The 57,671-nt window shown below is 69.9% G+C and carries 42 protein-coding genes, 1 pseudogene and 1 riboswitch (2 of these 44 cut by a window edge); of the genes and pseudogenes, 14 read left to right on the top strand and 29 right to left on the bottom strand.

Annotation, left to right across the window (positions count from 1 at the left end):
• On the bottom strand, positions 1-440 hold the beginning of the coding sequence (locus ACFY5C_RS31495; RefSeq protein WP_389450511.1) for a GNAT family N-acetyltransferase. It extends 2,407 nt beyond the left edge of the window; the window shows 440 of its 2,847 coding nt (coding positions 1-440); it begins with the start codon at positions 438-440; its stop codon lies off the left edge, out of view.
• A 190-nt stretch (positions 441-630) separates the two neighbouring features.
• On the opposite strand from ACFY5C_RS31495, the gene ACFY5C_RS31490 reads away from it, so the two are divergent.
• Positions 631-912, top strand: a complete 282-nt coding sequence (locus tag ACFY5C_RS31490) for an HPr family phosphocarrier protein (protein ID WP_019755624.1) — start codon at positions 631-633, stop codon at positions 910-912.
• 209 nt (positions 913-1,121) lie between these two features.
• Here the strand turns inward: ACFY5C_RS31490 and ACFY5C_RS31485 are convergent, their stop codons facing one another.
• The 4 genes from ACFY5C_RS31485 to ACFY5C_RS31470 form a co-directional block, all read right to left on the bottom strand.
• A complete protein-coding gene (locus tag ACFY5C_RS31485; RefSeq protein ID WP_389450508.1) occupies positions 1,122-1,817 on the bottom strand; it encodes a GntR family transcriptional regulator in 696 nt (231 codons plus the stop codon).
• 201 nt (positions 1,818-2,018) lie between these two features.
• Positions 2,019-2,801 carry a M23 family metallopeptidase gene (locus ACFY5C_RS31480; protein WP_389450506.1) on the bottom strand — a complete coding sequence of 261 codons (783 nt, stop codon included), beginning with the start codon at positions 2,799-2,801 and terminating at the stop codon, positions 2,019-2,021.
• Between the two features lie 13 nt (positions 2,802-2,814).
• Positions 2,815-2,977, bottom strand: a riboswitch (cyclic di-AMP (ydaO/yuaA leader).
• A 213-nt stretch (positions 2,978-3,190) separates the two neighbouring features.
• Positions 3,191-4,579 carry a M16 family metallopeptidase gene (locus ACFY5C_RS31475; RefSeq protein ID WP_389450503.1) on the bottom strand — a complete coding sequence of 463 codons (1,389 nt, stop codon included), beginning with the start codon at positions 4,577-4,579 and terminating at the stop codon, positions 3,191-3,193.
• A complete protein-coding gene (locus ACFY5C_RS31470) occupies positions 4,576-5,955 on the bottom strand; it encodes a M16 family metallopeptidase (RefSeq protein WP_389450500.1) in 1,380 nt (459 codons plus the stop codon). The genes ACFY5C_RS31475 and ACFY5C_RS31470 overlap by 4 nt, the downstream gene beginning before the upstream one ends.
• A gap of 547 nt (positions 5,956-6,502) precedes the next feature.
• On the opposite strand from ACFY5C_RS31470, the gene ACFY5C_RS31465 reads away from it, so the two are divergent.
• On the top strand, positions 6,503-8,959 hold the full coding sequence (locus ACFY5C_RS31465; RefSeq protein ID WP_389450497.1) for a DNA topoisomerase (ATP-hydrolyzing) subunit A: 2,457 nt from the start codon (positions 6,503-6,505) through the stop codon (positions 8,957-8,959).
• Here ACFY5C_RS31465 and ACFY5C_RS31460 read toward each other — a convergent pair.
• Positions 8,956-10,122: a CobW family GTP-binding protein gene (locus ACFY5C_RS31460; RefSeq protein ID WP_389450494.1), complete on the bottom strand. Its 1,167-nt coding sequence runs from the start codon at positions 10,120-10,122 to the stop codon at positions 8,956-8,958. The genes ACFY5C_RS31465 and ACFY5C_RS31460 overlap by 4 nt on opposite strands.
• 322 nt (positions 10,123-10,444) lie before the next feature.
• Here ACFY5C_RS31460 and ACFY5C_RS31455 point away from each other — a divergent pair, with 322 nt between their 5' ends.
• The 5 genes from ACFY5C_RS31455 to ACFY5C_RS31435 all read left to right on the top strand — a co-directional run bounded on the left by ACFY5C_RS31455 (position 10,445) and on the right by ACFY5C_RS31435 (position 14,996).
• On the top strand, positions 10,445-10,990 hold the full coding sequence (locus ACFY5C_RS31455) for a DUF6082 family protein (RefSeq protein WP_389450492.1): 546 nt from the start codon (positions 10,445-10,447) through the stop codon (positions 10,988-10,990).
• A 145-nt stretch (positions 10,991-11,135) separates the two neighbouring features.
• Positions 11,136-11,372, top strand: a complete 237-nt coding sequence (locus ACFY5C_RS31450; RefSeq protein ID WP_328878672.1) for a hypothetical protein — start codon at positions 11,136-11,138, stop codon at positions 11,370-11,372.
• Positions 11,373-11,593: 221 nt separating this feature from the next.
• Entirely contained in the window at positions 11,594-12,535 is a 942-nt protein-coding gene (locus ACFY5C_RS31445) for a sucrase ferredoxin (RefSeq protein WP_389450489.1), read from the top strand.
• Positions 12,536-12,642: 107 nt separating this feature from the next.
• The gene (locus ACFY5C_RS31440; protein WP_389450486.1) at positions 12,643-14,319 is read left to right on the top strand and encodes an ATP-binding protein; all 1,677 of its coding nucleotides are present in this window, start codon (positions 12,643-12,645) and stop codon (positions 14,317-14,319) included.
• Complete coding sequence (locus tag ACFY5C_RS31435; protein WP_389450483.1) at positions 14,316-14,996, top strand: response regulator; 681 nt, start codon at positions 14,316-14,318, stop codon at positions 14,994-14,996. Before ACFY5C_RS31440 ends, ACFY5C_RS31435 begins: the two co-directional genes overlap by 4 nt.
• A 273-nt stretch (positions 14,997-15,269) precedes the next feature.
• Here the strand turns inward: ACFY5C_RS31435 and ACFY5C_RS31430 are convergent, their stop codons facing one another.
• The 3 genes from ACFY5C_RS31430 to ACFY5C_RS31420 all read right to left on the bottom strand — a co-directional run bounded on the left by ACFY5C_RS31430 (position 15,270) and on the right by ACFY5C_RS31420 (position 19,657).
• Complete coding sequence (locus tag ACFY5C_RS31430) at positions 15,270-16,862, bottom strand: cation acetate symporter (protein ID WP_389450480.1); 1,593 nt, start codon at positions 16,860-16,862, stop codon at positions 15,270-15,272.
• Positions 16,859-17,284 (bottom strand): DUF485 domain-containing protein, encoded by a 426-nt coding sequence (locus ACFY5C_RS31425; RefSeq protein WP_389450477.1) that lies wholly within the window; start codon positions 17,282-17,284, stop codon positions 16,859-16,861. Before ACFY5C_RS31425 ends, ACFY5C_RS31430 begins: the two co-directional genes overlap by 4 nt.
• A 252-nt stretch (positions 17,285-17,536) precedes the next feature.
• The gene (locus ACFY5C_RS31420) at positions 17,537-19,657 is read right to left on the bottom strand and encodes a type IIA DNA topoisomerase subunit B (RefSeq protein WP_389450474.1); all 2,121 of its coding nucleotides are present in this window, start codon (positions 19,655-19,657) and stop codon (positions 17,537-17,539) included.
• Between the two features lie 443 nt (positions 19,658-20,100).
• Here ACFY5C_RS31420 and ACFY5C_RS31415 point away from each other — a divergent pair, with 443 nt between their 5' ends.
• Entirely contained in the window at positions 20,101-20,331 is a 231-nt protein-coding gene (locus ACFY5C_RS31415; protein WP_389450471.1) for a hypothetical protein, read from the top strand.
• Between the two features lie 108 nt (positions 20,332-20,439).
• On the opposite strand, the gene ACFY5C_RS31410 is transcribed toward ACFY5C_RS31415, so the two are convergent.
• The 6 genes from ACFY5C_RS31410 to ACFY5C_RS31385 form a co-directional block, all read right to left on the bottom strand.
• Positions 20,440-21,297, bottom strand: a complete 858-nt coding sequence (locus tag ACFY5C_RS31410; RefSeq protein WP_389450467.1) for a S1 family serine peptidase — start codon at positions 21,295-21,297, stop codon at positions 20,440-20,442.
• Positions 21,298-21,451: 154 nt separating this feature from the next.
• Positions 21,452-22,987 (bottom strand): RNA polymerase sigma factor, encoded by a 1,536-nt coding sequence (locus tag ACFY5C_RS31405; protein WP_389450464.1) that lies wholly within the window; start codon positions 22,985-22,987, stop codon positions 21,452-21,454.
• Between the two features lie 425 nt (positions 22,988-23,412).
• On the bottom strand, positions 23,413-24,300 hold the full coding sequence (locus ACFY5C_RS31400) for a FadR/GntR family transcriptional regulator (protein ID WP_389450461.1): 888 nt from the start codon (positions 24,298-24,300) through the stop codon (positions 23,413-23,415).
• Between the two features lie 163 nt (positions 24,301-24,463).
• A complete protein-coding gene (locus ACFY5C_RS31395; RefSeq protein ID WP_389450458.1) occupies positions 24,464-26,440 on the bottom strand; it encodes an ATP-binding cassette domain-containing protein in 1,977 nt (658 codons plus the stop codon).
• Between the two features lie 319 nt (positions 26,441-26,759).
• Positions 26,760-27,518: an NUDIX domain-containing protein gene (locus ACFY5C_RS31390; protein WP_389450455.1), complete on the bottom strand. Its 759-nt coding sequence runs from the start codon at positions 27,516-27,518 to the stop codon at positions 26,760-26,762.
• Between the two features lie 132 nt (positions 27,519-27,650).
• A complete protein-coding gene (locus tag ACFY5C_RS31385; protein ID WP_389450452.1) occupies positions 27,651-29,540 on the bottom strand; it encodes a glycogen debranching N-terminal domain-containing protein in 1,890 nt (629 codons plus the stop codon).
• Positions 29,541-29,976: 436 nt separating this feature from the next.
• Between ACFY5C_RS31385 and ACFY5C_RS31380 the strand changes: the two genes are divergently transcribed.
• Positions 29,977-30,174 (top strand): hypothetical protein, encoded by a 198-nt coding sequence (locus ACFY5C_RS31380; RefSeq protein WP_389450449.1) that lies wholly within the window; start codon positions 29,977-29,979, stop codon positions 30,172-30,174.
• A gap of 420 nt (positions 30,175-30,594) precedes the next feature.
• Here ACFY5C_RS31380 and ACFY5C_RS31375 read toward each other — a convergent pair whose 3' ends face one another.
• Both ACFY5C_RS31375 and ACFY5C_RS31370 read right to left on the bottom strand, forming a co-directional pair.
• Positions 30,595-32,175: a DUF4192 domain-containing protein gene (locus ACFY5C_RS31375; protein WP_389450446.1), complete on the bottom strand. Its 1,581-nt coding sequence runs from the start codon at positions 32,173-32,175 to the stop codon at positions 30,595-30,597.
• Positions 32,176-32,900: 725 nt separating this feature from the next.
• A complete protein-coding gene (locus tag ACFY5C_RS31370; RefSeq protein ID WP_389450444.1) occupies positions 32,901-35,060 on the bottom strand; it encodes a RecQ family ATP-dependent DNA helicase in 2,160 nt (719 codons plus the stop codon).
• A 335-nt stretch (positions 35,061-35,395) separates the two neighbouring features.
• Here ACFY5C_RS31370 and ACFY5C_RS31365 point away from each other — a divergent pair, with 335 nt between their 5' ends.
• Positions 35,396-36,031 (top strand): hypothetical protein, encoded by a 636-nt coding sequence (locus ACFY5C_RS31365; protein ID WP_389450441.1) that lies wholly within the window; start codon positions 35,396-35,398, stop codon positions 36,029-36,031.
• A 424-nt stretch (positions 36,032-36,455) separates the two neighbouring features.
• On the opposite strand, the gene ACFY5C_RS31360 is transcribed toward ACFY5C_RS31365, so the two are convergent.
• The 3 genes from ACFY5C_RS31360 to ACFY5C_RS31350 all read right to left on the bottom strand — a co-directional run bounded on the left by ACFY5C_RS31360 (position 36,456) and on the right by ACFY5C_RS31350 (position 38,573).
• A complete protein-coding gene (locus ACFY5C_RS31360; protein ID WP_389450438.1) occupies positions 36,456-37,097 on the bottom strand; it encodes a hypothetical protein in 642 nt (213 codons plus the stop codon).
• A 68-nt stretch (positions 37,098-37,165) separates the two neighbouring features.
• Complete coding sequence (locus ACFY5C_RS31355) at positions 37,166-37,867, bottom strand: ribonuclease HII (RefSeq protein WP_389450436.1); 702 nt, start codon at positions 37,865-37,867, stop codon at positions 37,166-37,168.
• 82 nt (positions 37,868-37,949) lie between these two features.
• Positions 37,950-38,573, bottom strand: a complete 624-nt coding sequence (locus tag ACFY5C_RS31350; protein WP_389450433.1) for a TetR/AcrR family transcriptional regulator — start codon at positions 38,571-38,573, stop codon at positions 37,950-37,952.
• Between the two features lie 187 nt (positions 38,574-38,760).
• On the opposite strand from ACFY5C_RS31350, the gene ACFY5C_RS31345 reads away from it, so the two are divergent.
• On the top strand, positions 38,761-40,308 hold the full coding sequence (locus ACFY5C_RS31345) for an MFS transporter (protein WP_389450430.1): 1,548 nt from the start codon (positions 38,761-38,763) through the stop codon (positions 40,306-40,308).
• Between the two features lie 374 nt (positions 40,309-40,682).
• On the opposite strand, the gene ACFY5C_RS31340 is transcribed toward ACFY5C_RS31345, so the two are convergent.
• From ACFY5C_RS31340 to ACFY5C_RS31330, 3 genes are all read right to left on the bottom strand, one after another.
• Complete coding sequence (locus tag ACFY5C_RS31340) at positions 40,683-41,588, bottom strand: ADP-ribosylglycohydrolase family protein (RefSeq protein ID WP_389450427.1); 906 nt, start codon at positions 41,586-41,588, stop codon at positions 40,683-40,685.
• 12 nt (positions 41,589-41,600) lie between these two features.
• Entirely contained in the window at positions 41,601-42,260 is a 660-nt protein-coding gene (locus ACFY5C_RS31335; RefSeq protein WP_389450424.1) for a histidine phosphatase family protein, read from the bottom strand.
• A 120-nt stretch (positions 42,261-42,380) separates the two neighbouring features.
• Positions 42,381-42,986: a YdbC family protein gene (locus ACFY5C_RS31330; RefSeq protein WP_389450421.1), complete on the bottom strand. Its 606-nt coding sequence runs from the start codon at positions 42,984-42,986 to the stop codon at positions 42,381-42,383.
• Between the two features lie 131 nt (positions 42,987-43,117).
• Here ACFY5C_RS31330 and ACFY5C_RS31325 point away from each other — a divergent pair.
• A pseudogene (locus ACFY5C_RS31325) lies at positions 43,118-43,675 on the top strand (TerD family protein); the annotation flags it as partial.
• Between the two features lie 148 nt (positions 43,676-43,823).
• Here ACFY5C_RS31325 and ACFY5C_RS31320 read toward each other — a convergent pair.
• Positions 43,824-46,718 (bottom strand): vitamin B12-dependent ribonucleotide reductase, encoded by a 2,895-nt coding sequence (locus tag ACFY5C_RS31320; RefSeq protein WP_389450418.1) that lies wholly within the window; start codon positions 46,716-46,718, stop codon positions 43,824-43,826.
• Positions 46,719-46,883: 165 nt separating this feature from the next.
• Entirely contained in the window at positions 46,884-47,453 is a 570-nt protein-coding gene (gene nrdR / locus ACFY5C_RS31315) for a transcriptional regulator NrdR (RefSeq protein WP_389450415.1), read from the bottom strand.
• A gap of 563 nt (positions 47,454-48,016) precedes the next feature.
• Between nrdR and lexA the strand changes: the two genes are divergently transcribed.
• Positions 48,017-48,796, top strand: a complete 780-nt coding sequence (gene lexA / locus ACFY5C_RS31310) for a transcriptional repressor LexA (protein ID WP_389450413.1) — start codon at positions 48,017-48,019, stop codon at positions 48,794-48,796.
• Positions 48,797-49,049: 253 nt separating this feature from the next.
• Here the strand turns inward: lexA and ACFY5C_RS31305 are convergent, their stop codons facing one another.
• From ACFY5C_RS31305 to ACFY5C_RS31290, 4 genes are all read right to left on the bottom strand, one after another.
• Complete coding sequence (locus ACFY5C_RS31305; protein ID WP_389450410.1) at positions 49,050-51,041, bottom strand: ATP-dependent DNA helicase; 1,992 nt, start codon at positions 51,039-51,041, stop codon at positions 49,050-49,052.
• A 322-nt stretch (positions 51,042-51,363) separates the two neighbouring features.
• Complete coding sequence (locus ACFY5C_RS31300) at positions 51,364-52,188, bottom strand: GNAT family N-acetyltransferase (protein ID WP_389450407.1); 825 nt, start codon at positions 52,186-52,188, stop codon at positions 51,364-51,366.
• Positions 52,189-52,364: 176 nt separating this feature from the next.
• Positions 52,365-54,599 carry an IucA/IucC family protein gene (locus ACFY5C_RS31295; RefSeq protein WP_389450404.1) on the bottom strand — a complete coding sequence of 745 codons (2,235 nt, stop codon included), beginning with the start codon at positions 54,597-54,599 and terminating at the stop codon, positions 52,365-52,367.
• A gap of 236 nt (positions 54,600-54,835) precedes the next feature.
• Positions 54,836-56,605, bottom strand: a complete 1,770-nt coding sequence (locus ACFY5C_RS31290) for a diaminobutyrate--2-oxoglutarate transaminase family protein (RefSeq protein WP_389450401.1) — start codon at positions 56,603-56,605, stop codon at positions 54,836-54,838.
• 354 nt (positions 56,606-56,959) lie between these two features.
• Between ACFY5C_RS31290 and ACFY5C_RS31285 the strand changes: the two genes are divergently transcribed.
• Positions 56,960-57,671 carry the 5' portion of a trypsin-like serine peptidase gene (locus ACFY5C_RS31285; RefSeq protein ID WP_389450398.1) on the top strand. Its footprint extends 509 nt past the window's final position, so only the first 712 of its 1,221 coding nucleotides appear in the window; its start codon is at positions 56,960-56,962; its stop codon lies off the right edge, out of view.

The following is a 57,671-nucleotide window of genomic DNA, read 5'->3' as shown; positions in this document are numbered from 1 at the left end:
AAGCGGCGGATGCCTCGCTCGCGGGCGACAGCGCCGATGTGTTCGAGCAGGGCGGATGCGACGCCGCGGCCCTGGTGGGCGTCCTGGACGAGGAAGGCGACCTCGGCCTCGTCGGCGGGGGCGGAGGCGGGCATTCCGTCGGCGCCGATCCGGTCGTAGCGTACGGTGGCGATGAACTCGCCGCCCACCGTGGCCGCGAGTCCCACCCGGTCCACAAAGTCGTGGTGCGTGAAGCGGTGGACGTCCTTTGCGGACAGTCGCGGGTAGGGCGCGAAGAAGCGGTAGTACTTCGACTCGTCCGACACCTGCTCGTAGAAGCTGACCAGGCGCTCGGCGTCATCAACGGTGATGGGGCGGATGCGCGCGGTGCCGCCGTCGCGCAGCACCACGTCGGCTTCCCAGTGGGCGGGGTACGCGTGCCTGTCCAAGGCGCTCTGCATGGGGCCCAGAGTACGGCTCGCGTACGACAACGGCGCGAGGCAGTCTGTTCAGGACGTACGTGGGGTCGAGGCCGCGACCCGACGGTCACCTCAGGAGGGGACGCTCGTCAGACGTTCGTCCAGTTCCGTCGTGCTTCACGGGTGTGGGAAACTGGTCTAGACAACCCTGAACACCGAAGGGCAGCATCACATGGCTGAGCGCCGCGTCAACGTCGGCTGGGCCGAGGGCCTCCACGCCCGCCCCGCCTCCATCTTCGTCCGAGCCGCCACGGCCACAGGCGTCCCGGTGACGATCGCCAAGGCCGACGGCAACCCCGTCAACGCGGCCTCCATGCTGGCCGTCCTGGGCCTGGGTGCCCAGGGCGGCGAGGAGATCGTCCTCGCCTCCGACGCCGAGGGTGCGGACGCCGCTCTCGACCGTCTGGCGAAGCTGGTCTCCGAAGGCCTCGAGGAGCTGCCCGAGACGGTCTGAATGACCTGAGCGGGACTCCAGCAAGCGGTGAAGCCGCGTCCGTCATTCCGGCGGGCGCGGCTTCGCTGTTCCGCGTCAGATTGCTTCGCGTTTCCGGGCGAGCGCTCCCGCCTTCGGGGCAGGCGGGCCGAGAATTACCCGCACACCCGAAAAATGGCAGCGGAAATTCCCCGCCTCCGAATATCACCTCTTTGTATACGGCTCCCGTGTTAATGCCGCAGGCTCGGCATGTTTACGGGATGTTGCGAATTCCTCACGCGCTCCGTGCGATCACCGCGGGAGCCGAAGCGCAGCCGGTGCGCGGAGATCGAGCGCTCGGCGTGCAGCGCTGTGATCGCGCGGGCGCGCTCGCCGTCACCGCGCGCCACGGCGTCCACGATCGCGCCGTGCTCGGTCCAGGACTCCGCGGGATCGGCCGGTGCCTCGACGGCGTACATCCAGGCGATCTTGTGGCGCAGCAGGGTCAGCATCGAGGTCAGGGCAGGGCTGCCGGAGGCCTGGGCCAGCGTCTCGTGGAACCAGCCGCCCAGGGAGCGCAGGTCCTCGCTGTTTCCCCGCCGGGCCCGCTCCTGGCCCAGTCTGACCAGTCCGCGCAGGACCTTCAGATGGGCCTCGGTGCGCCGCTGAGCGGCCCGGGAGGCGCCGAGCGGCTCCAGGAGGGCGCGCATCTCCAGCAGGTCGGCGGCCTCCTGTTCGCTCGGCTCGGCGACGCACGCGCCCGCGTGCCGCCGGGTCACCACGAAGCCCTCCGCCTCCAGGGTGCGCAGGGCCTCGCGCACGGGGACGCGGGAGACGCCGTAGCGACGGGCGAGGAGTTCCTCGGTGAGCCGGCCGCCGCGCGCGTGGACCCCGGCGACGATGTCGTCCCGGATCGCGGTGCATACCGAGTGCGCCGGAATACGCATGACCGACCTCCGCCTTAATCCCCGTGAAACGTCTACGAATGACGTGTGTTCAGCGACTCTATTGCAACCGGCGGGAATTTCCGACGGCGGGCCGGAATCCATGGATATTTTTTGGACAGCGGGTCGTTCGAAACGCTGAAAGCCCCGGCTCGGGGAGCCGGGGCTTTCGGAAGACGCGGTGCGGGCGTCAGCGGTGGGGCGTCAGATGTTCACGCCGTGCGAGCGCAGGTAGGCGACGGGGTCGATGTCGGAGCCGTACTCCTGCGTCGTGCGGGCCTCGAAGTGCAGGTGCGGCCCGGTGACGTTGCCGGTGGCGCCGGACAGTCCGATCTGCTGACCGGGGGTGACCGTCTGGCCCACCGAGACGGCTATGGACGACATGTGGCCGTACTGGGTGTACGTGCCGTCGTTCATCTTGATCACGACCTGATTGCCGTACGACCCGCCCCAGCCGGCCTCCACGACGGTGCCGGAGGCCACCGAGTGGACCGAGGTGCCGCTGGCGGCGTGGAAGTCGACGCCGGTGTGGCTGCCGGAGGACCAGACGGCGCCGCCGGCCTTGTAGCCCGTGGAGACGTACGAGCCGGAGATCGGGGCGACGTAGGACAGCAGGCGCTTGCGCTCGGCCTCGCGGGCGGCGCGCTCCTTGGCCTCGCGCTCCTTCTTCGCCTGCGCGGCCGCCTTCTTGCGCGCGGCTTCCTCGGCGGCCTTCTTGCGGGCCGCGGCCTCCTTGGCGGCCTGCTCCTGGGCGGCGGCCTGGGCGTCGATCTGGTCGGCGATCGAGTTCTCGACGGAGACGACGGGTATGAGGCCGGTCTGCTCGACGGCCGGTTCGGCGGCGAGAGCCGGGGCGGCCAGGGTGCCGATGACGCCGGTGGCGGTGAGTGCGGCGACGCCCGCGGCGCGGGCGGTGGTGCGTTCGAAGCGGCTGGGACGGCGGTGCTTGCCCGTGGAACGCTTCCCGGTGGCGCAGGTGAACGCCATGAAGTGGCTGGTCCTTTCCTTCCTTCTCGCCTACCGGGTTAGCTGACGGGTTCGGAGCAGGAAGGTCTCCTACGGACCCCCTCGCGGCTGCGCGGGCGTCCGATTCACCCCAGGGACTTCGATGGGTCCCCGGCTCCCCTGGCTCGCGCCGTACGGGGACTCGGCGATGACTGTCCGGTGCCGCGGGCGCGGCGCAGTGCCTGACGGACAGCCCGGAAGACGCTAAACGGGGCATCTTTCAATCCCCAAACGGATCCGGCCTTTTGTAGTGCATCCCACAGGTCAGACAGGCAACCTCTCCCTCAATTCGGGCATAAAGGGGCCCTGGTGACTCTTCCGTCACCAGGGCCCCTCCGCGTGCGTGCCGTCTCCGGCGCCGCGCCTGTCCCCTACTCGGCCGCCACGACGCTGACTTCGCCGATGCGGAGGGCCTCGACGGCCTCCCGGATCTCGGCCGCGTCGCCGACCAGGATCGTCACCAGACGGTCGACCGGGAAGGCGCTCACGGCCGCCGCGGTGGCTTCGACGGTGCCGGTCGCGGCGAGCTGCTGGTACAGCGTGGCCTGGAAGTCGTCGGGCAGGTGCTGCTCGACCTGGTCGGCCAGCGTGCTCGCCACGGCCGCTGCCGTCTCGTACTTCAGCGGCGCCACCCCGACGAGGTTCTGCACGGCGAAGTCCCGCTCGGCGTCGGTGAGTCCCTCGTCGGCGACACCACGCAGGACCTTCCAGAGGTCGTCCAGGGCGGGGCCGGTGTTCGGGGTGTCGACGGAGCCGCTGATGGCGAGCATCGCCGCACCCGAGCCGTCCGGGGCGGACCGCAGGACCTGCCCGAACGCGCGCACACCGTAGGTGTAGCCCTTCTCCTCGCGCAGGACCTTGTCCAGACGGGAGGTGAGGGTGCCGCCCAGGCAGTACGTGCCGAGCACCTGCGCGGGCCAGACGCGGTCGTGCCGGTCGGGGCCGACGCGGCCGATCAGCAGCTGCGTCTGGACGGCGCCGGGGCGGTCCACGATGACGACGCGCCCGGTGTCGTCGGCGGTCACCGGCGGAACCGGCCGGGGCTGGGCCGCGGAGCCGGTCCAGGCACCCAGGGTGTCGCCGAGCAGGGCGTCGAGGTCGACGCCGGTGAGGTCGCCGACGACCACGACGGTGGACGTCGCCGGGCGCACATGCCGCTCGTAGAAGGCACGTACCCCCGCGGAGTCGATGCCGGCGACCGTGTCCTCGGTGCCCTGGCGCGGGCGGGACATGCGCGAGGTCGCCGGGAACAGCTGCCGGGACAGCTCCTTGGCGGCGCGGCGCGAGGGGTTGGCCAGCTCGTGCGGGATCTCGTCGAGACGGTTGCGCACCAGGCGCTCGACCTCGGCGTCCTCGAACGCGGGCGCCCTGAGCGCGTCGGCGAGCAGGCCGAGCGCCTTCGGCAGCCGGGAGACGGGCACCTCGAGGCTGACGCGGACGCCGGGGTGATCGGCGTACGCGTCGAGCGTGGCGCCGCAGCGCTCCAGCTCGGCGGCGAACTCCTCGGCGGTGTGCTTGTCGGTGCCCTCCGAGAAGGCACGCGCCATGATCGTGGCGATGCCGTCCAGGCCCTTCGGCTCGGCCTCCAGGGGCGTGTCCAGGAGGACCTCGACGGCGACGACCCGCTGACCGGGGCGGTGGCAGCGCAGGACCGTCAGGCCGTTGTCCAGCTTGCCGCGCTCCGGTGCCGGGAACGCCCAGGGCCGGGCCTGGCCGGCCTGGGGCTGCGGGTGGAACTCCATGCTGGCGAGCTCGGTCACTGCGCCGACTCCTCGTTCTCGTCGGTGGTCCCGGCGGGTGCGGCCCCGTCGGCGGCGGCTTCCAGGTCCTCGGCCTCGTCGGCGACCGGCTCGTACACCAGCACCGCGCGGTTGTCGGGACGCAGACGGGCCTGGGCGACCGCCTGGACCTCCTCGGCGGTGACGTCGAGGACACGCTGCACGGCGGTGAAGGCGAGCTGCGGGTCGCCGAACAGGACGGCGTACCGGCACAGTTCGTCGGCGCGGCCCGCGACCGTGCCGAGCCGGTCCAGCCACTCGCGCTCGAGCTGGGCCTGCGCGCGCTCCATCTCCTCGGCGGTGGGACCCTCCTGTGCGAAGCGGGCGAGCTCCTCGTCGACGGCCGCCTCGATGACGGGCACCTCGACGTCGCCGGACGTCTTCACGTCCAGCCAGCCCAGGGAGGGCGCCCCGGCCAGGCGCAGCAGGCCGAACCCGGCCGCCACGGCCGTACGGTCGCGGCGTACGAGCCGGTTGTAGAGGCGGGAGGACTCGCCGCCGCCGAGGACGGTCAGCGCCAGGTCGGCCGCGTCGCACTCGCGCGTGCCGTCCGTCGGGAGCCGGTAGGCGGCCATCATCGCGCGCGCGGGGACGTTCTCCTCGACGACCTCGCGCAGCTGCTCACCGATGGTGTCGGGCAGCGAGCCGTCGCGGGGCGCGGGCTTGCCGTCGTGGGACTGGATGGAGCCGAAGTACTTCTCCACCCAGGCGAGCGTCTGCGCCGGGTCGATGTCGCCGACGATCGACAGGACGGCGTTGTTGGGCGCGTAGTAGGTGCGGAAGAACGCGCGGGCGTCCTCCAGGCTGGCCGCGTCCAGGTCGGCCATCGAGCCGATCGGCGTGTGGTGGTAGGGGTGCCCGTCGGGGTACGACAGGGCGGTCAGCTTCTCGAACGCCGTGCCGTACGGGACGTTGTCGTAGCGCTGGCGGCGCTCGTTCTTGACGACGTCGCGCTGGTTTTCCAGGCCCTCCTCGTCGAGCGCCACCAGGAGGCTGCCCATGCGGTCGGCCTCCAGCCACAGCGCGAGCTCCAGCTGGTGGGCGGGCATGGTCTCGAAGTAGTTGGTGCGCTCGAAGCTCGTGGTGCCGTTCGGCGAGCCGCCCGCGCCCTGGACGAGCTCGAAGTGGCCCGTGCCCTTCACGCTGCTCGAGCCCTGGAACATCAGGTGCTCGAAGAGGTGGGCGAGTCCGGTACGGCCCTTGACCTCGTGGCGGGAGCCGACGTCGTACCAGAGGCAGACCGCGGCGACCGGCGTGAGGTGGTCCTCGGAGAGCACCACGCGCAGCCCGTTGGCCAGGCGGTGCTCCGTGGCGGTGAGGCCGCCGGATTGTGCCTCCGGTGTGGCCGTGTGACCCATGGGCAAGGTGTCCTTCCGGTCGCGTGCACTGCGTTGTGCCGAGCGGTTCGTGTTCAGTTCCTGCCACTGTATGCAGCGTCCGAAGGGTCGGCGAAGTTCCCGGTCAGAACGCCGTGCCGGTAGGCGGCCGAGTGCAGGCCCGCGTCGACGCGCGGGACGGCCCTCGAGCACAGCGCGCCGTCCCCTCCCGCGACCCTGCCGAACGGGGTGCGGCCCGGCACGCGCCGACCGTGCCCACCGGGCGTACGCGGGCTCGTACCCCCTGCGACCTGGCACGGTGCCCGCCGATCACTCCGGCGAGTGAACGGTCTCGCGGCGCGGGCTTGCCGTCGAGTCCCCCGACCGCAAGCGGGGTCTCGGACAATGATGTTCGTGCCCCGCCCCTCCCCTCCGTCGCGCGGGAGGTCCGGCGTCGGAGACACTTCTGCGATGCCGGGTCGGAGCCCAACATCGGGTCCTGGTCGGTGGTTGTCAGTGCCGCGGTCCACAATGGTCCGCGTCAGATCCGCAAACGCTCGAGCGACCAGAAACAGAGGAGCCGGCAGCGATGGCCCGCCGCAGCACGAAGAACCCGCCGCCCGAGGACTCGTACGAGGAGAAGATCCTCGACATCGACGTCGTCGACGAGATGCAGGGCTCCTTCCTCGAGTACGCCTACTCGGTCATCTACTCCCGCGCCCTGCCGGACGCCCGCGACGGCCTCAAGCCCGTGCACCGTCGCATCGTCTACCAGATGAACGAGATGGGTCTGCGCCCCGACCGCGGCTATGTGAAGTGCGCCCGCGTCATCGGCGAGGTCATGGGTAAGTTGCACCCGCACGGCGACGCGTCGATCTACGACGCCCTGGTGCGCATGGCCCAGCCCTTCTCGATGCGTGTCCCGCTGGTCGACGGCCACGGCAACTTCGGGTCGCTGGGCAATGACGACCCGCCTGCCGCCATGCGGTACACCGAATGCCGGCAGGCCGCTGCGACCAGTCTGATGACCGAGTCGATCGACGAGGACACGGTCAACTTCACGCCCAACTACGACGGCCAGGAGCGGGAGCCGGTGGCGCTGCCCGCCGCCTTCCCGAACCTCCTGGTCAACGGCGCGTCCGGCATCGCCGTCGGCATGGCCACGAACATGCCGCCGCACAACCTCGCCGAGGTCATCGCGGCCGCCCGCCACCTGATCCGCCACCCGAACGCGGATCTGGAAACCCTGATGAAGCACGTCCCCGGCCCCGACCTGCCCACCGGCGGCCGGATCGTCGGCCTGGCCGGAATCCGGGACGCGTACGAGACGGGCCGCGGCACCTTCAAGATCCGCGCCACGGTCGAGATCGAGACCGTGACCGCCCGCCGCAAGGGTCTCGTCGTCACCGAACTGCCCTTCACGGTCGGCCCGGAGAAGGTGATCGCCAAGATCAAGGACCTGGTCGGCTCGAAGAAGCTGCAGGGCATCGCCGACGTCAAGGACCTCACCGACCGCGAGCACGGCCTGCGCCTGGTCATCGAGATCAAGAACGGCTTCGTGCCGGAGGCGGTCCTGGAGCAGCTGTACAAGCTGACGCCGATGGAGGAGTCCTTCGGCATCAACAACGTCGCGCTGGTCGACGGCCAGCCCCTCACACTGGGCCTGAAGGAGCTGCTGGAGGTCTACCTCGACCACCGCTTCGAGGTCGTCCGCCGCCGCAGCGAGTTCCGCCGCACCAAGCGCCGCGACCGCCTGCACCTGGTCGAGGGACTGCTCACCGCGCTGCTGGACATCGACGAGGTCATCCGCCTGATCCGCTCCAGCGAGAACTCCGCGCAGGCGAAGGAGCGCCTGATGGAGCGCTTCTCGCTGAGCGAGGTCCAGACCCAGTACATCCTCGACACGCCGCTGCGCCGTCTCACCAAGTACGACCGCATCGAGCTGGAGGCGGAGAAGGAGCGGCTGAACGAGGAGATCGCCGAGCTGACGCGGATCCTCGACTCGGACGCGGAGCTGCGCAAGCTGGTCTCCGCCGAACTGGCTTCGGTCGCCAAGAAGTTCGGCACCGAGCGCCGTACGGTCCTGCTGGAGTCGGCGGGTGCGCCGGTCGTCACCGCGTCGCTCCAGGTGGCGGACGACCCGTGCCGGGTGCTGCTGTCCTCGACGGGTCTGCTCGCCCGTACGGCGAACGGCGACCCGTTCGCGGAGGACGGCGAGGCGAAGCGCTCCAAGCACGACGTGATCGTCTCGGCGGTGCCGGCCACGGCCCGCGGCGAGGTGGGCGCGGTGACGTCCACAGGCCGCCTGCTGCGGATCAACGTCGTCGATCTGCCCCAGCTGCCGGAGACCGCGGCGCGGCCGAATCTCTCCGGCGGCGCGCCCCTGTCGGAGTTCGTCTCTCTGGAGGGTGACGAGACCCTGGTCTGCCTGACCACGCTCGACGAGTCCTCCCCGGGCCTGGCGATCGGCACCGAACAGGGTGTCGTCAAGCGCGTGGTGCCCGACTACCCGAGCAACAAGGACGAGTTGGAGGTCATCACCCTGAAGGAGGACGACCGGATCGTCGGCGCGATCGAGCTGCGCACGGGTGAGGAGGACCTGGTCTTCATCACGGACGACGCACAGTTGCTGCGCTACCAGGCCTCGCAGGTCCGCCCGCAGGGCCGCGCCGCCGGCGGTATGACGGGCATCAAGCTTGCCGAGGGCGCGAAGGTGATCTCCTTCACGGCCGTGGACCCGGCGGTCGACGCGGTGGTGTTCACGGTCGCGGGCTCACGCGGCACGCTGGACGACTCGGTCCAGACGACGGCCAAGCTGACCCCCTTCGACCAGTACCCCCGCAAGGGCCGCGCCACCGGTGGCGTGCGCTGCCAGCGGTTCCTGAAGGGCGAGGACTGCCTGGCTCTGGCCTGGGCGGGCGCCGTCCCGGCACGGGCCGCGCAGAAGAACGGCACCCCGGCCGATCTCCCGGAGATCGATCCGCGCCGCGACGGCTCCGGGGTGTCGCTGCCGAAGACGGTGTCTGTGGTGGCGGGCCCGGTCTAGACCTCCTCGAAGCCCCCGTCCTCCGCGCCCTGGCCCTCCGGGTCCTGGTCCTCCGGGTCCTGGTCCTCCGGGTCCTGGTCCTCCGGGTCCTGGTCCTCCGGGTCCTGTACGTAGCGCAGGACGCCCCACATGCCGTGCTCGTCGGCGTGTGGGGCGTCGCTCTTGCACGCCTCCAGATCCTTGGCCAGGGCAGCGGAATCGATGTCGGAGCCGATGAGCACGAGCTGGGTGAGGCGCGTTTCGACGGCCGGCCAGGGCTCCGGGTAGAAGCGGAGAAAGCGGCCGACGACGTGGACGGCGTAACGGTTGTGAACGTCGTACGGGCCGAAGTCGACGTACCCCTTGATGCGGTAGAGCCCCTGCGGCCTGCTGTCCAGGAACTCCATCAGCCGACGTGGGTCGAGGGGAACTTCGGAGGTGAAGGACAGGCTGTCGTAGCCGGTGTGCAGATGGCCGGAGTGGTCCTCACCGTGCTCATGCAGACCGTCGTGCTGGTGCGGGCTGCCGTGCTGGTGCAGGTCGTCGAAGGACAGCTGCCCGATGCGCTCCTCGCCGGGCCGGCAGTCGAAGAGGAACTCGGGGTCGATACGGGCATAGGTGGCAGGGACCACGGCGGCTCCGTCGGTGAGACCGCGGACCAGCCCGAGGACGCGCTCCCCGTCCGCCGCGCGGTCGAGCTTGTTGACGACAACGAGGTCGGCGAGGGCGAGATGCCGGTCGACCTCGGGGTGCTTGGCGCGCGTGTCCTCGAACTCGGCGGCGTCGACAACCTCGACGAGTCCGCCGTACACGATGCCCGGATGCTCGCTGGCGAGCACCATGCGCACGAGTTCCTGGGGCTCGGCGAGTCCGCTGGCCTCGATGACGATGACGTCGATGCCGGTGGAGGGCCGGGCGAGCCGCTCCAGGTAGACGTCCAGCTCGCTGGAGTCGACGGCACAGCACAGGCAACCGTTCCCAAGGGAGACGGTGGAGTCGCCGAGCGCGCCGGCGACGGCCATGGCGTCGATCTCGATGGCCCCGAAGTCGTTGACGATGGCGCCGATGCGGGTGCCGCCGCTGCGGTGGAGGAGGTGATTGAGCAGAGTCGTCTTGCCGGAACCGAGGAATCCGGCGAGGACGACGACCGGAATCTGCTGCGGACCGGGGCTCGGCTGACTCAACGTGCGACCTCTCTCACGCCGACGGGTGCACCGGCTCGCGAGGTCGGCGCACGTACGAAGATTGAATGCCGACCCAGGATACGAGCCGGAAGAATCACTGCGAAGTGAACGATTGTTAGCAGCACTTGCCGGGCAGACGTTGGGCATGGCGCCGGAGCGTGCGACCCTCGCTTCCCTCCGTGCGCCTCCTCTCCGCCTCCCCGCCGATCAGAGCCGCTCGGCACTCTGGGAGACGGCAAGCGCCGCCCACCGCTCGCCGGTCCCCTCCAGTCGACCCGCATCCGACGACCGGCGGACGGCCGTTTGATCGGGGGTAATTGACATGACCACACGGAAGCACTCGGCGAGGAGGCTGGGCTCAGCCGCACTGAGCCTGCTGCTCGCCACGGCCACGCTGGCGTCGCGTCAGCGTCGCCTCGACGCGGCACGCCTGGAGGAGAGGCGACTGGCACTCGAGGAGTTGGCAGTCCGCCGAAAGGCGCTCGCTCACCAGCAGCGCATGCACTGGGAGCTATTGGCCCGAGCGATCGACGATCCTTCACTGGCGGCTGTGATCGACACCTACGACAAGAGCATCCCTGCGGAGAGGCGGCGGCAGTTTTTCTATGCCAATGCGTGGTACGTCCACCTCTACCACCTTTACCGGGCGGGAATCCTGGATCGGGAGGAGTTGTACGAATATCTGCGCGAGTTCTTTCAGAGCCCCGTGTTCCGCGAATACTGGCGGGCATCAAGAGCTCAGCGCGCGACCCTGAATGAATCGTCCGAGGAAGCTAAAATCGGACGCATGGTCGACGGCCTGGTCAGGGACCTCGACGAGGCCGATACGGACGAGTGGTGGGTAGTGGGCGAGCCGCCATCCGACTGACCGCCATTACCACGCCTCCGATCAAGCTGCCGCCGCTAAGGCACGAGCGGGTGACTTTTACCCGTGCCGCCGCGAACGACCCACCAAACCCGGTAGCGTTTCTGTTCCACCAGTGTGCCCAGATCTTGGTAAGGAACGGTAACCCTTGAAAATCGTGCGTCGTATCGGTGTGCCTCCAAGCGCCCGAGGCAGCAACTCAGGAGCCAACTGCCCGGACGTGTTCGAACTCAGTGACGGTAATTTCGCCGTCATCGGCACCGAGGCCACCGAGGCGCTTGACCCGGAACTGCCCGCCGACGCCGCCCGCGCCGACTACGAGCGCATCGTCATCGTCAGCCGGGAGACTCTCATCCGGGCCAAGGCAGACATCCCCGACGCCTGAGACCACCGCACGAGCACGCGTCCACCCCAGACCCGTACCGTCACACTCCCCCGGCCGCGCACAACCGTTGAGCGAGCCGGGCCACCGACCCGGCGAGCGGCCGGCACCCCGTCACTGCTCGATCTCCACCGATGAGGCCTGGCGCCAGAACGGCTCCAGGCCACACGTGTGTCAGCCCCTCGAGCCGCCACCGCCACTCGAGTCAGGTTAGGCTCACCTCTGTGAGTACGTGCTCAACCGTCTCGCAGGACCTCGACGAGCCCGTCGCGGGGACCGCGGCGACCGCGACGACCTGGCTGCTGCTGGAGCAGCCCGGCCCGTGGGGTGCCAAGGCACTCACGCAGAGCCACCTCGATCCCGCGCTGGGCCGCGCCCTGGAGGCGGCCGCACAGGGCACGGGCGTGCGCGTCGCGCTGATCCGCCGCCCCGGCCGACACGCCGACTGCGGGATTCCGGCCGAGCGCCGGGTCTACGTGGCCCACACCAGCCCCGGCAACGTATGGCTGCACTCCGCCACCACACGCGATCCCCGCCGGCTGCTCGACCTGGACTTCGCCGCGCTCGGCAAGGGCGACCACCGCTCCTTCGGTTCGGCGCTCCAGGGGCGGCCCCACACCGGCGGCCCGCTCGCGCTGGTCTGCACCAACGGCAAGCGGGACCGCTGCTGCGCCCTCCTGGGCCGCCCCCTCGCGGCCGAGCTCGCCGGCTCCGGCGTGGACGGCGTCTGGGAAGTCACTCATCTGGGTGGGCACCGGTTCTCACCGACGCTGCTCGTGCTGCCGTACGGCTACGCCTACGGCCGGGCGCAGGCCCACGCCGTCAAGGATGTCCTGCACAGCGTCCAGGAGGGCCGGATCGTCGTCGAGGGGTGCCGCGGGAACTCGGCCTGGGAGCGACCGGGCCAGGCGGCCGAGCTGGCCGTCCGCTCGGCTGCGGGCGAGTACGCCGCCGAAGCCCTGAGTGTCGTACGGACGGACGGTGCGGCCCCGCGGTGGGAAGTGACCGTCGCCCACGTGGACGGGCGCCACTGGCGGGTCGTCGTCGCGCAGGAGACCTCCGTGCCGCCGCGTTCCGAGAGCTGTGGTTCGGTGCTCGGCTCACCCGCGCGGATGGACGTCGTGGCGGTGCGTGAGCTCACGGTGACAACGGCACTCGCAGGCTGACCAGGTGCGTCGGCTCACCGGCAGGCGGGCCGGCGGCCCGACATTGATCAAGAGATCCACGCCACACCCCTCCAGGAGCGCCGACGGGCCCACGTACCGTCATGGGTATGAGCCGCACTCCCCCCGCACGTCGCCTGCGCCTCGCACTGCCCCGGCGGATGTTCGCGCAGGTGCTGCTGATGCAGGTGGCGATCGCCGCGGGAGTCGCGGTGCTCGCGACCGGCCTGTTCCTCGCTCCGCTCAGCGACCAGCTGGACGACCAGGCGATGCGCCGCGCGCTGTCGATCGCGCAGACCACCGCCGCCCAGCCGCAGATCGCCGAGGACCTGACGAGCACGCCCGCGACGGCCGGCGGCCCGGTGCAGCGGGAGGCGGAGCGGATCCGTGAGGCGACCAAGGCCGAGTACATCGTCGTGATGGACCGGCGGGGCGTGCGCTGGTCGCATCCCACGCCGAGCGAGATCGGCAGGCTCGTCTCCACCGACCCGGGCCAGGCCCTCGCCGGCCATGAGGTCATGGAGATCGACGACGGCACCCTGGGCCGCTCCGCCCGCGGCAAGGTTCCGCTGCGCGACGGCGACGGCGAGATCGTCGGGGCGGTCTCGGTCGGCATCGCCTACGACAGCGTGCGGGCCCGGCTGATCCACTCGATCCCGGAGCTGCTCGCCTACGCGGGCGGCGCCCTGGCGGTCGGCGCGCTGGCCGCCTGGCTCATCTCCCGCCGGGTCCAGCGCCAGACCCGCGACCTGGCCTTCTCCGACATCTCGGCGCTGCTCTCGGAGCGCGAGGCGATGCTGCACGGCATCCGGGAGGGCGTCGTCGCCCTGGATCGCGGCGGCCGCATCCGCCTGCTCAACGACGAGGCGCGGCGCCTGCTGGGCATCGGCGACGAGGCCGTCGGCAGGTCCCTCGACGAGGCGCTCGGCGCGGGCCGTACGACCGACGTGCTGGCCGGCCGGGTGACGGGCACCGATCTGCTCACGGTCCGCGGTCAGCGCGTCCTGGTCGCCAACCGCATGCCCACCGACGACGGCGGCGCCGTCGCCACCCTGCGCGACCGCACGGAGCTGGAGCAACTCGGCCGGGAACTCGACTCCACGCGCGGCCTGATCGACGCCCTGCGCGCCCAGGACCACGAGCACGCCAACCGGATGCACACGCTCCTCGGGCTGCTCGAACTGGAGATGTACGACGACGCCGTGGAGTTCGTCGGCGAGGTGGTCGGCGACCACCGGGACACCGCCGAGCAGGTCGCGGAGAAGATCCAGGACCCGCTGCTCGCCGCCCTGCTGGTCGGCAAGGCGACCGTGGCGGCCGAGCGGGGCGTCGCGCTGCGCCTCTCCGACCGCACCGGGCTCCCGGACCGGCTGATCGACCCCAGGGGGCTCGTCACGATCGTCGGCAACCTGGTGGACAACGCTCTCGACGCCGTCGCGGGCACTGCGCACGCGCGCGTGGAGGTCGAATTGCGTGCCGAGGGGCGGACCGCCAGCCTCCGGGTGCGCGACACGGGGCCGGGAATCCCTGAGGAGCACCGCGAGTTGATCTTCACCGAGGGCTGGTCCACCAAGAAACCCCCGGCTCACCGTGAGCGCGGCATCGGGCTCTCCCTGGTGCGCAGGTTCGCCGAACGGCAGGGTGGCAGCGCGACAGTCGACGAGGCGGCCGGTGGCGGCGCGGAGTTCACCGTCATCCTGCCCGAGGCACTCGCCGAGCCGGATCTGGAGCCTGCCCTCGCTGTGCCGTCAGACGCCCAGACTGTCTCCGAGGAGGAGTCGCGATGATCGAGGTCCTGGTCGTGGACGACGACACGCGCGTGGCGCGGGTCAACGCCGCCTACGTCGAGAAGGTGCCGGGCTTCCACGTCGCCGGCGAGGCGCACAGCGCGGCCGAGGCGCTTCGTCAGGTGGAGCAGCTGCCCCGCGTGGACCTGGTCCTCATGGATCACCATCTGCCCGACGAGACAGGCCTCGCGGTCGTCCAGGAGATGCGCCGGCGCGGCCACCAAGCCGACGTGATCATGGTGACTGCGGCCCGGGACGTGTCGACCGTGCAGGCCGCGATGCGTCAGGGGGCGCTGCAGTACCTGGTCAAGCCGTTCGCCTTCGCGGGCCTGCGCGCCAAGCTGGAGGCGTACGGCGAACTGCGCCGCACCCTGGACGGCGGCGGCGAGGCGGAACAGGCCGAGGTGGACCGCATCTTCGGCGCCCTGTCGGCGCCTTCGGAGCCCGACCTGCCCAAGGGCCACTCCCCCACCACCGCGGAACTCGTACGCCGCGCCCTGATGAACGCAGAAGGCCCGCTGTCGGCCCAGGAGATCGCCGAGCGGACCGGAGTGAGCCGCCAGACCGCTCAGCGCTATCTCAAGCTCCTGGAGCGAACGGGACGGGCCCGGCTCACCCTCAAGTACGGTGACGCGGGTCGCCCGGAGCACCGTTACGTGTGGGCGACCCGCGCCTGAGGCACGGCCCGTGGGGGCGGGGGAAGGAACCGTGCCCCTTCTTCATACGGATGCGGGCCGCGCTACGTATCACCCGACCGCTCGACGCTTTGCCACGACAGTGGGGGCGTCGCGGCGGGTGCGAACGACGTGCCCAGGCCCTGTCGTTCGGGTCGGGCCGGGCGGTGACGTACGGCGCCATTCGGTCGCCGCGAAGCGGAGCGTCGGCAACCGACGACAACGCGGCAGATGAGTGCCGGACCCGTGACGCCGGGACGATCCGAACGACAGGCCCTAGACCGCCCCCGCCCCCGTCAGCGACCGCACTTCGACCTCCGCGTGCTTGGCCTCGTCGGGGACCTCGGACGAGAGGAGCGTGCCGAGCCAGCCCGCGACGAAGCCCAGCGGGATCGAGACGAGGCCCGGGTTCTGCAGGGGGAAGTACTGGAAGTCGACGCCCGGGAACAGCGATTCGGGGCTGCCCGACACCACCGGCGACAGCACCACCAGCGCCACGGCCGGGACCAGGCCCCCGTACACGGCCCATACGGCGCCCCGCGTGGTGAAGTCCCGCCAGAACAGCGAGTAGAGCAGCACCGGCAGATTGGCGGACGCGGCGACAGCGAAGGCGAGTCCCACGAGGAAGGCGACGTTGAGGTCGCGGGCCAGCAGTCCGAGGGCGATAGCGACCACGCCGATGCCGACCGCCGCGACACGTGCCACGGCGACTTCGCTGCGGGGCTCTGCGCGCCGCCGCCGAAGCGAGGCGTACAGATCGTGGGCCACGGAGGCGGAGGAGGCGAGTGTGATTCCGGCGACCACCGCGAGGATCGTGGCGAATGCAATGGCGGCCACGACGGCAAAGAGAACCGTTCCTCCCGTGGAGTCCGCGCCGCCGCCGAGATCGAGGGCGAGCAGCGGAACCGCCGTGTTCCCGGCCGCGTTCGACCCGCGTACGGCCTCGGGTCCGACGATCGCGGCCGCGCCGAAGCCCAGCACGATCGTCATCAGGTAGAAGCCGCCGATGAGCCCGATCGCCCACACCACCGACCGCCGTGCCGCGCGAGCGGTGGGGACGGTGTAGAAGCGGGACAGGATGTGCGGCAGCCCGGCCGTCCCCAGCACCAGCGCGAGGCCGAGGCTGATGAAGTCGAACCGGGCCGTCCAGTCACCCCCGTACTTCAGCCCGGGTGCCAGGAACGCCGCACCGTGACCACTGCGCTCGGCCGCCGTGAGCAGCAGCCGGTCGAAGTCGCCGTGGAAGCGCAGCAGGACGAGCACGGTCAACGCGACGGTGCCGCCGAGCAGCAGGACCGACTTGACGATCTGAATCCAGGTGGTGGCCCGCATCCCTCCCAACGACACATAGATCACCATGAGCGCACCGACGCCGATGACGGTCCAGGCCTGCGCCGACTCGCCCTCGCCCCCGAGCAGCAGCGCGACCAGGGTGCCCGCGCCCACCATCTGCGCCACCAGATACAGAACGGACACGGTGACCGAGGAAGTTCCCAGTGCGATCCGCACGGGCCGCTCCCGCATCCGCGCGGCGACCACGTCGGCGAGGGTGAACCGCCCGCAGTTGCGCACGAGTTCGGCCACGAGGAACAGCACCACCAGCCAGGCCACGAGGAAGCCCACCGAGTACAGCATCCCGTCGTAGCCGAAGAGGGCGATGAGTCCGGAGATGCCGAGGAAGGACGCAGCCGACATGTAGTCACCGGCGATGGCAAAACCATTCTCCATGGGGGTGAAAAGCCGACCGCCGGCGTAGAACTCCTCCGCGGAACCACGCCGGTTACGGCTCACCCAGGTAGTGATCGCCAAGGTGATCGCGACGAACGCGCTGAACAGCAGCAGCGACAGCGTCTGATGATCGACCGTCACGCGGCACCGCCCTTCGCGACGCGCGTCAACTCCTGGGTGTCCCAGCGCAGTTCGAGTGCCGCCCGGTCCCGGCGCAGTCGCGCGTGACGGGCGTAGGCCCAGGTGAGCAGGAAGGTGGTGAGGAACTGCCCGAGCCCGGCCAGCATCGCCACGTTCACGGCGCCCGCCACGGGCCGGGCCATCAGCTCCGGCGCGGTCGTGGCGGCCACGATGTACGCCAAGTACCACGAGAGGAAGATCACAGCGGCCGGCAGCACAAACCGCCGATACCGGCTGCGCACTTCCTGGAAGGCCGCGCTCCGCTGCACCTCGAGGTACACATCGGCCGCACCCGGCGGAACGGCGTCCGGGACGTCCGCGGCGCCCGGCTCCCCCCATCCGGCGGCAAGGGCGTCGTACCAGGGGTCGTGGCTTGAGTGCATGCCCAAGCATGGACAGAACGGAAAGATCCCCGGATCGCGTTCTCCGGGGGCTTCACCCCATCAGGTGATACGTCGCCGACAGGCGCCGGCAGCCGCCAAGCGCGAGAAGCTCCACAGGGGCCACCCGCACCTGACGGCGATGCCGCACGGGCGGTGCGGGTGGGCTCCCAATCCGGCTGAAGCCGAAGCCGGGGCCCGGGCCGGGGGCCGACCCTCGGCCTCCGGCCGGCGCAGCGCAGTGCCGTGCAGCGGCTACGCGTCGATGCGCGACCGGTCCAACGTGGCCGCCGAGCTGGAGATGAACTCCTTGCGCGGCGCGACATCGTTCCCCATCAGCAGATCGAAGACCCGCTCGGCGGCCTCCAGATCGGTGAGGCTGATCCGGCGCAGGGTCCGGTGACGCGGGTCCATCGTCGTCTCGGCCAGCTGGTCGGCGTCCATCTCACCGAGACCCTTGTACCGCTGGATGGAGTCCTTGTAGCGAACGCCCTTGCTCTGGAATTCCATGAGCTTGTCGCGCAGTTCCCGGTCCGAGTACGTGTACACGTACTTGTCCTGCCCCTTCTTGGGCTGGACGATCTCGATCCGGTGCAGCGGCGGCACGGCCGCGAACACCCGGCCCGCCTCGATCATCGGCCGCATGTAGCGCTGGAACAGCGTCAGCAGCAGCGTCCGGATGTGGGAGCCGTCGACGTCGGCGTCGGTCATCATGATGATCTTGCCGTAGCGGGCGGCGTCGATGTCGAAGGTCCGGCCCGACCCCGCTCCTATGACCTGGATGATCGCGCCGCACTCGGCGTTCTTGAGCATGTCGGTGACGGACGACTTCTGGACGTTGAGGATCTTGCCCCGGATCGGCAGCAGCGCCTGGAACTCGGAGTTCCGGGCGAGCTTGGCGGTGCCGAGCGCGGAGTCTCCCTCGACGATGAACAGCTCGCTGCGGTCGACGTCGTCGCTGCGGCAGTCGGCGAGCTTGGCCGGCAGCGACGAGGACTCCAGAGCCGTCTTACGGCGCTGCGCGTCCTTGTGCTGGCGGGCCGCGATGCGCGTACGGGCGGCGGCGACGGCCTTCTCCATGACGACCCGGGCCTGCGCCGCGGCGTCCCGCTTCGTGGACGTCAGGAACGCCTTGAGCTCCTTGGAGATCACGGTGTTCACGATGCGCCGGGCCGCCGAGGTGCCGAGGACCTCCTTGGTCTGGCCCTCGAACTGCGGCTCGGCGAGGCGGACCGTGACGACCGCGGTGAGGCCCTCCAGGGCGTCGTCCTTGACGATGTCGTCCTCGGCGACGCGCAGCATCTTCTTGGTGCGCAGCACCTCGTTCATGGTGCTGGTCACGGCGGTCTCGAAGCCCGCGACGTGGGTGCCGCCCTTGGGGGTGGCGATGATGTTCACGAACGACTTCAGGGTCGTGTCGTAGCCCGTGCCCCACCGCATCGCGACGTCGACGTCGAGCTCACGCGTGACCTGTGTGGGGGTCATCTGACCGTGCTCGTCCAGGACCGGGACGGTCTCCTTGAAGGTGCCCTGACCCGAGAAGCGGAGGACGTCGCACACCGGCTTGTCGGTGGCCAGGTACTCGCAGAACTCGCTGATGCCGCCGTCGAAGCGGAAGGACTCCTCGCCCTTGCTGCCGCCGTCGCCGAGGCCGAACTCGTCGCGGACGACGATGGTCAGGCCGGGCACCAGGAAGGCGGTCTGGCGGGCGCGCTGGTGGAGGTTCTCCAGAGAGAGCTTGGCGTCCTTGAGGAAGATCTGGCGGTCGGCCCAGTACCGCACGCGCGTGCCGTTGCGTGTCTTGGGGATCTTCTTGGTCCTGCGCAGGCCGCCGGTTTCGAACTTGGCGTTCGGGCCGTCGGCGGCGAAGGCTCCGGGGACGCCACGGCGGAAGCTGATGGCGTGCGTGTGGCCGCTTCGGTCCACCTCGACGTCCAGTCGCGCGGACAGGGCGTTCACCACGGAGGCACCCACGCCGTGCAGACCGCCGGAGGCGGCGTAGGAACCGCCGCCGAACTTGCCGCCGGCGTGCAGCTTGGTCATCACGACCTCGACGCCGGACAGGCCGGTCTTGGGCTCGACGTCGACCGGGATACCCCGGCCGTTGTCGCGGACCTCCACGGAGCCGTCGTCGTGGAGGATCACCTCGATGTGGTCGCAGTAGCCACCGAGAGCCTCGTCGACGGAGTTGTCGATGATCTCCCAGAGGCAGTGCATGAGACCACGGCTGTCGGTCGACCCGATGTACATACCTGGGCGCTTGCGCACGGCCTCGAGGCCCTCGAGGACGAGCAGGTGCCGCGCGGTGTAGTTGGAACCGTCCAGGTCTGCTCCTGCCAGCAGCGCTGTGGACGGCACGGACGTCTCGGCGGTCACGCGGTTCGCTCCTCGCTGAATTTCAGATGAGGCCCTTGTGGGTAAGGGCGCGGCTTCGGTCGCCGTCAAGAGGGTACCGAGGCCTGGTAGAGCCGTTGTAACGCCACCCTCGTGCGAAACCCAGACTAGACCAGAGTCGCATGCGTGTTCGATCCCTCGTTGGAGTGAAGCACATATCACGTTCCCTTCCAGGCATGAACCATTTAGGCTCCGGGCACGTCCTCATGAACAACCGGCAACCCAGCCGGGAGGACCTGACCTTGACCGACAGCGCGAAACCGTAAGCAAGACAGATACGCACTACGGCACATTCGCCGCCAAACCGGCAGCAGCCAGCCGCCCCGGAAAATTTCTCTCTGGGAGAAGCCGCGAGCGGGAACGTTTTGGGGCTGGTTGGATGTTGACCCTGGTACGACAGCTCGTCGAGCTAGAGAAGAGGCGACGTGACTACTGTTCTGACCCCCGCGAGCCCGCTGACGGCCGCTGACCGCTGCGACCGTTGCGGCGCCCAGGCGTACGTGCGTGTCGTCCTGCTGAGCGGCGGTGAACTGCTCTTCTGCGCCCACCACGGCCGCAAGTTCGAGCCGGAACTCAAGAAGATCGCCGCTGAGATACAGGACGAGACGGAGCGGCTGACGGCCGTTCCCGTATCGGCGTCCGAAGAAGAGCGCTGAACCTCGCAATAACGACGAGCCAGCTCCGGCACAGGCCGGTTTACGGGCGGCCGCCCCTGAAGGCAGGGGCGGCCGCCCGCGCTCATACCCGCGAGCTCTCAGGCTCTGTCATCGGTCGACATGGCGTTCGCGTGCCGCAGCCCGCCACCCAAGGGCCCGTACGACCTCGGACACCCGCGTGTAGACACCGGGACTGCTCGCGCGACCGCAACCGGTGCCCCAGGACACGAGCCCGATCAGCTTCCCCTGGGCGACCAGGGGCCCTCCACTGTCCCCCTGACAGGCATCCCGGCCCCCTTCCCGCTCCCCGGCGCAGACCATGCTGACTGCCTGGTACCTGCCGTCACCACCGCCCGGATACGCCTGCTTGCACAGGGTGTCGGGCAGTACGTGCACCCGTGCCGCCCGCAGGCTGCGCGGGTAGTCGCCCGCCCCAGTGACGTCCCCCCACCCGTAGACCAGGGCCGGGGTCCCCGGCACATAGGCAGGATCGCCGGCACGGGCCATCCTGATGACCGAGCTCGCGGGAAGCGGCTGGGCGAGTGAGAGGACGGCGAAGTCGCCCGCGTTGCTGACATCGTCGTAGGCCGGGTTCACCCAGCTGTCACGGACCCGGATCTCCTGGCCCCGGCCGGACAGGAGGTCCGTGCGGCCCGTGATGACGGTGAAGTCGCGCACCTGGTGGGGTGGCGCGCCCATGACCTCCTCGCTCAGGCAGTGGGCGGCGGTGAGCACGGTGGTCCGCCCGACCACCACGCCGACGCAGAACTGACCCGCCCGTGTACCCCCGAACCGGTCACGGCTGGACAGCGCCACGGTCCACGGACTGTCGGACACATCGACCGGGAAGCCGCCGACGACCACACTGTCGGCAGCCGCAGGGGCGGCGGACGCCAACGGTATGGCAGCCGCCACGGCCGCCAGGACCAGCGGCCGGGCGAGGGCCCGGATAAAGGGACGTCGCATGCACGCTCCTCACTCTGGAGTGGTCGTGGAACACCCAGAGTGATTCAGCCCGCCCGACCCCGCACCCGCGCGCCTGCCCGAGGACCGGCCCCGACAGCACGAAGGCCCGGCCCCCACTCGAGGGGCCGGGCCTTGTGTGTCGTGCGGGTGCGACCTAGTCGAGGTAGTCGCGCAGCACCTGGGACCGCGACGGGTGGCGCAGCTTCGACATGGTCTTGGACTCGATCTGGCGGATCCGCTCGCGCGTGACGCCGTAGACCTTGCCGATCTCGTCGAGGGTCTTCGGCTGGCCGTCGGTGAGACCGAAGCGCATGGAGACGACGCCCGCCTCGCGCTCGGACAGGGTGTCGAGGACCGAGTGCAGCTGCTCCTGCAGAAGCGTGAAGCTGACCGCGTCGGCCGGGACGACGGCCTCGGAGTCCTCGATGAGGTCACCGAACTCACTGTCGCCGTCCTCGCCCAGCGGCGTGTGCAGCGAGATGGGCTCGCGGCCGTACTTCTGGACCTCGATGACCTTCTCCGGGGTCATGTCGAGTTCCTTGGCCAGCTCCTCCGGGGTGGGCTCGCGGCCCAGGTCCTGGAGCATCTGACGCTGCACGCGCGCGAGCTTGTTGATGACCTCGACCATGTGCACCGGGATACGGATGGTGCGGGCCTGGTCGGCCATGGCGCGGGTGATCGCCTGACGGATCCACCAGGTGGCGTACGTGGAGAACTTGTAGCCCTTGGTGTAGTCGAACTTCTCGACCGCGCGGATCAGACCGAGGTTGCCCTCCTGGATGAGGTCCAGGAAGAGCATGCCGCGGCCGGTGTAGCGCTTGGCGAGGGAGACCACCAGACGGAGGTTGGCCTCCAGGAGGTGGTTCTTGGCGCGGCGGCCGTCCTCGGCGATGATCTCCAGCTCGCGCTTGAGCTTGGGGGCGAGCTTGTCGGCGTTGGCCAGCTTGTCCTCGGCGAACAGACCGGCCTCGATGCGCTTGGCGAGCTCGACCTCCTGCTCGGCGTTGAGCAGCGGGACCTTACCGATCTGCTTGAGGTAGTCCTTGACCGGGTCGGCGGTGGCACCGGCGGCGGCTACCTGCTGCGCGGGCGCGTCGTCCTCGTCCTCGTCGGACAGCACGAAACCGGCGCTCTCGGCGCTCTCGGGCTCGTCGCCGCCCTTGGGGGCGTCCTCGAGGACCTCTTCCTCGACGAGCTCGGCGTCGTCCTTCTTGCCTGCGGTGGTCTTCTTGGCCGCCGTCTTCTTGGCGACGGTCTTCTTCGCGGCCGCCTTCTTGGCGGTCGTCTTCTTGGCAGCGGCCTTCTTGGCGGGGGCGTCGTCCTCGACTGCGGGCTCGGCGGCGGACGCCTCGGGCGTGGCGGTGGCAGTGGCCTTCTTGGCGGTCGCCGTCTTCGCCGCGACCGTCTTCGTGGCGGTGCGCTTGACCGGACTCTTCGCTGCGACGCTCTTACGGGTGCGCTTGGGCTCCGCGGCACTGACCATCAGCGTCACACCCTCTTCCTCGAGGATCTGGTTGAGGCTGCGCAGTACGTTCTTCCACTGAGTGGCCGGAATCTGGTCAGCTTCGAAGGCCCGACGCACATCGTCGCCGGCGATCTGCCCCTCAGCCTTTCCCCGCTCGATAAGAGCCATGACAGAGACGGACTCGGCGATCTCCGGCGGGAGCGTACGGGATGTGCTGGCCGACACGAACAACCTCTCGGAACGTTGGAAAACGGCTTCCGGCCCCGTCCACGGGGACAGGAGCCGACCACCGGCCTGGGGATTGGGCCGACGGTGCGGGCGGGGGCCGGGAAGATGCACAGCGCCTTGAGCGGCGTCCGTATTCCCTCCTCGGCAGTCACCTCTTAGGTCATCGCGCTGTTTCCCCGAGCGTTACGCCCAATCTGCGTGGCCCGAGTCACATCCCGTAACCGATCAAAAGCAGACAGACGCAGACAGAACAGGTCGCCCACGGCCCGAACCATGCACTGTACGGCGATTCCGCGGCCCAGTCGCACCGTCGGACCCGCAGGATCCGTACTGGATCCTGCGGGTCCGACGGGGGAGGGAGCGCAGACCGGGAGATGCCACAGGAGGGGGAGGCATCCCGGCCGCGCCACCCGGTGGAGCGGTCAGTGCTCGCGGGGCGCGGGCACCACGCGCTCGACCTCGGGGTGGACGGTGAGCAGCTGGCGCATGGCCGCCTCGGCGGCCGCGCCGTCAGCGGCGGCAAGGGCGTCGACGATCCTGCCGTGCTGCGCCAGCGACGCCTCGTTCGGCCGGTCGCAGCCCGTCACGGGGCCGCCGGAGACCTGGAGGGCGGCCGAGACGATCCCCGACAGGTGCTCCAGCATGCGGTTGCCCGCGACCTGGATGAGCAACGAGTGGAACTCGGCGTCGGCGCGGGAGAACGTGAGCACGTCACCCTGCCCCATCGCGTGGCCCATGATCTCGACCATGTCGCCGAGCCGCTGCTGGACGTCGTCGCGCCCGTGCCCGGCGGCGAGGCGGGCGGCCAGCGGCTCGATCGTCCAGCGCAGCTCACTGAGCTCCCGGCGCTGGTCGTCGCGCTGCGGTCCGAAGGCCCGCCATTCGATGATGTCCGGGTCGAGGAGGTTCCAGTCACTGACGGGACGCACGCGCGTGCCGACGTTCGGACGGGCGCTGACCAGGCCCTTGGCCTCCAGGACACGGAGCGACTCACGGACGACGGTGCGGGAGACCTCGAACCGCTGGCCGATCTCCTCGGGCACGAGCGGACGGTCGGCCCCCAGGTCGCCGGAGACGATCATCTGGCCGAGCTGCTGGACGAGTTGGCCGTGCAGCCCGCGTCCGCGGCTGCCGGCGGCGCGCCGGCCCACGCGGCCCAGTTCCGGGTCCCCGCCGTCCCAGACGGGGGCGCCGACGCGGTCGGCGACGGAGGCCTCGGCGTAGGGGTAGCGGTCGAGTTCGCCCGGGCCGGCGAGGCCGGAGTCTGCGGAGCGGGCGGCGGTCATCATGGTGTGCGCAAGGGTACTCACGCATCCTTTGTCGGCGCCGTCCTCAACTCCCTTGAGGTCTTTGGTGAAAAGCACACGAAAGGGTGATCGCTCACCCCGTCGCAATTGACGCCTTATCGGAAAGAAATGGGCTTCCCCCGGGGAGTTGTGCGCACGACAGGAACGGGAACGGCACGGATGGTCCTCATCGGGCCCTGCCACGCAGGGTCGTGAGCAGGTAGGCGCAGAGCAGAGCGGTGAGCGACAACGTCAGGGCGCCGCCGACGGGTTGGGCGACGACACGCGCGACGGCTTCCAGATAGCGCTCTCCCCCGAACGGCCACTGCGACAGGAGCAGCTCCCGCAGCCGCAGCGGAAACCCGGCCGCCGTCCGCACAGACGGTCCTTCGAGGACCTTCTGTACGAGGGGTACGACGACGACGGGCACGGCGACCACCGCAGCGAGCCCGGCCGTGGTGGACCGGAAGAGGCCCGCCGCGAGGACCCCGGCCCAGGCGCAGCCGACCATGAGCCCAATCCAACTCGCGCTCAGCGAAAGCCAGTCCGCGGGAACCTCCGCGAGTTCCGGTCCGTATACGAGATAGAGCACTTCGGTGTCGCAGCCCACAGTGAGGACGGCCAGCACCAGCGCGGTGGTGGAGGCGACGAGGAGTTTCGCGGCCAGCAGCCCCAGGCGGCGAGGCACGGTGCCGCGATCCGCGGCCAGGGCAGGGTGGCGGAACTCGTCGCCGAACGCGATCGCGCCGAGGAGCCCGGCCCCGAGCGCCGCGGGCGGCAGCGGGAACTGCTGCGGCCACCCGGCCATCAGCCGCGCCTGCGGCGTGTGCCCGACGCGTGCCAGCAGTACGGCGGTGAGGGCGGACACCACGAGCACGGCGGCGCCGGTGACGAAGCTGGTACCGACACCGACTGCGCGCCGGAGTTCGTAGCGGAGGGGGCGAAGGGGGCTGGGGGCGGGGCGGACGGAGATGGGGGGTGGGAGATCGGGGAGAGCGACTGCGGAGGAAGCCGGTGGACGTGACGATGCGGGGGCTTGCGCGGAAGAGCCGGCGGTGGGTGCGTCGGCCGGTCGCGGAACGCCTGCCCGTGCCTGGGGGACCTCCGCGGACGCGCTCGGGGCTGTCACGGGCGCCTCCTGCGCTGCCGCGGTGGCCGATCCTGCGTCCGGCGTAGGCGGTGGCGTGGTCCTGCGCCCGCGGCCGCCGGCAGCTGCCAGCTCGACGTCCGACGTGTGCGGCACCTCGTCGGTTCGCGGTTCGGTCGACTGTGGGCCCACCCCGGCGCCGGGTCCCATGTCCCCGATCTCGTCGGCGAGTTGGTGGACGAGGATGCCGTGGCGGAACGCGGTCTCGCCGACATCGGCGCACGTACTGCCGTACACGGACAGACGGTTGCCGCTCTCGCGTACGACCTCGACGGAGCGGTGAGCGGTGCGCGCCTCCTTGGTGAGCAGGGAGGCGAAGCGAGAGGCGTGGGGAGTGCGGACGGCGACGCGGGGACGCAGCCGGGTGCGGGCGAAGTCGGCGGCGTCCTGATCGGCGACGAGTCTGCCCCGCTGCAACGTGACGACCCTGTCGGCGGTGCGAGCGGCCTCCTTCGGGTCGGCCGTGGTCAGCAGGACCGTGCCTCCCTGGGCCGCGTGCGCGCGCAGCATGCCGTGCAGCCAGCGGCTCTCGCGGCCCGAGAGACCCTCGGCGGGACCGTCGAGGACGAGAGTGTGCGGGTCGGCCAGCAGTGCGCAGGCCAGGCCTAGGCGGCGGTCCATGCCGCGCGAGAGGGTGCCGAGGCGTTCCTCACGCAGGCTGACGAGGCCGACCACCTCCAGGACTTCGTCGGCGCGCCGGGCCGGAACACCCGCGGCGGCGCACAGCATGCGCAGATACCCGCGGACCGTGCGCGCCGGGTGCCCGGGGAGGTCGCCCAGCAGCACGCCGACTTCGCGCGAAGGGTGCGCGATGCGGTGCAGCGGGCGGCCTCTGAAGTAGGTGATTCCACGGCCCCGTTGGAGTTCGAGCATGAGTCTGAGCACCGTCGTCTTGCCCGCTCCCGACGCCCCGAGCAGCGCGGTGACGCGGCCCGCGTGGGCCTCGAAGGAGACGTCGTCGACGGCAGGAGGAAGCTCCTTGCGCGGGTCGCTGGTCAGTCCGATGGCCTGGATCACTCGCAGCAAGATAGCGCGCTATGTCCGTTTTTTCGGGTAGGGCAAGGCCCGCTGTGCAGGGGGGATTCGGCCTGGAGGGGTTTCGAGGCCCTCGTTCCCGCGCACTGTTCGTGGCCTGCGGCCCTCGTTCCCGAGGTGTGTTCAGGACCCGTGGCGCATGTCTCCGAGCCCTGCTCAGGTCCTGTGACGCTTGTTCGTGAGCCCCGTTCAGGTGCCGTGGCCCTCGTCCATGAGCCGCGTTCGGATCCGATGACGTCGATCCCGAGCCCTCATCGGCGTCGGGTCCGTGTCCCGGTCCGCGTCAAGCTTCTGGTCCGCGTCAGACCTCGGGTCGCAGCATCGGGGGGTTGAGCAGCGTGGCTCCGCCGGCCCGGAACAGCTGGGCGGGACGGCCGCCCTGGCGCGTGGTGGTGCCGCCGGTGGGGACGAGGAAGCCCGGCGTGCCCGTCACCTTGCGGTGGAAGTTGCGCGGGTCGAGCGCCACACCCCACACGGCCTCGTAGACCCGGCGCAGCTCGCCGACCGTGAACTCGGTGGGGCAGAACGCCGTGGCCAGCGACGAGTACTCGATCTTGGAGCGGGCGCGCTCCACTCCATCGGACAGGATCTGCGCGTGGTCGAAGGCGAGCGGTGCGACCGGTTCGCCGTCGCGGCCGAAGCCGCCCTGTTGCAGGAGTTCGTCGACCGGCGCCCAGCGGGCGTTGCTGGCGTCGCCACCCGCGCGGGGGGCCGGCAGGTCGGGGGCCAGTGCCAGGTGGGCAACGCTGACCACCCTCATCCGCGGATCCCGCTTGGGGTCGCCGTAGGTCGCGAGCTGCTCCAGGTGGGCGCCGTTGTCCTGCGCCGGAACAGCCGGGTCGTGGGCCCGCAACCCGGTCTCCTCGGCCAACTCGCGCGCTGCAGCCTGCGCCAGGTCCTCGTCGGCCCTTACGAACCCACCCGGCAGTGCCCAGCGCCCCTGGAACGGCGGTTCGCCCCTGCGCACCGCCAGCGCGCACAGGGCATGGCGACGCACGGTCAGCACGACCAGGTCCACGGTGACGGCAAAGGGCGGAAACGCTGACGGGTCGTAGGGCATGCGGCGATCATAGTCGTCTGCCTGACGATAAACACTCCCTTCTTCGGCCCCATCGATGAATGATCCAATTCGGGGTTGTGTATGGGCCTCACCACCCTGTCCCCACGTCGTGTCGTTGAGAGTCGTACGAGGTCACGCTCGCAATTGCAGCCCGTCGGCAGCTTCCTCGACCATGGCGAGACCCAGGCGGCTGACACGTACGGAGAACGGCGCCCCGGCGACGCAAAGGCCGGTCAGGACGATCTCGCCCAGCGGCGCACTGCGCACGGGGCGCAGTGCGACCGCCCCCGCCGGAGCATCCGGGCGGATGCCCGCGAGCGTCGTCAGCAGCAGCACCCCGGCTGCCGCCGCCGTGGCCGCGGGGCGGCAGGCCGCCGGATGCGGGATGGGGGCGCTCACGTCGGTGCGCCGCTCCCCCGCGTACATGTCGGGCAGCCGGTGGCCGAACACGGCAGCGGCGGCCAGTACGCCCCGCAGCAGCGCGCTCGCCTCCTTCTCGTAGCCGGCCGCGGCGAGGCCCGCGACGGCGACCGCCGTCTCGTGGACCCGCACGGCGCCACTGCGGTGACCGAACGGGTTGTACCCCGCCTCGTTCACGCCCAGCCCGCGCAGGCCCCAGCCCGAGTCCATGGCCGGACCGCCGAGCAGCCGGGCGAGCTGCTCGGTCTGCACCTTGTCGAGCAGGCCGGGCGCCTGTTCGCCCCCGCCCAGCAGGCCGGTGTCGAGCAGATGGACGGCGGCGGCGCCCAGATGCGGGACGAGGCGTCCATCCGGGGCCCGGGCTGCCGCCGGCCTGCCGCCGCCCAGGTCGTCGATCCAGAAGTCCGCACGGAACGCGTTCCGCAGCGCTCCGGCCCATTGCCGCAGCTCCGCACCGCCCGGTCTGCCGAACGCGTCGAGCAGATCAGCGCCGAGCAGTGCCGCGCGATGGGCGTGGGCCTGGGTCTCGCAACGGACAGGGCCGCCGGGCTGTGGGTCGGGCAGATACGTGCCGTCGCCCACGATGGTCCGCAGCCAGGTCAGACACCGCTCGGCCGCTGGGAGGAGTTGCTCGGTCTCGGGGTCGGGCAGCCCCCAGCGTCTGGCCTCCGCGAGCAGTGCAGGGAAGAGCAGCGTGGCCTCCGTGCCTGTGCAGCCCGGTGGCAGATGTGTGCCGGCGTCCCTCATCGGCGCGGGGATCACGCCGGACTGCGGTCCCTGGCCCCGGAGTTGGGTGCGGCCGAGAGTGCGCAGCGTGCCCGCGGCGAGCCGGGTGCCCAGGGGCAGCGTCATCCGGGCCGCGGCGAGGGCCTCGGCCGGGGCCAGGCCACAGCGCCACGGCGCCCCCGCGGCCAGGTGGACGTCGGAAGGGTGCGCCGGGTCGCGTAGCAGGAGGGCCTGGAGGTCCTCGACGCTCGTCCGCAGCAGCGCCTCCACCCCGGGGTCGTCGCCGGCCGCCCGCGCCGGAGCCAGCGGGCTGGTCGCCGCTCTGCCCACGGCACGCACGGGTCCGGCACCGTCCGGCCGTACCCGGAGCTCGATGCTGGCGCTGCCGCCCGGGGGGAGCACGAACTCCCAGCGCAGCAGCCCTGCCGAGGCCAGTGCGTCGGCGGGCGGGGGGTCGGCCGTCACCGCCGAGTTCCCCATGGCGGACGACCAGCGCAGGCCGCAGTCGTGGACAGTGGCCGGGAGCTCCGGTCCTGCATTGCCGCTCACGATCGCACCGAGATCGGCAAGGTCCGTGCCGAGGGCGACCTCTACCGGCAGACGCAGCGGGCGGGCGGCCGCGCTGTGCAGTGTGATCCGCTCGGTGCCGTCCGCATGACGGGTTCGCTCCACGACGACATCCGGGTCGGGGCCCGCCTGCGGGGAACTGCGCAGCGTGCTCACGAAGCGGGCGCTGTCGGCGCCGGTCGTCCGGGCCTGCACGGCTAAGGGCTCACGCCCGGCCACGCGTAGCTGACACCGCGAGAGCACGCGACGACCTGCGCGGTAGAAACCGTCGAGGCCCCGGCCGGTCAGCTGCCCCTGGTCCGTCGACATGGCGAGGCCGGGCAGGGCTACGCAGATCAGGGCGTTGTGGGTAGGCGGTAGGTCAGACCGACGGGTGGTTGGTGTGGTTGGTGTGGTTGGCGGCTGAGCCGACGAATGGGTATCCAGGGGTTGGGACGCGCTCCGGGCATGGTTGGGAGACGACGGCGTTGCCGGGCTCGGGTGTGTGGGCGATGTCGGCGACGGGGTCTGGGGCGTCGGCCGGTTGGGGGGCTCGGTGCGTCGAGGGGTGTTGCCGTACTCCGCGCGGCGGGAGGCGTCGGTGTACTCGGTGGTCCGGGGTGCGCCGCTGCGCTCCGTGGTCCGAGGGGCACTGCCGAGCTCGGCGCTCCGAGGGGCATCGAGTCGGGGGGTGTCGCGTCGAGGGGTATCGCTCGGGCCCCTGGGCTTGCGCCGCTCCGTACCGTCCTCGGCCGGAGGCAGTCCCGTGTCCAGCCTTTGGGACGGCACCAGTCCGCCATGGGTCGAGCGGTCGTCGGCCCTGGAGGCCGGAGTCGGTGGCGGCATCGGCGGCGGAGGCACCGGGATCGGCGTCGGCACCGGAGTCGACTGTGGCATGGGGCGGCTTCCTCTGCGCTCTGTGCGCCGCGGGCGTGTGCGGCGCCGGCTGGGGGACCCGGAGTGACAGGGGCGGTGCGGCGGCACGGCCGGTTCAGGCGTTCCGCCACTCAGGTGAACGGGGACGGATCCCTCCAGGTCACGCCCGTGACGGGGTAACTCCAACGGAGGGCCACCGCGTTGGCGGGGTTCGCCGACACAGCTGAGCCCCTCCACGGCGTTCTCGCCCGGACGGCTGAAGCCCTCCACGACGTCCCGCCAGCGCGGCTAACCGCTCCACGATGTCCAGCCAGCACGTTTGAACCCTCCCCGGTGCCCCCGACCGCAGCCTTGAACCCCTCCGCGGCGTCCCCGACCGCACGCCTAAACCACTCCGCGGCGTCCCCGACCGCGCGACATAGGGCCCCTAAGGAGTCCCCGCCCACGCGGCGTCGCACGTAGATGCCCACGCCCCCACGGCCTCGGTCAGCACTCAGCTTTCGAGGCCTCACTCGTCCTCCCCGCCGGCACCTCCAGAACGCAGGCCGTCCGGGCGGCCGCTGTGACGAGCGGCGCCTTTCCTCGACGTACGCGCTGCCGACCCCTTCGAGCTCCTGGGTGCCGTGCCACCCGGCCGGACGGCGACGGGACGATTGCCCGCCGACGCACGAGGGCGCGCAGCGCTCGACGCCCTCCCGCCCCGCTCCCCCGTGTTCCGCCCGGTGCCCCTGGTTGATCGAGGCAGGCTGCTGGCAGCACCCACCGCGGGCCGAGGTCCGCGACCGCCACCCCCTCCAGACGCCGGAGCGGACACCGCCCCGTCGCCCGGCGCCGGCTCTGCGATGTGCTCCGGCTGGTCGAGCCGCCCTGTGCCCTCCTGCTCACGGCTCACGCGTTCCGCGCGCAGGCAGCGGCGGATCGACTCGGGGTCCAGCCCTTCGTTGCAGGCTTGGTGCAGCAGACGGGCGAAGAGGTAGTCACGGTCGACGCCGAGTGCCATGGCGAGGGCTTCTCGGGCCTCCAGCTCATCGCCGGTGGACCAGGCGACCCAGCCGGCGAGGGTGAGCGGCGCCGCCGCGTGTTCGCTGTACGGTCCGACGCAGCGGCGGGCCAGGGCCCGCCAGAGTCGAAGGGCGGGAGCCGCCTCGTCGCCCTCCATCCACTCGGCCGCGCGGTCGCGGGTCGCGCGGTCCTGCAGCCCCAGAATGAGCCTCGCGGCTTCGTCGTGACCGAGCAGTCCGTCGTCGCGGAGATCAGCGGTCAGCGTCCCGGGCACAGGCGCAGCCTCGGCGAACCGGCACCTGAGCCGCTCCGCCAGCTCCAGCGTCTCCTCCGCCACGCCTGCGCGTTTCGTGTCGTCCAGGATCCTGGCGACCAGCTCCAGGCCGACCGTGTCGAGGGCGACCTCCTGCTCAGGGGCGGCAGCGGTCTCCCAGGGCAGCAACCTGGCCCGCAACTCGCGCAGCGTGCCCCGCACTTGCACTCCGGCGTACGTGGCCGCGGCGGCCAGCACGGACGTACCGGGCAGGCCCATCGGACGGCCCTCGGGCGGACAGCACTCGGCGCGGTCGCAGCAGTACGACCAGAAGCGGCCGTCCGAGATGCACAGCGCCTCGATCACGGGTACGTCCAGGTTGCCGCAGGCGACACGCATCTTCTGGGCCAGCGGTCGCAGCCTTTCCATGACCTGGCGGCCCGTCTCGCCCTTGGCCGGTTCCTGGCAGAGGAAGGCGACCATCTGCTCCGGCCGGGCGCCCTTGCGCTCGCTGCCCGTGACCAGGCCGTGGGCCAACTGCCCGGCCGCAGAGTCCCAGTCGTCCGCAGCGGCGGGGATGCCGAGCCGCGCCCGGCCTCCGAATCGTCCGCGGCCTGACCTGTCGTGCAGGGCGACGAGGACGATGCTGTCCTCGGGGCGGTACCCGAGGAGGTACGGCAAGGCATCGGCCAGTTCGGCCGGGGTGCGCAAGGTGACCTGGTGCTCGGGCAGGCCCCCTTCGTTCGGCTCGGTTGCCTCAGGGGCGAGGGGCTGTTCACCGCGCCCGGTGTCGTCGCCGTCGGAAAATCCAGTCGCTTCGCTGTGATTCGTCATGCGACCGACGATCTCCCGGATCGCAATGTTCCGCTTGACCCTGTGGATAAGTCCGACCAGGGACACGACAATTCGCTCGGAGGTGCGCAATGCCGTGCGCCGGTGCGCGGTGTCATAGAAGTGCCGTGCTCTGTGAGCGGCGTCATGCATGGGGCGCGGCGCCGTTCACCGCTTCCGCGCGACACCTGTCCCTTCGCCCGACGCGATACGCAAGAACTCCCTGACCAGTGACCCCAGCGTGCCAACTCAAGTCACGAGGACAGTTCGACGATGTCGGCGGGGCCGGTGAGCGGCCGGTGGCCACAGGCAGCTGGAGGGTGCGCGCGGCGGTCACACTCGGTACGAGCGTGGCGCCGAAAGGGCAGGCAACCCCCATCCCGAGTACGCGAGTGCCTCTACGCACGTCGCTGCAGCATCAAAGTGCACCCACCGCGGTGCGCGGGGACTTCGATCCATGGTCGACCTTTCCGACCACGGCGATCTGCTGGCCAGTTCCTCTCGCTGCCGCTTCCGCGCATGTTCATGCACGGTTGAGCAGAACCCGTCCCTCCCCGACCTGCCGAAACTCGCGGCGAACGGCGCCCAGTTGGCACAGGTTCCGCACAGCGGGCACAGGCCGATGCACTCCAAGTCTCCAAGTCCACTTGGATGTGGCACAGAATCGCCGCAATCCATACACGCATCGGCTCCTGACCGAGTCCGATCAACGAGCCGGCCCCGATCGCCTAACCCGCCGCAGCCAGGACCAGCGGAAGAACCTGTTCGCTACCGGCCCGGCGCAGCAGACGGGCGGCGACGGCGAGGGTCCAGCCCGAGTCGGTGTAGTCGTCCACGAGCAGGACAGGTCCCGTGGAGCCCGCCAGAGCAGCGGCCAGTTCCTCGGAGAATGCGAACGTGTCGGCCAGCGTCCGCAGGCGTTGAGCGGAGTTGCTGCGCCGTGCCGCATGCGCGCCGCCCGGCCCCGTGTACGTCAGGGTTCCCAGATACGGGAGGCGCCCGACGGTCGCGATGCCCTGGGCGAGGGAACCGACCAGTTGCGGCCTGGCCAGCGACGGCACGGCTACAACACCCACCGGCCGGGCAGACGCGTCCGGCACGTTCGGCGCCCAGCCGCCCGGAGAGCGCGCCCAGTCGGCGAGGACGGCGACCGCGGCCTGCAGGACGTCGTCGGGGACGGGACCGTCTGGCGCGTTCTCGGCCAGCAGGGGCCGCAGGCGATTGCCCCAGCCGATGTCCGAGAGCCGGCCCAGCGCTCGCCCGGTCGAGCACTGCTCCTTTGCCGGGATACGGCCCTTGAGGTCGATACCCAGTGCGGGCATCCCCGTGGGCCACATCCGGCGCGGCTCGACCTCCACGCCCGGGCGATCCAGCTCCTTCGCCGCCCCCGTCAGAGCCTCGGCCGAGACCGACGAAGCGATCCAGGTGCCCGCACAGTTGTCGCAGCGGCCGCACGGGGCGGCCCCCTCGTCGTCCAGCTGCCGGCGCAGGAACTCCATCCGGCACTGCGTCGTGCTCACGTACTCCCGCATGGCCTGCTGCTCGGCGGTGCGCTGGTGCGCCACCCACGCGTACCGATCAGCGTCGTACAACCACCGCTCACCGGTGGAGATCCAACCGCCCTTGACCCGCTTGACCGCCCCGTCCACGTCGAGGACCTTGAGCATGGTCTCAAGGCGGGTACGCCGAAGATCCACCGCCGCCTCCAGCGCAGGCACGGACAGTGGCCGCCCCGCCTCCGCCAGCGCCGACAGGGTCTGCCGGACCTGCGCCTCGGGCGGGAAGGCCGTATCGGCGAAGTAGCGCCAGATGGCCTCGTCCTCCTTTCCGGGCAGCAGCAGCACGTCCGCGTGCTCGACGCCGCGGCCGGCGCGGCCGACCTGCTGGTAGTAGGCGATCGGCGACGACGGCGAGCCGAGATGCACCACGAAACCCAGGTCAGGCTTGTCGAACCCCATCCCCAGCGCCGACGTCGCGACGAGGGCCTTGACCCGGTTCGCCAGCAGGTCGGACTCGGCCTGCAACCGGTCTGCGTTCTCCGTGCGACCCGTGTACGAGGCCACCGGGAAGCCGCGCTGCCGCAGGAACGCGGTGGCCTCCTCGGCCGCGGCCACCGTGAGGGTGTAGATGATCCCGGAACCCTGCAGCTCGTCCAGGTGCTCGGCCAGCCAGGCCAGACGGTGCGCGGCGTCCGGCAGCTGCACCACCCCCAGCCGCAGGCTCTCCCTCTCCAGCGAGCCGCGCAGCACCAGGGCCTCACCGGCGCCGGTTCCCAGTTGCTCGGCGACGTCCGCCGTCACGCGGGCATTGGCGGTAGCCGTGGTCGCCAGCACCGGAACCCCGGGGGCGAGCGCGGCGAGCATCGCCCGGAGCCGGCGGTAGTCGGGCCGGAAGTCATGGCCCCAGTCGGAGATGCAGTGCGCCTCGTCGACCACCAGGAGGCCGGTCGTGGCAGCGAGCTTGGGGAGCAACTGATCGCGAAAGTCCACGGAATTGAGGCGCTCCGGACTGACGAGGAGTACGTCGGTCTCCCCACGCTCGACCTCGTCGTAGATGGTGTCCCATTCCTCGGGGTTGGCCGAGTTGATGGTCCGCGCCCGGATGCCGGCCCGCGCCGCCGACTCGACCTGGTTGCGCATCAGCGCGAGCAGGGGCGAGACGATCACCGTCGGGCCGGCACCACGTCGGCGCAGCAGTGCGGTGGCGACGAAGTACACCGCCGACTTGCCCCAGCCCGTGCGCTGCACCACCAGGGCACGACGGCGCTCCTCCACCAGGGCCGCCACCGCCTGCCATTGATCCTCCCGCAGCCGGGCCGAACCGCCGGGTGTGCCGACGAGCTCGGCGAGGATGGCATCGGCTTCAGTGCGGAGCTCCAGATCGTCCATGTCTCCATGCAACCCGATGCCACTGACAATCAGCCACCTCACCCGGCGCGACAGGCGCTCACGTACCGTCGACAGAGCGCGGGGAGCATCGATGATCTGGTTGGGCCGGTCGTCCCATGCGTCGCACAGTGACGCACTGGGTAGGGATATAACCCTCGCACCACCCGATAACGGTCGGTGGCCCCAATTGCTCGTTGCCGCATTCAGGTTCGACAGGAAGAATTGAAGTCCGCTCCCCGCACGGCTCGTCCGTGATCCGGTAGGGCTCTGCTGCGGTGCGCGCTCCCCGATTCCGACCTCGCCCGCAGTGTGGGCGCGTAGCCGAAGGGAGGACCGTGACCTTCGGATTCGCTCCGTCCTCTGCGGCATCCGTGTCGACGTCAGCCGACCTCTCCGCCGCATCCGCCAACCCGCTGGCCCGCATGCTCGAACCAGCGGAGTGGGCTGCCGCGGGCATCCCGCTGCTGCGCAATCCCCGCGAGGTCGTCAGTGGTCTGCACTCCAGGCACCACCCTAGGCCGACGACCGCGATCGTGGCCGTCCTCGACGCGGACGAGCGCGTGCGGGCAAGTGCCTCCTTCGCGCGCCGCCCGTCCCCGCCGGACGGCTGGATGTTCCGCAATGCGCTGCTCGCCCAGCTCCGCCGTGTCATCCCGCACGACCTGCGGCGCCGCACCCCCGTGCGCACCGCGGTCCTGCTCTACTGCCGTGAGGGCGACGCCCGTTGGACAGAGGAGGACGGCGCGTGGATGTGGGGCCTGCGTGACGCCTGCACCCTGCACGGTCTGCGCTGCGGCGCGTACATCACGCTGACCCGTGACGGCTGGCAGGTCCTCGGCGAGGGCCGTGGCGGCCGCCGCCCCAACACCGACTCGACGCCGGAGCCGATCGCCACCTCCGAGTCACCACTCCCGCTGCCACGCACCGGCGGCGCGGCTTCGGAGGTCCTACGGCGGGCGGCGGCTCGCTGAGGACGCCGTCAGGAGTCCTCGGCCGACGCCACGGGCGAGCCGCACGCTGCACCCGATACGTCGCACGCCATACGACAGCCCAAGGCAGACGAGGGCCCGACGCGGACCGCCAAGCCGCCACGAACGCCACCGAGCAGTCGCATGACGAAATCCCGTCCCGCTCACCCCCGTGAACCAGGCAGAACTTCACGGCACGGCACCACGGCAGCCATATACGCCTGGTGATCGGCCGACCCTCGCGGCGGGACGCCCACGCCGACGCATCTGTACGGCGTGGACTCACACCCCGATTCCGAGCCGAGGGACCGCTGAAGAGCGCGCGCTCCCGGTCATCTGCGCACGCCGGAACGCCCGCCGTGCAGAGCCCGCCAGAGCGACGCCCCCGGGTGTCCTGCGGAGTGTCCCCAGGACGAGCCGGAACGACTCAGACGCCCGCGCCCAGCACCGAGTTGATCCGCTGCGGGTCACCGCAGACGATCAGCAGGGCACCGGCTCGGCCGAGGGCCAGGGGCAGGGCGTCGGCAGCAGCAGTGTCGGGACCACCATTGACGGCCACCACGACCACGGGACGCGGCGCGGCGCGGCCGGCGACGGAGACATCGGCGTAGAAGACGTCGTCACCGGCGTCGTGCTGCGCCCAGTAGGAGGCTTCACCGAAGGACAGCTCGTGGGCGGCCCACGGGTGCTGTTCGCCGGTGGTGATCACCAGCACGTCGCTGGGGGCACGACCCGACTCCAGGAGCAGGTCGACGGCTTCCTCGGCAGCGTCGAGCGCGCCCTCGAGCGAGGCCGGGATCAGCTGGATCTGCGGGGTCGCCGCAGCCGGAGCGGAGGCGGCGGGAGCAGCCGGACCCGACGGTCCGGGCTTGGCCACGGCCACGTCACGCGGCGAACGTTGCACCGGCGGCGCGGGCCGCACGGGCCCGGGTCGGCCGGGACGCGACGGAGCCGCGGGGCGGGGGCCGGGTACGGGGCGAGGGGTCGGCGCGGTGCGGCTGCTGGCCGGCGTGGCGCGGGGACCCTGGGCACTCTCGTGAATCTGAGGCTCCTCGGGAATGAGAGGCATGAGCTGATGTTTATCAAACGCTGGTGCGGCTCGCATGGCCGGGTGGCACACAAGTGCGAGCGGAATCGTCAGAAGTCGAAGCCGAGCTGCCCCTCGATCTCCGGAACGCTTCCTTCCACCCAACTGCGGACTTTCTTGAGGTGCCGCCACTGGGGCAGCGCATCAAGATACGCCCACGACAACCGGTGGTACGGGGTGGGCCCCCGCTCCGCCAGTGCGGCCTTGTGCACGGGCGACGGATACCCGGCGTTGTCCGCAAAACCGAAGTCTGCATGGTCGATACCCAGTTCGGCCATCATTTTGTCGCGCTGCACCTTGGCGATCACCGAGGCCGCCGCGACCGCCACGCACGACTGGTCACCCTTGATGACCGTCCGGACCCTCCAGGGGTTCCCGAGATAGTCATGCTTCCCGTCGAGGATCACTGCGTCGGGTCGGACCGGCAGGGCGTCCAGGGCACGCACCGCGGCGAGCCGCAGCGCGGCAGTCATCCCGAGGGCGTCGATCTCCTCCGGAGAGGCGTGCCCGAGTGCGTACGAGGTCACCCACGTCCGCAGCAGCTCGGCGAGCTCGGTGCGCCGCTTGACGGTGAGCAGCTTGGAGTCGGTGAGGCCTTCGGGGGGTCGGCGCAGTCCGGTGATCGCAGCGCAGACGCTGACGGGGCCGGCCCACGCACCGCGCCCCACCTCGTCGACACCGGCAATGATCTTCGCTCCGGTCGTGGCTCGGAGGGAGCGCTCGACGGTGTGAGTAGGCGGTTCGTACGGCATGGCGCCCTTAGCGTACGCCGCCCGGAACCGGCTTCGACACCCTGGTTCGCCGAAGCCACCTCAGGGCCGGTCCAGCCACGATTCAGGGAGCCGTCGGGCGCAGCAGTGGAAGCATCAACTGGTCGACCATCTCCTCGAGATCTCGATCATTCCATTCGCTCATGCACATCTTTGATCGATACATCATCATCGCCGGAATGGCGTCGAAGACATACCCGTTTGCCGCGTCGGCCCGCACCTCTCCCCGCTCAATGCCGCGGTTGACGACGTCCCGGAGCAAAGCGATCGTCGGCTCCACGACCCCCTCGAAGATCACACCATGGAAGCGCTCAGCCTGGAGGCTGTCGCATTCGTGAATGACCGAACGCAGCGCGAAACCGGGGCGCGAGAACATCGCCTCGCGCGCCTGGCGGCACAGCTCGAGCAGGTCTTCGCGCACACTCCCAAGATCGGGAGCCGACACGAAGCTCGGCAGACCGGCCCGCAGCGCATCGGCGACGAGGTCCTCCTTGGAGGGCCAGCGCCGATAGACGGCAGCCTTCCCCGTCTGAGCGCCGGCCGCGACTCCCTCCATCGTGAGGCCGTTCCATCCGACCGTACTGAGCTGCTCCAGCGCGGCATCGAGGATCGCGCGCTCGAGCGCGGCGCCACGGCGGCGGGGAGAGGCCGCCTGAGCGGGGTCGGCCGTCCATCGCGAGGTAACCATCTGAGCGTCTCCAACGAACAAGCGAAGCGGGGGTTTCGGGGATACGGGAACTGCGCGCGGCCACTACGGGGGGACAGACCGCGCGACACCAACATAAGTGAACGCTTGCGTTCACTACTGGGGACTCACTACGGTTGACGCGACAGTGAACGCGAGCGTTCACTAAGGCACTTGTGGGGGACCCATAGTGACAACCTCTCAGTTGATAAAAGATCAGAAACCAGGTGCGGCACGCCGGGAGGGGCATCCCGGCATCGCCCTCACCGTCATCGCGGCCTGCCAACTCATGGTGGTACTCGACGCGACGATTGTGAACATCGCGCTCCCGCACATTCAGAATGCCCTGAACTTCAGCACCACCGACCTCACGTGGGTCGTCAGCGCATACACACTCACCTTCGGTGGCCTGCTGCTTCTCGGCGGCCGCGCCGGTGACATTCTGGGCCGCCGCCGGGTCTTCATGGCCGGCATTCTGCTGTTCACCCTCGCCTCCCTGCTCGGCGGATTCGCGCAGGAACCCTGGCAGTTGCTTGCCGCCCGCGTGCTCCAGGGCGTGGGTGGCGCGATCGCATCGCCGACCTCGCTGGCGCTCATCACCACGACGTTCCCCGAAGGCCCCGAGCGCAACCGGGCGTTCGGCGTCTTCGCCGCCGTCTCGGCGGGCGGTGGCGCCATCGGTCTGCTCGCGGGCGGCATGCTCACCGAATGGCTCGACTGGCGGTGGGTGCTGTTCGTCAACGTGCCGATAGGCGTCCTGATCGCGGTGCTCACGCCGCTGTACATCAGCGAGTCCGAACGGCACTCCGGACGCTTCGACATCGCGGGGGCGCTGACCTCGACCGGGGGTATGGCCGCCCTGGTCTACGGCTTCATCCGCGCGGCGGACGAAGGCTGGCGGGATAGCCTGACCATCGGGTCGTTCGGCGCTGCGGTGGTTTTGCTGGTGGCCTTCGCGTTCATCGAGTCGCGGGCCAAGGAGCCCATCACCCCGCTCAGGATGTTCGCCGACCGCAACCGCTCGGGCACGTACGTGATCATGCTCAGCCTGGCCGCTGCGATGTTCGGCATGTTCTTCTACATCGTGCTGTTCGTGCAGAACGTCCTGCAGTACAGCCCGATCGAGGCCGGCCTCGCCTTCCTGCCGGTGACGGTCGTGATCGCCGTCGGCGCGGGCCTGTCGCAGCGCTTCCTGCCGGTGCTCGGCCCGAAGCCGTTCATGCTCGTGGGCTCGGCGCTCACTGCGACCGGGCTGGCCTGGCAGACCCTCATCAGCGCCGACAGCTCGTACGTCGGCGGAGTGCTCGGCCCGATGCTGCTGTTCGGCTTCGGCATGGGACTGAACTTCGTGACGCTGACCGTCACCGCCGTCTCCGGCGTCGCCCAGCATGAGGCCGGCGCCGCGTCCGGACTCCTCAACGCCACACAGCAGGTGGGCGGTTCGCTCGGCCTGTCCATCCTGACCACGGTGTTCGGCACAGCCAGCAAGGACGAGACGGAGAAGCAGCTGCCGAAGTTCATGGCGGAGGGATCGGCCGAGCAGAAGGCGGAGTTCGCCAAGACGCATCAGCTGCCCGGTCCATGGGGCCACGAAGTGCTCACCCAGGGCATCTCGACGGGCTTCGTGGCCGCCGCCGCAATGGCCGTACTCGCACTGGTCACCGCGTGGTTCGTGATCCGGGTCCGCAAAAGCGATCTGGAGGCCCTCGCCGGCACGGCGGGTCCGATGGCCGGCTGACCCGATGGGGCCCTCGAAGGGCCGCGGATGGCCGGACGTGGTCCGGGGGACGTAGGACATCGGACCACGTCCGGCCAACCGCACCACCCTCACGGCGCCCCGTGTCCGGCCGGCGCCGCTGCGGCGAGAGAGCGGAAGCCCGCCCCACGCGGCGGCCACCGAGACGAGCAACACGCCCAGCACCGACATGAACCCCATTGCTCCACCCCCCTGGCACCCTCGCGTGACACCTGCATGCGCGGACCCCCGGGGGTCGCACATCAACTGCCACGACAACGGACCGACGGTCACACAGAGTTCCCGTCAAGCACAGAAAGTCATGCGAGTCCGTGGCGCGGGCCCGAGCAAGGTTTCGACCGGGCAGCTGAACGGCGCTACACCGACGCGGGCGCCCACTCCGGGAGTGCCTCGGTCCGCTCCGCCCACTCCGCCGGCACCGCCCCGGCCTTCCCGGAACCGATCACTCCGCCCACGATCGCGCACGTGGTGTCCACGTCGCCGCCGACCTGCGCAGTCGTCCAGAAGGCCCGCTCATAGTCGCCGAGAGCCCGCGCGGCCGACCAGAGCGCGAAGGGCACGGTGTCGTGGGCCGTCGTACGTCGTCCGCAGCCCAGCACAGCCGCGACGGTGGCCGCGTCGGCATAGTCGAGCATGTCCCGCGCGCGCCGTAGGCCCGCCCCGACCGCGCTCTTCGGGATCAGAGCGATGACGTCGTCGAGGAGCGATTCAGGGCCGGGCGGACCGACGGGAGCAGCGGCGAGCGCGGCAGCCGCGGCGACGGCCATGGCGCCGACGACTGCCTCGCGGTGCTGATGCGTGGGGTAGGCCGAGATCTCGGCCTGATGGGTTGCCTGCTCCGGGTCGTCCGCGTACCAGGCGCCCAGCGGTGCGATCCGCATCGCGGCGCCGTTGCCCCAGGAACCCTGCCCGTTGAAGAGCGCGGCCGACAGCTCGCGCCAGTCACCGCCCTCCCGGATCAGGCGCAGCAGCCGGTTGACCGCGGGGCCGTAACCCCGGTCGAAGTCATGGTGCTCGGCGAAGGAGCGGGCCAGAGCGTCCTGGTCGATGCGGTGGTGAGCGGCCAGAACGGCGACCACGGAGCAGGCCATCTCCGTGTCGTCGGTCCACTGCCAGGGGCCGGACGGCAGCTCACGGCGCTTCAGAAGCGGGTAGTTCACCGGGACGAAGAACTGCGAGCCCAGCGCGTCTCCCACCGCGAGTCCGCGCAGGCTGGCGAGGGCGCGGTCCAGGCGCCCTTCGGGGGAGGAATCAGCGGTCATCGCCCTGCCACTCTATCCGGTGATCCCGTACGGTTCCGGATCTCGCCAGCGTTCGAAAGGCCGGTCAAGCGTGTACTTGCCGTCGTCCCCGAGAACGAGCATCCGCATCTCCGCGTTCCCCGGGTTCGACAGCGATTCGAATTCCGCGACCGTCCAGTGGAACCAGCGCATGCAGAACAAGCGCATCGCCAGCCCGTGGGTCACGAGCAGCACGTTCGGTGGATGGTCGGGCGCCTCGAAACTGCGGAACAGGCTCTCCAGGAAGCCGCCGACCCTGTCGTACACGTCGGCGCCGGACTCCCCCTGGGCGAAGCGGTAGAAGAAGTGGCCGTAAGCGTCCCGGTAGGACTTCTGGAGGCGGACGTCGTCGCAGTCCTGCCAGTTTCCCCAGTCCTGCTCACGCAGCCGGGGCTCCTCGCGCACGCGTATCGCCTCGGGATCCAGGTGGAAGGCGCGCAGCGTTTCGTGGGTGCGGCGGTAGGGCGAGACGTACACGCTGACTCGCTCGTGGCCGAACACCTCCCGCAGCCGTTTGCCCGTCTCCTCGGCCTGGCGCCAGCCGCGCTCGGTCAGGGCCAGAGCATGGTCGGGCTCACGCTCGTACACGGTGTCATCAACATTGCCCGTTGACTCGCCGTGCCGGACAAGGACGATGCGCCGTGGTCGTGCCATGCCGAAACCCTAGATCGGTTGCGGGCCGATCGTGGACTGGAGCGGGCCTCATACGGCGTAGGTCACACATTTCCTGCACCAGCGGCAACACCAGGAAGCCCCTCCCAGCGAGTCCGGAATTCAAACCGTCCAGGTCGATTCAAGCTCGACGATGTCACCCGTGAGTGCCGCGACGTCCGCCTCCGTCTGGGCCCGCAGCGCCAGTCGCTCTACGCGCTCAGTGCGGTACTTGCCGTGCTCCGCGGCCGACCTCCACATCGACAGCACCAGGAACTCATGGCCCGGCGCCTCGCCGAACAGCCCACGGATCATGCCCGGGGAGCCGGCCATCGCCGGGTTCCAGACCTTCTCCTGCATGAGCGTGAAGTGCTCGGCCCGGTCCTCGTGGACACGACAGTGGGCCACTCGGACAAGGTCCGCGTCGGTGAAGCGCGGCTCGAAGCCGGTCTTCACGTCGAAGCGGTAGTCGAAGAGTTTGACCTGCATGTCCTTGTAGGTGCCCGACTGGGCCGCCGCCAGTCTGTGGTGGGAGCGCGCCATGAACGAGTCGTAGAAGGAACGGCTCTCCCAGAATGAGAAGACATGCGCGACCCCCTGCCGCCCCCTGCTCCAACCCCCGCCCTGCCCCCGAAATCCCGGCTCCCCCGGAAGCCCCGCCCACTTTCGCTGCCCCCGCTCGAAGCCGCGGCGGTCCACCACGGTGCAGCGAATCCACTTGACCAGCACCGCGCCATGGTAAGGCCACGGAGCGTGGCGCCGGTCACGCTCGGCAGGAGAGCTCTTCGGCGTACGTTGCCGCGCGCGTGGCAGGATGGGCAACCGGCCTCGTCTGCTGGGCAGTTCAGGCTGAGCCATAAGCGCAACGGGGAAGGGGAAGCCCGGTGAACGCCATCAACAAGGGGATCCGGAAAGTCGAGGTCTCGCTCAAGTGGGATCCGAGTCCGGCGGGTGATCCGCCCACCGACCTGGACCTCGTCGCCGCTACCTACCTGGCGAGCGATCCGTACGGCGATCCCGCCTATGTGGTGCACTTCGACAGCCGCTCTCCCGACGGCACCATCTATCTCAACCGGGACAGCCAGGACGGCAAGGGCTTCGGCTGGGACGAGGTCCTGACCGTGGAGCTGGACAGGCTCGACGGCCGGTACGCGCGCGTGCTGGTCGGTGTCGCGATCCAGCAGCGCCCCTCGCAGCGAACCTTCGTCAGCGTGATCAATCCGGCCCTGCGCATCCGTGAGGGCTACACCGTCATGGCCGAGGACGACTTCGGCGGGGTCCTCGGATCAACGGCGGCCACGGTCGCGGAGTTCGTGCGCGAGGGCACCAGCACGTGGGAGTTCCACTCCGGCATCCACGGTTTCGAGGACGACCCGGCGACGTTCACGCAGACCATGGGCAGGGCTCGCCGGCCCTGAGCGTCACTCGTACGTTCGTCGGTGCATCCGGCGAAGACGGCCCTACATGAAGAGGGGCGCCGACCACGTGGTCGGCGCCCCTTTTCACGGGAATCTCCTCAAGGCACCTCAGGTACTGCCCGACTCATCGTGCAGCCCCTGATCGGCCTCAGCTGCAGCCGCTGGTCGAGCCGCAGCCCTCGCAGATGTAGCAGGAGCCGGCCCGCTGCATCTTCGTACCGCAGGAGAAGCACAGCGGAGCGTCGGCCTGGATGCCAAGCTGCATCTCCACCAACTCGGCGCTGGTGTGCGCCTGCTGCGGAGCGGGCTTGGCCGCCTCGACCTCGGCCTTCGGCGTGGCGACGGCCCTCAGCTCCTGTGCGCGCGGTGCCGACTGGGCCAGACCCTCGACGTCCACCTCGTCGTCGGAAGGCTCGTACGAACCGGTCTCCAGGTGACGCTGACGCTCCTCGGCGGAGTGGATACCCAGCGCGGAGCGCGTCTCGAAGGGCAGGAAGTCGAGCGCCAGGCGGCGGAAGATGTAGTCGACGATCGACTGCGCCATCCGCACGTCCGGGTCGTCCGTCATGCCGGCCGGCTCGAAGCGCATGTTCGTGAACTTCGAGACGTACGTCTCCAGCGGCACGCCGTACTGCAGACCCACCGAGACTGCGATCGAGAAGGCGTCCATCATGCCCGCGAGAGTCGAGCCCTGCTTGGACATCTTCAGGAAGACCTCGCCGAGACCGTCGTCCGGGTAGGAGTTGGCGGTCATGTAGCCCTCGGCACCACCGACGGTGAAGGACGTCGTGATGCCGGGACGGCCCTTCGGCAGGCGCTTGCGGACCGGGCGGTACTCGACGACCTTCTCGACCGTCTCACGGATGGTGGCCTCAGCCTTCTCCGTGATCTCGGTCTTCTCCTTCTCCTTGGTCTTGGCGGAGAGGGGCTGGCCGACCTTGCAGTTGTCGCGGTAGATGGCGAGCGCCTTGACGCCCATCTTCCAGGCCTCGAAGTAGATCTCCTCGACCTCCTCGACGGTCGCCGACTCCGGCATGTTGACCGTCTTGGACAGGGCGCCGGAGATCCACGGCTGGATGGCGGCCATCATGCGGACGTGGCCCATCGCGGAGATGGAGCGCTCGCCCATGGCGCAGTCGAACACCTCGTAGTGCTCGTGCTTGAGGCCCGGGGCGTCGACGACATTGCCGTGATCGGCGATGTGGGCGACGATCGCCTCGATCTGCTCCTCCTGGTAGCCCAGGCGGCGCAGGGCCTGCGGGACCGTGCCGTTGACGATCTGCATCGAGCCGCCGCCGACCAGCTTCTTGAACTTGACCAGCGCGAGGTCCGGCTCGAGGCCGGTGGTGTCGCAGGACATCGCCAGGCCGATGGTGCCGGTCGGGGCGATGACGGACGCCTGGGAGTTACGGAAACCGTTCTTCTCACCAAGGCGCTGCACGTCCTGCCAGGCCTCCGTGGCCGCGGCCCACACCGGCGTGTCCAGGTCGTCCATGCGAACAGCCGCGGTGTTGGCGTCGGCGTGCTGCTTCATGACGCGCAGGTGCGGCTGCGCGTTACGGGCGTAGCCGTCGTACGGGCCGACGACCGCGGCGAGTTCGGCGGAACGCTTGTACGACGTGCCCGTCATCAGCGAGGTGATGGCACCGGCGAGGGCGCGGCCGCCGTCGGAGTCGTACGCGTGGCCGGTCGCCATCAGCAGGGCGCCGAGGTTGGCGTAACCGATGCCGAGCTGGCGGAACGCGCGTGTGTTCTCACCGATCTTCTGCGTCGGGAAGTCCGCGAAGCAGATGGAGATGTCCATCGCGGTGATGACCAGCTCGACGACCTTCGCGAAGCGCTCGACCTCGAAGGACTGGTTGCCCTTGCCGTCGTCCTTCAGGAACTTCATCAGGTTCAGCGAGGCGAGGTTGCAGGACGTGTTGTCCAGGTGCATGTACTCGCTGCAGGGGTTCGAGCCGTTGATACGGCCGGACTCCGGGCAGGTGTGCCAGTGGTTGATGGTGTCGTCGTACTGGATGCCGGGGTCGGCGCAGGCCCAGGCGGCCTCGGCCATCTTGCGGAACAGGGCCTTGGCGTCGACCTCTTCGATGACCTCGCCGGTCATGCGGGAGGTTAGGCCGAACTTGCCGCCCGCCTCGACGGCCTTCATGAACGTGTCGTTCACACGGACCGAGTTGTTGGCGTTCTGGTACTGGACGGACGTGATGTCGTCGCCGCCCAGGTCCATGTCGAAGCCCGCGTCACGCAGGGCGCGGATCTTCTCTTCTTCCTTGACCTTGGTCTGGATGAAGTCCTCGATGTCGGGGTGGTCGACGTCGAGGATGACCATCTTGGCGGCACGGCGGGTGGCGCCGCCCGACTTGATCGTTCCTGCGGAGGCGTCGGCGCCGCGCATGAAGGAGACCGGACCGGAGGCGTTGCCGCCGGAGGACAGCAGCTCCTTTGAGGAGCGGATGCGGGACAGGTTCAGGCCTGCGCCGGAGCCGCCCTTGAAGATCATGCCCTCTTCCTTGTACCAGTCGAGGATCGACTCCATGGAGTCGTCGACGGACAGGATGAAGCAGGCGGAGACCTGCTGGGGCTGCGGGGTCCCCACGTTGAACCAGACGGGGCTGTTGAAGCTGAAGATCTGGTGCAGGAGGGCGTACGCCAGCTCGTGCTCGAAGATCTCGGCATCGGCGGGCGAGGCGAAGTACTTGTAGTCCTCGCCGGCCTTCCGATACGTCTTCACGATGCGGTCGATCAGCTGCTTGAGGCTGACCTCACGCTGCGGGGTGCCGACGGCACCGCGGAAGTACTTGCTGGTGACGATGTTGACCGCGTTCACCGACCAGAAGTCGGGGAACTCCACGCCGCGCTGCTCGAAGTTGACCGAGCCGTCGCGCCAGTTGGTCATGACGACGTCACGGCGCTCCCAGGCCACCTCGTCGTACGGATGCACGCCGGGGGTGGTGTGGATGCGCTCGATACGCAGTCCCTTGGTCGCCTTGGTGCCCTTGGCGCGGGAACTCCGTGCCGGACCGCTCGCCGTCTCTGTCATGCCGCCTCCCTGTACGGGCTAAAACGCCCTGAAGTGCCCCGATGTTCCCCGTGGCACGGTGTTCTGTCTGGTGCTGCGGGCACCGTCGGACTGCGACCCGCAGCAGGTCTTCTGTCGCCGCCTCTCGGCCGGACCGGAGGTCCGAGGACCGGTTCCGGCTCACCCTCAATCGGCGGCGTTGGCGGGCACGGGGACCTGTGAAGTCCCTCCGGACCCGCGGTCGTCCTCCTGGCCCCCCGTGACTGCGCGTGCGCTGTCCTCGCGGTCGTCGTCGTCCGCGGCGGTGCGTCCCGTCGCCATCCTGAGTTCCGCGATCGCGGCCTCGAAGTCCTCGAGCGAGTCGAACGCCCGGTAGACGGAGGCGAATCGCAGATAGGCGACGAGGTCGAGCTCCTGCAATGGGCCGAGTATGGCCAGCCCCACGTCGTGGGTGGTCAGTTCGGCGCTCCCGGTGGCCCGCACCGCCTCCTCGACCCGTTGGCCGAGCTGGGCGAGCGCGTCCTCGGTGACAGGTCGTCCCTGGCATGCCTTGCGCACACCGTTGATGACCTTGGTACGACTGAATGGCTCGGTGACTCCGGACCGCTTGATCACCATCAGTGAGCACGTCTCCACGGTCGTAAAACGACGGGAGCAGTCAGGACACTGGCGGCGCCTGCGGATCGACGTGCCGTCGTCGGTCGTACGGCTGTCGACGACGCGACTGTCGGGGTGCCTGCAGAAGGGGCAGTGCATAACTCCCAACCCTCCTCACAGCAGACTCAATAGCCTCGCTGGACCTCATGGGCCCCGCGAAGCAGCCCCAAGCATAGGCGATCTCCGAGCGGTCGAAGACCGGGGGGACCACAACTTCTGGGCTGCTGCTGCAATCCAACCACTAGATGTGGGGATTGGCTCATACATCGACGCCATACGCGCGTGTCGCTCGGACATTGCCAGGTGCCATACGGCCGGACCGACGCGCCGCGCACTTGATGCACGGCCGTATCCCCACGGCACATACGGAGATACCGTGAGCGCCACACGGAGGGGACGTGGGACTCCAGCACAGATGAGGGTCGGTTCCAGGTTGATCCGATCCCGGATGGCAGACTGGGGCAAGAGCCCACGAGGTCGTCACCCCGGCGGTGAAGGGTACAACAATGGCCCCTTTTGCCCGCCGGGCAGCACGTCAGCCATACACCCAGACACACGATCACGTCAGGTGATTCGCGATTTTTCACTCGAACGTGTGTTTGGCGCAACCTTTCGAAAGCAACTACCGTTGTGCAGCAGGGAGACCATCGAGAGGGGCCGACGTGACCACCACCGCAGACAGTGCCACCATCACTGCCCAGGACCGCTCCCAGGGCCGACTCGAGCCGGTGCATGCGATGAACGAAGCCATGAGTCCCGAGGGACACAAGCGCTCCCTGCCGGGCCGACCTCCCGGCATCCGGGCGGACAGTTCAGGGCTCACCGACCGCCAGCGCCGCGTGATCGAAGTCATCAGGGATTCCGTACAGCGGCGTGGGTACCCGCCGTCGATGCGCGAGATCGGCCAGGCGGTCGGCCTGTCCAGCACGTCCTCGGTCGCCCACCAGCTCATGGCACTGGAGCGCAAGGGATTCCTGCGCCGCGACCCGCACCGCCCGCGCGCGTACGAGGTGCGAGGCTCCGACCAGGCCGCCTCCGTGCAGCCCACGGACACCGCAGGCAAGCCTGCCGCGTCGTACGTCCCGCTGGTCGGCCGCATCGCCGCCGGTGGCCCGATCCTCGCGGAGGAGTCGGTCGAGGACGTCTTCCCCCTCCCCCGGCAGCTGGTCGGCGACGGCGAGCTCTTCGTCCTGAAGGTCGTCGGTGACTCGATGATCGAGGCCGCCATCTGCGACGGCGACTGGGTCACGGTCCGGCGCCAGCCGGTCGCGGAGAACGGCGACATCGTCGCCGCCATGCTCGACGGCGAGGCCACCGTCAAGCGCTTCAAGCGCGAGGACGGCCACGTCTGGCTCCTCCCGCACAACGCGTCGTACGAGCCGATTCCCGGCGACGACGCGACCATCCTGGGCAAGGTGGTGGCAGTGCTGCGGCGCGTGTGACGGCTGCGGCGGGCGAAGCCCAAAGCTGCGCCCTCTGACCGGGCCCCGGGACCCCTGCGCCGGTTCCGGGGCCCTGTGCTGTCCAGGGCCGGCCCCTACGCGCACTACTTCAGACTCGGTGCCGCTGCTTCACGCTGTGCGGTACGGACCCCGTGGTCAGTGCAGTACGGAACCCCGTTGTCAGCGGGATCTGGATCGGGGGTTAGCCTGTCGCGGGCCGCGACAGGCTAACCCCCGATCCTCGCCCTGGCTGTCATCCCTGCGGCTGCTTTTCTGCCTCAGCCTTCTTCGCCACCGCATCGATCGCGGCCAGCGACTTCCGAACCTGATTACGGTCCGTCGTGTACCAGAAGCCGGGGAGTGACGCCTTCAGGTAGCTCCCGTACCGGGCCGTCGCCAGCCGTTGGTCCAGTACGGCAACGACGCCGCGGTCCCCAGATGCCCGTACGAGGCGGCCGGCGCCCTGGGCCATCAGCAGCGCGGCATGAGTGGCGGCGACCGCCATGAAGCCGTTTCCGCCGGCGTCCTCCACCGCCTTCTGGCGCGCGCTCATCAATGGGTCGTCCGGGCGCGGGAACGGGATCTTGTCCATGACGACCAGCTGACAGCTGGGGCCGGGCACATCGACTCCCTGCCAGAGGGACAGCGTGCCGAAGAGGCAGGTCTGAGGGTCGGCCGCGAAGTTCTTGATCAGCTCGCCGAGCGTCTCCTCGCCCTGCAGGAGGATCGGAAACTCGGGGATGCGGGAGCGAAGCTCCTCGGCGGCCAGCTGGGCGGCTCGCATCGAGGAGAACAGCCCGAGCGTGCGGCCGCCTGCCGCCTGGATCAGTTCGGTCAGCTCGTCGAGCATGTCCCCGCGGTCGCCGTCCCGCGCGGGGCGCGACAGGTGCTTGGCGACATACAGAATGCCCTGCTTGCGGTACTCGAAGGGCGAGCCGACGTCCACTCCCTTCCACTGCGGAAGGTCATCGCCTTCCGTGCCCTCGGGAGCGAGGCCCAGGGAGGCGCCGACGCCGTTGAAGTCGCCGCCCAGCTTCAGGGTCGCGGAGGTCAGGACGACGGAACGGTCAGCGAAGAGCTTCTCCCGCAGCAGGCCCGATACGGACATCGGGGCCACGCGCAGGGACGCGCCGAAACGGTCGTGACGCTCGTACCAGACGACGTCCCACTCGGAGCCGTTCGTGATCCGCTCCGCGACGTCGTGCACGGACTCGACCGAGGCCAGCGCCTGCTTGCGGACCGCGTCCTCGTCCTGCACGGACTTGTCGCGGGTCGTGCCGATCGCGGAGATGACGGTACGGCAGGCGTCCCGCAACGCCATGAGGGCGTAGGCGAGGTCCTCCGGGATCTCTTCCAGGCGGCCCGGCAGGGCCAGCTCCATCAGCCGCTCGAAGCCCTCGGCGGCGGTCTGGAGCTGGTCTGCGGCCTTCTCGTTGGCGAGCTTCGCGGCGCGGCGTACCGCGCGGTTGACCTGGCCGGGCGTGAGCTCGCCGGTGGCGACTCCAGTGACCCGGGAGACCAGCTCGTGCGCCTCGTCGACGATCAGGACCTCGTGCTGCGGGAGGACGGGGGCACCCTCGATGGCGTCGATCGCGAGCAGTGCGTGGTTGGTAACCACGACCTCCGCGAGCTTGGCCCGCTCACGGGCCATCTCGGCGAAGCACTCAGCGCCGTACGCGCACTTGGAAGCGCCCAGGCACTCCCGCGACGACACCGACACCTGGCCCCAGGCCCGGTCGGAGACACCGGGTGTCAGATCGTCGCGATCACCCGTCTCCGTCTCGTCCGACCAGTCACGCAACCGCAGTAGGTCCTGCCCCAGCTTGCTGGTCGGCGCGGCCGCCTCGAACTGGTCGAAGAGGCCTTCGTCCTCATCCTGCGGAACGCCCTCGTGCAGGCGGTGCAGGCAAAGGTAGTTAGACCTGCCCTTGAGCATCGCGAACTCGGGGCGCCGGCGCAGAAGCGGGTGCAGAGCATCGACGGTGCGCGGAAGGTCCCGCTCCACGAGCTGTCGTTGCAAGGCCAGGGTGGCCGTCGCCACGACGACGCGCTCCCCCTGCGCGAGCGCGGGCACGAGGTAGCCGAGCGACTTTCCGGTGCCGGTGCCGGCCTGGACCAGCAGATGGGAACCGCCGTCGATCGCCTCCGCGACGGTTTCGGCCATGGTCACCTGGCCGGGGCGCTCCGTACCGCCGACGGCAGTGACGGCAGCATGCAGGAGTTCGGGGAGTGGGGGCTTCGTCATAGCGTGACCACCCTACGGCCAGGCACTGACAAACGGGCGATCACGGTGGAGGCCGGGGACGGGATCAAGACCAGGGGCTCTTCGGTCGGGATCAGTTCGGTTCGGGTGGGTGTGGGGTTGGTCCGATTGCGGTCAGGTGCTGCGCATACGGGGGTGTGGACGGTTCGGGAGTGGTCAGGGTGACTCGGTTGCGACTGAGTCGACTCGTTTGCGACTGAGCCGAATTTTCGAGTGTTCCGAGGATTCGACTGCGAGCCAGTGCCGGGTGGGAACCAGAGCGGCCCGGCCGGTGTACCAATTGTGATGGCGCTGCGACACGGTGTCACAACAGATGGCGCAGGCTCCGGTCTCTCACCATGAGGGCGGCCCGCTTGGCGGGCAGATCGATCTCGGCGGAGAACCGAAACCCGGCGCTCAGGAAAGCAGCGAGGGAAGGGGTGTTGCGAATGTCCGGTTCGGCCACGATGCGACCGCAGGCGGGTCGGTTGTCGAGGACCAGGTCGGCGACGGCTCGAAGGAGGGTGCCGCCGAGTCCTCGGCCGCGGTCGCCGATGGCACCGATGAGGAGATGGACTCCGGTGTCGTGGGGGCGGGCCGGGTAATGCCGGGCGAGCGGGTCGAGGTCGGCTCGGTAGATCTCCCAGTAGCTCATCGGCGTACCGTCCAACAGGCCCAGGCACGGAACGCTACGTCCGTCACCGGAGAGATGGGACCGCAGATGCTCCTCGGTCGCGTTCTGGGGCCCGGCCAGCCCCCAGAAGGCGGCGATGGCGGGGTCGTTCATCCACCGGTCGATGATCGGAAGGTCTCGTTCGATCCGCACCGGGACAAGGTGAAGCACTCCTGCAGGTGTGCTGATCGGCCCCCATCTCGCAACGTGGTCGAGCAGATCGTCGGCGTTCGGAAGATCTGGACCTGAGGCGAGTAGGACCGAGGCTGCGCCTGAACTCCGCTCCCCGGCGGCACCGGCTTCCTCCGCGAAGAGAGCGACGATCTCGTCGGGCAGGCGCATGTCCAGCGTGTCCTCGCTGTCTGCGCTCAAGCCCGCCTCGGCGATACGGCCACCATGAGCACCCAGGCTCACAGCGGCACCGATGTCGTTGACGGGGGCAGTACCGGCGTCGGCACTCGCGTCGGTAGGAGGCACCGCGACGCTCCTCTCAGGAGGTGGGGTGGGGCATGTTCCTCAGGGATGAAAGGGGTTGGTGACAGCCGGGGGCGATGTCGGGGGTGCGGAAGCCGAGCGATGGAGGGCGACCTGATCGGAGGTGAGGCCTGACTCAGAGGTGCGCTGTGGCGAGGGACCAGGGGCAAGGTGAGTGGTCAGGAATGGAGGGGGTTGGCGATGGAGACGTAGACGGACTGGGTGTCGACCGGGCCGACGAGTTCATCGAGGCCATGCAGCCGGGTCAGCAGGTTGGCCTTGCAACGCAGAACCGGTGAGTCGAGCAGGTGGGCGGGTAGTGAGGTGCGGAGCCGGCCACGACCGGAGGCCACCTCGCCGAGGAAGCGACGGAAGGCAGCGAGCAGCAGTCGCTCGTCGGCGAGACGTTGGGAGCCGAACGCTCCGATCAGGCCGAACACGTTGTTGATCGCGAGGTAGTACGCGAAGCGCTCGTCGGTCACTTCGTCCGAGACGAAGGTGTCGCTGTGCTCACCGATGCCGTACAACCGGGCTTCGAGTTCCGCGCGCCGGGACTCGCGGAAGTAGTAACCCTGGTTGTCGCGGTACCGGCCGCCCGAAGGCCAGCCGTCAGCGTCCACCACGAGGAGCGTGTTCTGTTGGTGCGCTTCCAGGGCGACTCCGGCCTCCGAGTCCAGCCACAGCACCGGGCGGACAGCCTGCTCGAGGTAGCGCATGAACCACTCGGCGGCAACGGCTGCACGAGAGCGTCCTGTTCGGATGGCGAGACGCGTGACCAGTTCAGCCAGACGGGACGACCGCGACTGCCTGCCGGACCCGGGTGGGCCTGAGGCGGTGCCGGGTTCTGCGCACGGGCGGGGCGAGACGAGTCCGGCTACGCAGGACACATCGTCGGAAGGCCGGAAGGGGTTGTGCCGGATCATCACGTCGAGACCGGCCACTGGGACGCCGTCCGGTCCGTCGACGGCGAGCCATGCCGGGTCGCGGACGATGTCGAAGCCCGGGTGCTCCGCCTGCCATTGCGTGAACAGACCGCTGCGCAGGAGCCGGTGTACCTCAACACCGCGGTGCAGTTCCTTGCGGAGGTTCTCACGGCGGGAGTTGGTGATCCGCAGGCCCAGCGACAGCTTGAGCATGGCGGGGGCGCCGGCCCTGTAGACGGTTCGTACGGAGGAGGTGGGGTGCCACGGGCCGCCATGGACCCCAAGGTCCTGGAGCAGTCCGGAATCGAGCAGCGCCGCAGTCTGGGGACGGTGCCGGACCTCGTGCAACTGCCAAGGGTGCACGGGCAGAGCCGCGTAGCCGTCGGGCAACGGCAGCTCAGGGCCGGCGAGTCGGGACGTGAGCTGGACGGCGGGGACAACACGTCCCCGTTCGGTCCAGGCCGAGTCAGCGGCGAGTACGGAGGGAGCGACAGCCAGCCAGTGCAAGGGGAAGGAGCCACGCAATTCGGGCGAGTACTGCTGTGCTTCGGCCTCGGCGAGACCCTCGCGGCTTTTGGGCGTCGGGTGGAGCGGGTGGCCGAGCAGGAGCGCCTGCTCGGCCGCGAGAAACAGGTCGGAGGTGTCAGCGGGGTTTGCACGACGCTCACTGATGAAGGTGACGGTTCGCCGGACAGAGTCTGCGACACGGGCACCGAGGTCAGTCGCGGCGGAGATCGCGGGGCCGATCAGGGCTGTCGGTGTGAGTGCTGGAGGGGCGCAGGACCTGGACGCGGGGTCGGGCGGCGAACTGGAGGAGGTCGGCGGTGCGGAAGGGGTCGGGGGTGCGGAAGGGGTCGGGGGTGCGGCAGAGATCAGAGGTGCAGCAGAGGCCAGGGGCGCGGCAGAGGTCGAGGGCGCGGGGAAAGGCACCGCTAGGCCGGCGCCGGACGCCACGTCGGCAGGGCTCCCTCCCCAGAGCGTCTCCCTGGCGAGCAGTGCGGCGAGAGTGACCGCGTCCGTCGGTGGGGACTGGCGCGGCGCGTCGGCTAGGTACGGGAGGCCGAAGCGGTGCCATCCCGTAGGGGACCAGTAGCCGACGGGGACCAGCAGGGCTGTGCCACTGGCAGGCAAGGGGATACGGAGGATCCCCCTGTCGGGTGCTGGGAGGTCTGTCTCGCGCACCCAGCAGCGGAGCAGGTTCTCCACGGCGGCGGCCTGGGCTGCGATGTGCGGGTCGGGATGCGCAAGGAGATCAGAAGTGCCGTCGTCATGCAGCCACTCGGCGTCCGAGGCGCTTCCCTGCGTCGGCGCACGCAGTGGTACCCGCCCGCCCCGGCCTCCCTGTGCCGGCACGCGTTCCTGCGGTGCGCCTCCTCCCTGCCAGGCGTCTCCCAAGTGCGACGCGGGCGGCACTGACTGAAAGAGCGGTGGGGCGGACGAGCCTTGCTTGCCGGTATCGGAGCGGCCGTCGGATGCGGGGGTGGTGGTCAAGGCTGGTCCTCTTGAAGTGGTTCCGGCTGTGCGGCGACGGCCGTGTTCTTGCAGGGAGGGTTGGCGTGGCCTGGAATGGCTGCGTTTCCAAAGGGGTGCGGTTGAAGGGGGTGTGTCAGGTGGCGGCGAGGTTCCGAGGGGATGTGCCAGTTCGCTGGCGAGTGGGCCGGTCGAGGGTCACCGAGGCAAGAGCACTCAGCCTGGATGAAGCCGGCGTGCCCACGACCCCTATCGCGCTAACCGGCACGGTCGCCCCGGTCACCGTGCTGCCGGTGACCCAGGTCCGGTTGATGCGTCCGATCATGGCTGGCGCGGCCGGCGTGACCGACGCGACCGGTGGAACCACTGTGGCCGCTACGACCGGCGCGACCTCGGGACACCGCCTCCACCGCGTCGGCCAATCGGTCCAGCACAGCGGCCGCCTGCTCGTCGCTGATGGTCAGAGGCGGAAGGAGCCGTACGACGCTGGAGTGGCGGCCGCCGAGTTCGACGATCAAGCCACGGCGCAGGCACTCCTGTTGGATGGCGGCGGCGAGTTCGGGGGCGGCGGGACGCGGATGGTGCTCCGGGTCCCGAAGTGCCGCCGCCCTGGCTCCGCCACCGCCCAACGCGACCCCCTCCGGCGAGCGACCCGCGCCACAGGCTGGGTCGAGAGCCGCGAGACCGCCTGCCCCACCACCAGTCCATCCGAGATCATTCCGCGCTCCCGATTGAGCCGCAGCACGAAACTCGGCCTGGCCCGCGCCACTCCCCGGCCCGTCGAGAGCAGCCAGGCCTCCCGGCTCACGCCCTGCCGCGCCAACCCCCTCGATCGCCGCCAGGACCGCCGACCGCCCCTCGTCCACCGGGGATTCGCCCTGTGGCTCCACCACCTCGACCCCGATCATGAGCCCCCGCCCCCGTACATCCCCGATGCAAGCGAAATCCCCCGACATTCCCTGGAGTTGCTGCAGCATCCGCGAGCCCAGGTCGGCCGCGCGCTCGGCGAGGCGGTTCTCGCGAACGTAAGCGAGGGTCGCTGTGCCGGCGGCCATGGCGAGCTGGTTGCCGCGGAACGTGCCGGCGTGAGCGCCGGGTTGCCAGGCGTCGAGTTCGTCGCGGTAGACGATGACGGCCAGGGGCAGGCTGCCGCCGATGGCCTTGGAGAGGACCATCACGTCGGGGGTGACGCCGCTGTGCCCCACGGCCCAGAAGGACCCGGTGCGCCCGACCCCTGTCTGAACCTCGTCGGCGATCAGCGGGATGGAACGGTCGGCGGTGATCTGCCTCATGCGCCGCAGCCACGCGTCAGGGGCGGGGATCACTCCGCCTTCGCCCTGCACTGGTTCGAGAATCATGCCTGCGGGGCGCGGCACGCCCGACTTTGGGTCGTCGAGGACGGACTCGGTCCAGCGGGCGGCGAGTTCGGCACCGTGTTCGCCGCCGACGCCGAAGGGGCAACGGTAGTCCTGGGGGTACGGCAGGCGCGCGACCCGTACGTCAAAGGCGCCTCCGGATGCCTCGAGCGCTCCGGCGGTCATCCCGTGGTAGGCGCCGGTGAAGGCGAGCATCCCGGTCCGTCCGGTCGCGGCCCGGACGAGTTTGAAGGCGGCCTCCACCGCATCGGTTCCGGCCGGTCCGCAGAACTGCACGCGGGCGTGGTCGGCGAGACCGGGCGGCAGGGTTCGGAACAGCTCGGTGATGAAGGCGTCCTTGACGGGTGTAGCCAGGTCGAGGACGTGCAGTGGTGCGCCCGAGTCCAGGACCTTGCGGATGGCTTCCAGAACCACGGGGTGGTTGTGTCCGAGCGCCAGCGTCCCGGCGCCGGAGAGGCAGTCCAGGTAACGGCGGCCGTCCGCCCCCTCGATGGTCAGCCCTCGCGCCCGCACCGGCACGATCGGCAGGGCGCGAGCGTAGGTGCGCGCCGACGACTCACGCGCCGACTGTCGCCGCAGGATCCCCTCGTGCACGGCGGATGCCCCCGCCGAGTCGGACGTACCCCCGCGCACAGATTCGGTGACGGCCATGGCTCCCTGTCCTCCCGCTGTCCAGGGGCGAGCAGGTCTGTCGCATCCTCGCCCGACCCGACATACGAAGCCCCGCGAGCGTCCACTCGAAACTCCGGGGAACTGGGCACAAGGGACCGCATACAACATGCAGGTCCCCAGGGCTACCAACCGCGGACCGTTCACCGGGTTACGGGTTGCTTCAAGATCCTTGCCGTGACGGAACCGTTGCCGTTCCGTCGGAAGTCCCCCACAGCGAGCGCATAGTGTGTGGTGCCGTCTCAACGCGCCGTGACATCACGCCGGGACAGCGAATGATCAGTGGAAGTTCACGGCGGCAGCGCCAAGTACCGTCACCCCAGGGGGAGTCAGATCATGCGATCGATACGGCCGTCGTTCACCGCTCGCCGAGGGAGGAACACGCGCCGCAGAACCTCCCCGCTGCCCGTGGTCGCGCTCGCCGCTGCGCTGGCCCTCACCGTCACGGCCTGCGACTCGGGCGACGTCGAGGCGGGCGGCGATGCCACCGCGTCCGCCGCAGCCGGGGGTGAAGGCAAGATCACGATCCCGGACGACATCAAGGACAAGCTCAAAGAGCACGGGATCGACATCGACAAGTGGAAAGACGGCGCCTGGAAGAACTGGGACCGGGACGACTGGCTCCGCGAGGCCCAGGACTACATCAACCCGATCATCGAGGGTCTGTGGGACCCGGACCGGATGCGGGACGCCGAGGACCCGGACCGGGGCGTCGACGAAAGTGACCTCTCCGGTGACCAGGGTGTGACCGACCCGACGCCGGAGCCCGTGGACGCTCAGGCCGTGCCGCCCGCGTATCACGCGAACGCGCCCGAGGCGGGCAAGGTGTTCTTCGACTCGCCCGAGGGCACGATGGTCTGCTCGGCGACGGTCGTGCAGGACCCGGCCAACCCCGGCAAGTCCAACATGGTGTGGACGGCCGGCCACTGCGTCCATGCGGGCAAGAGCGGCGGCTGGTACCGCAACATCGCGTTCGTGCCGTCGTACAACAACGACGACATGTCGGCCACGGAGCGCGAGGGCGCAACGCGCGAGCAGGTCGCTCCGT

This window comes from Streptomyces sp. NPDC012935, from assembly GCF_042900345.1.
GTDB lineage: Bacteria > Actinomycetota > Actinomycetes > Streptomycetales > Streptomycetaceae > Streptomyces.
Note: the sequence above shows the minus strand (reverse complement) of the source record. Positions and strands in the feature narration are given on the sequence as shown.

Excerpts from the sequence above, each read along its gene's own strand:
- ACFY5C_RS31435 (WP_389450483.1), top strand. The coding sequence starts at position 14,316 with ATGATCGAGGTCCTGGTCGTGGACGACGACACGCGCGTGGCGCGGGTC.
- ACFY5C_RS31355 (WP_389450436.1), bottom strand. The coding sequence starts at position 37,867 with ATGCCGTACGAACCGCCTACTCACACCGTCGAGCGCTCCCTCCGAGCC.
- ACFY5C_RS31340 (WP_389450427.1), bottom strand. The coding sequence starts at position 41,588 with ATGACCGCTGATTCCTCCCCCGAAGGGCGCCTGGACCGCGCCCTCGCC.
- ACFY5C_RS31335 (WP_389450424.1), bottom strand. The coding sequence starts at position 42,260 with ATGGCACGACCACGGCGCATCGTCCTTGTCCGGCACGGCGAGTCAACG.
- ACFY5C_RS31290 (WP_389450401.1), bottom strand. The coding sequence starts at position 56,605 with ATGGCCGTCACCGAATCTGTGCGCGGGGGTACGTCCGACTCGGCGGGG.
- ACFY5C_RS31480 (WP_389450506.1), bottom strand. The coding sequence starts at position 2,801 with ATGGCGTTCACCTGCGCCACCGGGAAGCGTTCCACGGGCAAGCACCGC.
- ACFY5C_RS31350 (WP_389450433.1), bottom strand. The coding sequence starts at position 38,573 with ATGGTTACCTCGCGATGGACGGCCGACCCCGCTCAGGCGGCCTCTCCC.
- ACFY5C_RS31390 (WP_389450455.1), bottom strand. The coding sequence starts at position 27,518 with ATGCCCTACGACCCGTCAGCGTTTCCGCCCTTTGCCGTCACCGTGGAC.
- ACFY5C_RS31375 (WP_389450446.1), bottom strand. The coding sequence starts at position 32,175 with ATGACGAATCACAGCGAAGCGACTGGATTTTCCGACGGCGACGACACC.
- ACFY5C_RS31425 (WP_389450477.1), bottom strand. The coding sequence starts at position 17,284 with ATGCACTCAAGCCACGACCCCTGGTACGACGCCCTTGCCGCCGGATGG.
- nrdR (WP_389450415.1), bottom strand. The coding sequence starts at position 47,453 with ATGCACTGCCCCTTCTGCAGGCACCCCGACAGTCGCGTCGTCGACAGC.
- ACFY5C_RS31490 (WP_019755624.1), top strand. The coding sequence starts at position 631 with ATGGCTGAGCGCCGCGTCAACGTCGGCTGGGCCGAGGGCCTCCACGCC.
- ACFY5C_RS31320 (WP_389450418.1), bottom strand. The coding sequence starts at position 46,718 with ATGACAGAGACGGCGAGCGGTCCGGCACGGAGTTCCCGCGCCAAGGGC.
- ACFY5C_RS31440 (WP_389450486.1), top strand. The coding sequence starts at position 12,643 with ATGAGCCGCACTCCCCCCGCACGTCGCCTGCGCCTCGCACTGCCCCGG.
- ACFY5C_RS31360 (WP_389450438.1), bottom strand. The coding sequence starts at position 37,097 with ATGCCTCTCATTCCCGAGGAGCCTCAGATTCACGAGAGTGCCCAGGGT.
- ACFY5C_RS31465 (WP_389450497.1), top strand. The coding sequence starts at position 6,503 with ATGGCCCGCCGCAGCACGAAGAACCCGCCGCCCGAGGACTCGTACGAG.
- ACFY5C_RS31370 (WP_389450444.1), bottom strand. The coding sequence starts at position 35,060 with ATGGACGATCTGGAGCTCCGCACTGAAGCCGATGCCATCCTCGCCGAG.
- ACFY5C_RS31455 (WP_389450492.1), top strand. The coding sequence starts at position 10,445 with ATGACCACACGGAAGCACTCGGCGAGGAGGCTGGGCTCAGCCGCACTG.
- ACFY5C_RS31385 (WP_389450452.1), bottom strand. The coding sequence starts at position 29,540 with ATGTCGACGGACCAGGGGCAGCTGACCGGCCGGGGCCTCGACGGTTTC.
- ACFY5C_RS31470 (WP_389450500.1), bottom strand. The coding sequence starts at position 5,955 with ATGGGTCACACGGCCACACCGGAGGCACAATCCGGCGGCCTCACCGCC.
- ACFY5C_RS31305 (WP_389450410.1), bottom strand. The coding sequence starts at position 51,041 with ATGACGAAGCCCCCACTCCCCGAACTCCTGCATGCTGCCGTCACTGCC.
- ACFY5C_RS31410 (WP_389450467.1), bottom strand. The coding sequence starts at position 21,297 with ATGCGACGTCCCTTTATCCGGGCCCTCGCCCGGCCGCTGGTCCTGGCG.
- ACFY5C_RS31485 (WP_389450508.1), bottom strand. The coding sequence starts at position 1,817 with ATGCGTATTCCGGCGCACTCGGTATGCACCGCGATCCGGGACGACATC.